Origin of the sequence: Micromonospora sp. H61 (assembly GCF_018070325.1) — a bacterium.
Classification (GTDB): domain Bacteria; phylum Actinomycetota; class Actinomycetes; order Mycobacteriales; family Micromonosporaceae; genus Micromonospora; species Micromonospora salmantinae.
Map to the genome: position 1 here is coordinate 1 of NZ_JAGPXY010000049.1, position 48,657 is coordinate 48,657.

General features: G+C 72.2%; 44 protein-coding genes. 17 read left to right on the forward strand and 27 right to left on the reverse strand.

Annotation, left to right across the window (positions count from 1 at the left end):
* A partial coding sequence (locus tag KBX08_RS22265) for a Gfo/Idh/MocA family oxidoreductase (protein ID WP_307850604.1) occupies window positions 1-846 on the reverse strand: 846 nt, incomplete at its 3' end.
* Between the two features lie 322 nt (window positions 847-1,168).
* On the opposite strand from KBX08_RS22265, the gene KBX08_RS22270 reads away from it, so the two are divergent.
* Window positions 1,169-1,561: a hypothetical protein gene (locus KBX08_RS22270; RefSeq protein WP_210785354.1), complete on the forward strand. Its 393-nt coding sequence runs from the start codon at window positions 1,169-1,171 to the stop codon at window positions 1,559-1,561.
* A complete protein-coding gene (locus tag KBX08_RS22275; protein ID WP_210785355.1) occupies window positions 1,554-1,970 on the forward strand; it encodes a hypothetical protein in 417 nt (138 codons plus the stop codon). Before KBX08_RS22270 ends, KBX08_RS22275 begins: the two co-directional genes overlap by 8 nt.
* A gap of 108 nt (window positions 1,971-2,078) precedes the next feature.
* Here KBX08_RS22275 and fabG read toward each other — a convergent pair whose 3' ends face one another.
* Window positions 2,079-2,837, reverse strand: coding sequence for a 3-oxoacyl-ACP reductase FabG (fabG, locus tag KBX08_RS22280; protein WP_210785356.1), 759 nt, complete (start codon window positions 2,835-2,837; stop codon window positions 2,079-2,081).
* 43 nt (window positions 2,838-2,880) lie between these two features.
* The gene (locus tag KBX08_RS22285; RefSeq protein ID WP_210785357.1) at window positions 2,881-4,533 is read right to left on the reverse strand and encodes an alpha-amylase family protein; all 1,653 of its coding nucleotides are present in this window, start codon (window positions 4,531-4,533) and stop codon (window positions 2,881-2,883) included.
* A gap of 85 nt (window positions 4,534-4,618) precedes the next feature.
* Here KBX08_RS22285 and KBX08_RS22290 point away from each other — a divergent pair, with 85 nt between their 5' ends.
* Both KBX08_RS22290 and KBX08_RS22295 read left to right on the forward strand, forming a co-directional pair.
* Window positions 4,619-5,233 (forward strand): DUF1349 domain-containing protein, encoded by a 615-nt coding sequence (locus KBX08_RS22290; protein ID WP_210785358.1) that lies wholly within the window; start codon window positions 4,619-4,621, stop codon window positions 5,231-5,233.
* Between the two features lie 70 nt (window positions 5,234-5,303).
* Window positions 5,304-5,975 carry a DedA family protein gene (locus KBX08_RS22295; RefSeq protein ID WP_210785359.1) on the forward strand — a complete coding sequence of 224 codons (672 nt, stop codon included), beginning with the start codon at window positions 5,304-5,306 and terminating at the stop codon, window positions 5,973-5,975.
* Between the two features lie 51 nt (window positions 5,976-6,026).
* Here KBX08_RS22295 and KBX08_RS22300 read toward each other — a convergent pair whose 3' ends face one another.
* The 3 genes from KBX08_RS22300 to KBX08_RS22310 all read right to left on the reverse strand — a co-directional run bounded on the left by KBX08_RS22300 (window position 6,027) and on the right by KBX08_RS22310 (window position 8,624).
* Complete coding sequence (locus tag KBX08_RS22300; protein ID WP_210785360.1) at window positions 6,027-7,409, reverse strand: chitinase; 1,383 nt, start codon at window positions 7,407-7,409, stop codon at window positions 6,027-6,029.
* A 63-nt stretch (window positions 7,410-7,472) separates the two neighbouring features.
* The gene (locus KBX08_RS22305; protein ID WP_210785361.1) at window positions 7,473-8,228 is read right to left on the reverse strand and encodes a YidC/Oxa1 family membrane protein insertase; all 756 of its coding nucleotides are present in this window, start codon (window positions 8,226-8,228) and stop codon (window positions 7,473-7,475) included.
* A gap of 102 nt (window positions 8,229-8,330) precedes the next feature.
* A complete protein-coding gene (locus KBX08_RS22310) occupies window positions 8,331-8,624 on the reverse strand; it encodes a DUF6412 domain-containing protein (protein ID WP_307850605.1) in 294 nt (97 codons plus the stop codon).
* 155 nt (window positions 8,625-8,779) lie between these two features.
* On the opposite strand from KBX08_RS22310, the gene KBX08_RS22315 reads away from it, so the two are divergent.
* From KBX08_RS22315 to KBX08_RS22325, 3 genes are all read left to right on the forward strand, one after another.
* Window positions 8,780-9,922, forward strand: a complete 1,143-nt coding sequence (locus KBX08_RS22315; protein ID WP_374101964.1) for a glutamate--cysteine ligase — start codon at window positions 8,780-8,782, stop codon at window positions 9,920-9,922.
* Between the two features lie 23 nt (window positions 9,923-9,945).
* Entirely contained in the window at window positions 9,946-11,325 is a 1,380-nt protein-coding gene (locus tag KBX08_RS22320; RefSeq protein WP_210785363.1) for an FAD-dependent oxidoreductase, read from the forward strand.
* A gap of 72 nt (window positions 11,326-11,397) precedes the next feature.
* A complete protein-coding gene (locus KBX08_RS22325) occupies window positions 11,398-12,366 on the forward strand; it encodes a LacI family DNA-binding transcriptional regulator (protein ID WP_210785390.1) in 969 nt (322 codons plus the stop codon).
* Between the two features lie 184 nt (window positions 12,367-12,550).
* On the opposite strand, the gene KBX08_RS22330 is transcribed toward KBX08_RS22325, so the two are convergent.
* From KBX08_RS22330 to KBX08_RS22345, 4 genes are all read right to left on the reverse strand, one after another.
* Window positions 12,551-13,504 carry a carbohydrate kinase gene (locus KBX08_RS22330; protein WP_210785364.1) on the reverse strand — a complete coding sequence of 318 codons (954 nt, stop codon included), beginning with the start codon at window positions 13,502-13,504 and terminating at the stop codon, window positions 12,551-12,553.
* Window positions 13,501-14,766, reverse strand: a complete 1,266-nt coding sequence (locus KBX08_RS22335) for an AGE family epimerase/isomerase (protein ID WP_210785365.1) — start codon at window positions 14,764-14,766, stop codon at window positions 13,501-13,503. The genes KBX08_RS22330 and KBX08_RS22335 overlap by 4 nt, the downstream gene beginning before the upstream one ends.
* Before the next feature lie 235 nt (window positions 14,767-15,001).
* Entirely contained in the window at window positions 15,002-15,427 is a 426-nt protein-coding gene (locus KBX08_RS22340; protein WP_210785366.1) for a nucleoside deaminase, read from the reverse strand.
* Complete coding sequence (locus tag KBX08_RS22345; RefSeq protein WP_210785367.1) at window positions 15,424-16,275, reverse strand: LLM class flavin-dependent oxidoreductase; 852 nt, start codon at window positions 16,273-16,275, stop codon at window positions 15,424-15,426. The genes KBX08_RS22340 and KBX08_RS22345 overlap by 4 nt, the downstream gene beginning before the upstream one ends.
* A gap of 100 nt (window positions 16,276-16,375) precedes the next feature.
* On the opposite strand from KBX08_RS22345, the gene KBX08_RS22350 reads away from it, so the two are divergent.
* Window positions 16,376-17,257: an aminoglycoside phosphotransferase family protein gene (locus KBX08_RS22350; protein WP_210785368.1), complete on the forward strand. Its 882-nt coding sequence runs from the start codon at window positions 16,376-16,378 to the stop codon at window positions 17,255-17,257.
* A 140-nt stretch (window positions 17,258-17,397) separates the two neighbouring features.
* On the opposite strand, the gene KBX08_RS22355 is transcribed toward KBX08_RS22350, so the two are convergent.
* Window positions 17,398-18,207, reverse strand: coding sequence for an Fpg/Nei family DNA glycosylase (locus tag KBX08_RS22355; RefSeq protein WP_210785369.1), 810 nt, complete (start codon window positions 18,205-18,207; stop codon window positions 17,398-17,400).
* A gap of 310 nt (window positions 18,208-18,517) precedes the next feature.
* On the opposite strand from KBX08_RS22355, the gene KBX08_RS22360 reads away from it, so the two are divergent.
* The 3 genes from KBX08_RS22360 (at window position 18,518) to rocD (ending at window position 22,065) form a co-directional block, all read left to right on the forward strand.
* Window positions 18,518-19,417 carry a thrombospondin gene (locus KBX08_RS22360; protein WP_307850606.1) on the forward strand — a complete coding sequence of 300 codons (900 nt, stop codon included), beginning with the start codon at window positions 18,518-18,520 and terminating at the stop codon, window positions 19,415-19,417.
* 618 nt (window positions 19,418-20,035) lie between these two features.
* Window positions 20,036-20,851, forward strand: coding sequence for a dimethylargininase (ddaH, locus tag KBX08_RS22365; protein ID WP_210785392.1), 816 nt, complete (start codon window positions 20,036-20,038; stop codon window positions 20,849-20,851).
* Window positions 20,851-22,065, forward strand: a complete 1,215-nt coding sequence (gene rocD / locus KBX08_RS22370) for an ornithine--oxo-acid transaminase (RefSeq protein WP_210785393.1) — start codon at window positions 20,851-20,853, stop codon at window positions 22,063-22,065. Before ddaH ends, rocD begins: the two co-directional genes overlap by 1 nt.
* 53 nt (window positions 22,066-22,118) lie before the next feature.
* On the opposite strand, the gene KBX08_RS22375 is transcribed toward rocD, so the two are convergent.
* The 7 genes from KBX08_RS22375 to KBX08_RS22405 form a co-directional block, all read right to left on the reverse strand.
* On the reverse strand, window positions 22,119-23,273 hold the full coding sequence (locus KBX08_RS22375) for an FHA domain-containing protein (RefSeq protein ID WP_210785370.1): 1,155 nt from the start codon (window positions 23,271-23,273) through the stop codon (window positions 22,119-22,121).
* A complete protein-coding gene (locus KBX08_RS22380; RefSeq protein ID WP_210785371.1) occupies window positions 23,270-23,563 on the reverse strand; it encodes a 4a-hydroxytetrahydrobiopterin dehydratase in 294 nt (97 codons plus the stop codon). Before KBX08_RS22380 ends, KBX08_RS22375 begins: the two co-directional genes overlap by 4 nt.
* A 154-nt stretch (window positions 23,564-23,717) precedes the next feature.
* The gene (locus tag KBX08_RS22385; RefSeq protein WP_210785372.1) at window positions 23,718-24,767 is read right to left on the reverse strand and encodes an acyl-CoA desaturase; all 1,050 of its coding nucleotides are present in this window, start codon (window positions 24,765-24,767) and stop codon (window positions 23,718-23,720) included.
* Between the two features lie 136 nt (window positions 24,768-24,903).
* On the reverse strand, window positions 24,904-28,326 hold the full coding sequence (locus KBX08_RS22390) for an SCO7613 C-terminal domain-containing membrane protein (protein ID WP_210785373.1): 3,423 nt from the start codon (window positions 28,324-28,326) through the stop codon (window positions 24,904-24,906).
* 48 nt (window positions 28,327-28,374) lie between these two features.
* A complete protein-coding gene (gene cutA / locus KBX08_RS22395) occupies window positions 28,375-28,695 on the reverse strand; it encodes a divalent-cation tolerance protein CutA (protein WP_091406014.1) in 321 nt (106 codons plus the stop codon).
* 21 nt (window positions 28,696-28,716) lie between these two features.
* Window positions 28,717-29,721, reverse strand: a complete 1,005-nt coding sequence (locus tag KBX08_RS22400; RefSeq protein ID WP_210785374.1) for a 1-acyl-sn-glycerol-3-phosphate acyltransferase — start codon at window positions 29,719-29,721, stop codon at window positions 28,717-28,719.
* Window positions 29,721-30,554 carry a patatin-like phospholipase family protein gene (locus KBX08_RS22405; protein ID WP_210785375.1) on the reverse strand — a complete coding sequence of 278 codons (834 nt, stop codon included), beginning with the start codon at window positions 30,552-30,554 and terminating at the stop codon, window positions 29,721-29,723. The genes KBX08_RS22400 and KBX08_RS22405 overlap by 1 nt, the downstream gene beginning before the upstream one ends.
* Window positions 30,555-30,719: 165 nt before the next feature.
* Here KBX08_RS22405 and KBX08_RS22410 point away from each other — a divergent pair, with 165 nt between their 5' ends.
* Window positions 30,720-32,219 carry a serine/threonine-protein kinase gene (locus tag KBX08_RS22410; protein WP_210785376.1) on the forward strand — a complete coding sequence of 500 codons (1,500 nt, stop codon included), beginning with the start codon at window positions 30,720-30,722 and terminating at the stop codon, window positions 32,217-32,219.
* An 18-nt stretch (window positions 32,220-32,237) separates the two neighbouring features.
* Here the strand turns inward: KBX08_RS22410 and KBX08_RS22415 are convergent, their stop codons facing one another.
* The 9 genes from KBX08_RS22415 to KBX08_RS22455 all read right to left on the reverse strand — a co-directional run bounded on the left by KBX08_RS22415 (window position 32,238) and on the right by KBX08_RS22455 (window position 41,585).
* Entirely contained in the window at window positions 32,238-33,293 is a 1,056-nt protein-coding gene (locus KBX08_RS22415; RefSeq protein ID WP_247669860.1) for a glycosyltransferase family 4 protein, read from the reverse strand.
* A 148-nt stretch (window positions 33,294-33,441) separates the two neighbouring features.
* Window positions 33,442-34,113: a BON domain-containing protein gene (locus tag KBX08_RS22420; protein WP_210785378.1), complete on the reverse strand. Its 672-nt coding sequence runs from the start codon at window positions 34,111-34,113 to the stop codon at window positions 33,442-33,444.
* Window positions 34,114-34,290: 177 nt separating this feature from the next.
* On the reverse strand, window positions 34,291-35,916 hold the full coding sequence (locus KBX08_RS22425) for a trypsin-like peptidase domain-containing protein (protein ID WP_210785379.1): 1,626 nt from the start codon (window positions 35,914-35,916) through the stop codon (window positions 34,291-34,293).
* A 62-nt stretch (window positions 35,917-35,978) separates the two neighbouring features.
* Complete coding sequence (locus tag KBX08_RS22430; RefSeq protein ID WP_210785380.1) at window positions 35,979-37,535, reverse strand: cell wall metabolism sensor histidine kinase WalK; 1,557 nt, start codon at window positions 37,533-37,535, stop codon at window positions 35,979-35,981.
* Window positions 37,532-38,233 (reverse strand): response regulator transcription factor, encoded by a 702-nt coding sequence (locus tag KBX08_RS22435; protein ID WP_030336721.1) that lies wholly within the window; start codon window positions 38,231-38,233, stop codon window positions 37,532-37,534. Before KBX08_RS22435 ends, KBX08_RS22430 begins: the two co-directional genes overlap by 4 nt.
* Window positions 38,234-38,319: 86 nt before the next feature.
* Window positions 38,320-38,931 (reverse strand): PadR family transcriptional regulator, encoded by a 612-nt coding sequence (locus tag KBX08_RS22440; protein ID WP_210785381.1) that lies wholly within the window; start codon window positions 38,929-38,931, stop codon window positions 38,320-38,322.
* Window positions 38,928-39,752, reverse strand: a complete 825-nt coding sequence (locus KBX08_RS22445) for a DUF4097 family beta strand repeat-containing protein (RefSeq protein ID WP_210785382.1) — start codon at window positions 39,750-39,752, stop codon at window positions 38,928-38,930. Before KBX08_RS22445 ends, KBX08_RS22440 begins: the two co-directional genes overlap by 4 nt.
* Before the next feature lie 124 nt (window positions 39,753-39,876).
* Window positions 39,877-40,815, reverse strand: coding sequence for a 1-acyl-sn-glycerol-3-phosphate acyltransferase (locus KBX08_RS22450; RefSeq protein ID WP_210785383.1), 939 nt, complete (start codon window positions 40,813-40,815; stop codon window positions 39,877-39,879).
* Window positions 40,812-41,585, reverse strand: a complete 774-nt coding sequence (locus KBX08_RS22455) for a GNAT family N-acetyltransferase (RefSeq protein WP_210785384.1) — start codon at window positions 41,583-41,585, stop codon at window positions 40,812-40,814. Before KBX08_RS22455 ends, KBX08_RS22450 begins: the two co-directional genes overlap by 4 nt.
* A 159-nt stretch (window positions 41,586-41,744) precedes the next feature.
* Between KBX08_RS22455 and KBX08_RS22460 the strand changes: the two genes are divergently transcribed.
* The 5 genes from KBX08_RS22460 (at window position 41,745) to KBX08_RS22480 (ending at window position 48,627) form a co-directional block, all read left to right on the forward strand.
* Window positions 41,745-42,392 carry a hypothetical protein gene (locus KBX08_RS22460; protein WP_210785385.1) on the forward strand — a complete coding sequence of 216 codons (648 nt, stop codon included), beginning with the start codon at window positions 41,745-41,747 and terminating at the stop codon, window positions 42,390-42,392.
* A 142-nt stretch (window positions 42,393-42,534) separates the two neighbouring features.
* Window positions 42,535-43,470, forward strand: coding sequence for an ABC transporter ATP-binding protein (locus KBX08_RS22465; RefSeq protein WP_210785386.1), 936 nt, complete (start codon window positions 42,535-42,537; stop codon window positions 43,468-43,470).
* Entirely contained in the window at window positions 43,467-44,279 is an 813-nt protein-coding gene (locus KBX08_RS22470; RefSeq protein ID WP_203121789.1) for an ABC transporter permease, read from the forward strand. Before KBX08_RS22465 ends, KBX08_RS22470 begins: the two co-directional genes overlap by 4 nt.
* A 288-nt stretch (window positions 44,280-44,567) precedes the next feature.
* The gene (locus KBX08_RS22475; protein WP_210785387.1) at window positions 44,568-48,323 is read left to right on the forward strand and encodes a multifunctional oxoglutarate decarboxylase/oxoglutarate dehydrogenase thiamine pyrophosphate-binding subunit/dihydrolipoyllysine-residue succinyltransferase subunit; all 3,756 of its coding nucleotides are present in this window, start codon (window positions 44,568-44,570) and stop codon (window positions 48,321-48,323) included.
* Between the two features lie 118 nt (window positions 48,324-48,441).
* Window positions 48,442-48,627, forward strand: a complete 186-nt coding sequence (locus KBX08_RS22480; protein WP_007464679.1) for a DUF6104 family protein — start codon at window positions 48,442-48,444, stop codon at window positions 48,625-48,627.
* Window positions 48,628-48,657: the final 30 nt, after the last annotated feature.

A 48,657-nucleotide genomic window follows, 5' to 3' on the forward strand; every position in this document is an offset into this window, starting at 1 on the left:
GGTGACGACCTCGCGGCCGAAGCGGACGTCGCAGCGGTGGTCCCGGGTGCCGGCCCGCACCTGCTCGACCAGCTGGTCGATGGCGACGCCGAACGCGGTGGCGGCGTCGTTCTCGCCGAACGGGACGTTCTCGATGCCGTTCTCGCCGTAGAACACGAACTCCCGGGCCATCGACTCGGTCGGGGCATCCAGGGAGAGCGAGGCGCTGCTCGTGGCACCGCCCTCGTGGGTGAGCAGCAGATGCACCATCCCGTTCGGTCCGTCCATTGCCGCCACCCGCGTCACCCGGCCCAGCACCGGCAGGAGGATCGAGAGCGCGTGCGGGGCGATGTCCCAGAGCGCACCGTGCTCCCGACGCCACAACGAGCCGCCGTACGGGCTGCCGTCCTGGAAGATCGAGGCGAACGCGGTGGTCCGGCCGTGCTGCCAGCCCCCGGCGGCGGCGGTGGCGGCGAGGAACGTGGTCACGTTCGGCTGGAACCGCTGGGTGAAGAAGACGACCGAGGCGACCCCGGACTCCTCGGCGGCGGCCACGACCCGGTCGGCGTCGGCCACGCTGAGCGCCAGCGGCTTGTCCAGCAGCAGGTGGCGGCCGGCGCGGGCGGCCCGGACCGCGATGTCGGCCTGGATGTCCGGCGGCAGGGCGACGGCGATCGCCTCGCACTGCTCGATCAGCGCGTCGACGTCGGCGTAGGCGGGCACGCCGTACCGCTCGGCCAGCGCGGAGGCCCGCTCCGGATTGCGGCCCCACACCCCGACCAACTCCGCGTCGGGATGGGCGTGCAGCGCCTTCCCGTGCGTCTCGATCGCCCAGTGACCGGTGCCGAACAAGCCGAACCGCAGCACGTGTACCTCCGCTGTTTCCCCGCACCGCGACAACGCCACGGACGTGATCCACGCTAGTCGCCCGGGCGGCCATGACGGCGGCGGGTTCGACCAATCGAAGCAGCTCACCTTCATTTCCAGATTCACAACGACGGACCGGACCCGCTCCTCGCCGTCTCCGTCTCCTGGCTGCAAGCAGGCGGCTGACCCCGTCCGAGAAGCGTGGCACCGGGGCTGCGGACCCCTGGACGGGTGCGCGTCACACGCGGAGAGGCAGGGCACCCCTTTACTACGACGGTTAGTAGGCTGTGCCGGTGACCGAGGCAACGACCGGGTGGCGCCGGTGACCAGCGTGGGCGCCGATTCGCCGGTGGACGGGATCGTCGCGACAGTGCCGATCGTGCTGTCGCTGCTCGTGGCGGTGTGGGCGCTGGTGGCGGCGGTACGCCACCGACCGCCGGACCGGGTGCAGTTCGTCGGTCTGGCCGTACTCGAAGTGGCGTTGTTGGTGTTGAGCGTGCTGGCGCTCGTCGCGGTCGGCGGCGGGGATCGGCCCGGCGAGCCCGGCGCGTTCTTCGGCTACCTGGTCACGCTGGTGTGCCTGCCGCCACTGGCCTGGGTGCTGGCCCGGATGGAACCGACCCGCTGGGGTTCGGCGATCGTGTGCGCGGTCTGCCTGGTGACCCCGGTGGTGGTGGTCCGGTTGCAGCAGACCTGGGAGATGCTCGGTGGTTGAGACAGGACCGGCTCGGCAGCGCACGAACTCCGGCCCGGGTCGGCTGCTGATCGCGGTCTACCTGCTCTTCGCGATCGCGGCGACGAGTCGGGCGGGCCTGCAGCTCGCCACCAAGTTCGACGAGGCGCCGGTGGCGTACCTGCTCTCCGGGGTGGCCGCGCTCATCTACATCGTGGCGGCGGTGGGGTTGGCCCGCGCCGGTCACACCGGCCGTCGGGTCGCGCTGGCGTGCTGCTCGGTGGAGCTGGTCGGGGTGGTCGCGGTCGGCATCCTGAGCCTGGTCGACAAGGACCTCTTTCCGGACGAGACGGTCTGGTCGCAGTTCGGCAGCGGGTACGGCTACATCCCACTGGTGCTGCCGGTGCTCGGCCTGATCTGGCTCTGGCGCACCCGCCGCGCCCCCGCCTGACCCGCCGCTCAACCGGCTGACCCGGTGCCGACCCGGCTGACCCGGCGACGAGGCCCGGCGACGAGGGCGCCGGCCCACCTGCCGGAGCGCCCTCGTCGGGAGTACGGGTCAGTCCCGTGGGCCGCCCGCGACATAGATGACCTGACCGGAGACGAAGCCCGCGCCCTCGCTCGCCAGGAACGAGATGGTGTGCGCGACGTCCTCCGGCCGCCCCGGGCGGCGGACCGGGATCTCGGCGGCGGCGTGCTTCTGGAAGTCGTCGAAGTCGACCTTCATGCGGGCGGCGGTGGCCGCGGTCATGTCGGTGACGATGAAGCCGGGCGCGACAGCGTTCACTGTCACCCCGAACGGACCCAGCTCGATGGCGAGCGTCTTGGTGAAGCCCTGTAGACCGGCCTTGGCGGCGGCGTAGTTCGCCTGGCCCCGGTTGCCCAGCGCGGAGGTGCTGGAGAGGTTGACGATCCGCCCCCACTTCCGGTCCACCATGTGCTTCTGGGCGGCCTGGCTGAACAGGAACGCGCCGCGCAGGTGCACCCCCATCACCGTGTCCCAGTCGGCGTTGGTCATCTTGAACAGCAGGTTGTCGCGGAGCACACCGGCGTTGTTGACCAGCACGGTGGGCGCGCCCAGCTCGGCGGCGACGCGGCTCACCGCCGCCTCGACCTGGTCCCGGTCGGACACGTCGGCGCCCACCCCGAGCGCCCGGCCACCGGTACCGGCGATGGCGTCCACCGTCTCCTTCGTGGCCGCCTCCTCGATGTCGACCACGGCGACTGCCATTCCGTCGGCGGCCAGCCGTCGGGCGGTGGCCGCGCCGATGCCGCGTGCGGCTCCGGTGACGATGGCGACGCGGGACTCCTCCGACATGATTACCTCCCGGTAACTTGGGGTCGATCGGAGGAGCTTAACCTCAACAGGCCGACCCCCGGCATAGGCGAATCCACCGGTATCCGTGGCCGGAGACCTTCACCGCGCCGAGCTTGCCCAACTCTCCGTAGCCACGGTCGGCGAGCACGTCGATCGGCAGGTCGGCCTCCGGTTCGAGGCTGCTGAGATCCACCTCGACGTCGTCGGTGCCCAGGTTGTGCACGAAGACCATCGTCCCGGTCGGCCCGTCCGCCCGGTGCGTCAGCACGCCGGGCGGCACCGGCACGTCGATGTGGCTGGTCGAGCCGGAGCCGATCTCCGGCGCCTCCCGCAGCGTACGGATCATGCGCTCGAACCAGGCGAGCAGTGACTTCGGGTCGCCCCGCTGGGCGGTGACGTTCACCGTCTGGTAGCCGAACTCACCCTTGTCGATGACCGGGCGGACCAGCTTCTCCGGGTCCGCCGTGGAGAAGCCGGAGTTCGGCTGGTACGACCACTGCATCGGGGTACGGATCGAGTCCCGGCCGCGCAGCGACAGGTCCTCACCCATCCCGATCTCCTCGCCGTATCGCAGCACCGGCGTGCCGCGCATCGAGAACTGCAGGGCGTACGCCAGCTCGATGCGCCGCCGGTCGTTGCCGAGCATCGGGGCGAGCCGGCGACGGATGCCCCGGTCGTAGATGCGCATGTTCTCGTCCGGGCCGAACTCCGCGTACACCTGGTTGCGCTGTTCGGTAGTCAGCCGGGACAGGTCGATCTCGTCGTGGTTGCGCAGGAAGGTGGCCCACTGCCCACCGACCGGCAGCTTCGGGGTGTCGTGCAACGCGTCGATCAACTGCTCCGGGTCCTGGCGGGCCAGGGAGAGCATGAGTCGCCCGTTGAGCATGAAGTCGAAGAGCATGTGGATCCGGTTGCCGGAACCGCTGGCGTCGCCGAAGAACGTCGGTAGCTGGTCCGGTTCGACGTTCGCCTCGGCCAGCAGGACGGCGTCGCCGCGGCGCCACTGGACGTGTTGGCGCATCTCGGTCAGGAACTCGAAGTCCTTCGGGGAGTTCGGGTTGCCCGGTTCGGTCAGCTCGATGATGAACGGCACCGCGTCCATCCGGAAGCCGGAGACGCCGAGCTGGAGCCAGAACGACATGATCTTCTTGATCTCGTCCCGGACCTGCGGATTGGCGAAGTTGAGGTCCGGCTGGAACTTGTAGAACCGGTGGTAGAACCACGCCTTGGCGGTCCGGTCGTAGCTCCAGGTCTCGTCCTGCTCGCCGGGAAAGACCATGCCCTGGTGCCTGTCGTCCGGCTCGGTGTCGGACCAGACGTACCAGTCCCGGTAGGGCGAGTCCGGCGAGGAGCGGGCGGACTGGAACCACGGGTGCTCGTCCGAGGTGTGGTTGACCACCAGGTCGATGATCACGCGGATGCCCCGGTTCTGCGCCTGGTGCAGCAGCTCGGCGAAGTCGCCCAGGGTGCCGAAGCGCGGGTCCACGTTGTAGAAGTCGGTGGCGTCGTAGCCGTCGTCGCGGTTGGGCGACGGGTGGATCGGGTGCAGCCACAGGCAGGTCACCCCGAGCCGGGCCAGGTAGTCCAACCTCCCGATCAGCCCACGGATGTCACCGACCCCGTCGCCGTCGGAGTCGGCGTACGTGTCGATGTCGAGGCAGTAGACGACGGCTTCGGAATACCAACGGTCACCCATGCCGGAGGAACATCTCCGTTCGATCACCGCGGCAAACCCGCCCGGCGGGCGGCGGGCGCGGGGTGGCGTTGGCTACCGTGCCGCCATGGAGAACGACCTCGTACCGCCGAGCGAACTGTTGGACTGGTCCCGGGGCAGCTGGCTGCACCCGCCGGTACGCGTCGAGGAGGGCCCGGCCGGCGAGTTGATCGTCGAGCCGGCGGCGGAGAGCGACTTCTGGCGGCGGACCAGCTACGGCTTCGTGCACGACAACGGCCCGGCGCTGCTGGCGCCGCTGCCGGTGGGTGCCGCCATGGAGGTGAGCTTCCGGCTCGACTTCTCGGCCCAGTTCGACCAGGCCGGTGCGTTCGTCCGCGTCGACGAACGGACCTGGACCAAGGCGGGCGTGGAGGTGAGCGACGGCGAGGCGCAGCTCGGCGCGGTGGTGACCCGGGAGTTCTCCGACTGGTCGGTGGGGCCGGTGCCGGAGTGGGCGGGCCGGGAGGTGACCGTCCGGGTGAGCCGGGCCGGTGACGCGCTGACCGTCCGCGCCCGGGTCGACGACGAGCCGTGGCGACTGGTCCGGCTCGCCCCGCTGGACCCGACGGCCGAGGCCATCGCGGGCCCGTTCTGCTGCGCGCCGTCCCGCGCCGGCCTGACAGTGGTGTTCACTGGCTGGCGACAGGGGCCGGCGGACACCGCGCTGCACCCGGAGCACTGAGCGCAGGTGTAGTTCGGGCCCCGCCGGGTATGACCCTCCGATCCCCGAAAGCCGACCGGAAGGACGACCCATGGCGTACGCCCAGGCTGGCGACCCGTCCGAGTTCACCGGGTTGACCGGCTGGGTGGCCTCGGTGATCGAGGCGATGGGTCCGGTCGGAGTGGCGCTGCTGGTGGCGCTGGAGAGCATCGTTCCGCCGATCCCCAGTGAGATCGTGCTGGCGCTCGCCGGTTTCCTGGCGCACGAGGGCGAGTTCAACGTCTTCCTCGTGGTGCTGGCCGCGACGGTCGGCTCGCTGGTGGGCGCGTTGGTGCTCTACTGGCTGGGCGCGGCGCTGGGCGAGGAACGGCTCAAGCGCTGGTTGGACCACATCCCCTTGGTGGACAGCGACGACCTGGAGAAGGCCGACAAGTGGTTCGAGCGGCACGGCCGGTGGGCGGTGCTGATCGGCCGGGTGGTGCCGGTGGTCCGCAGCCTGGTCTCCGTGCCGGCCGGGGCCAACCGGATGCCGCTGGGTGAGTTCATCCTGCTCACCACCATCGGCAGCGGGGTGTGGAACGGTCTCATCGTGGGCGCGGGTTACGCGCTCGGGCGCCGTTGGCAGGACGTCGAGCGCTACAGCGACTGGTTCAACTACGCGATCGCCGCGGTCTTCGTCGTGATGGTGGCCAGTTGGGCGATCCGTAAGGTTCGCAAGCGTCGGGGTCGCGACGACCGGCGGTCGGTGACCGCCGGTCGCTGATCCGCGTTACCGCCTACCGCCGGCGTCCTGACCGGACGCCGGCGAGCGCGCTCAGGGCAGGGTGTCCAGGTGCGGGCCCACCGTGTTGGCGAAGCCGTTGCCGTTGCTGACGTCCCAGTTCACCGACCAGGTCATCGCGCCCCGGATGCCAGGGTAGGTGCGCGGTGGGCGGAAGCTGCCGCAGTTGGTGCCCCGGGCCAGACAGTCCAGGGCGGCGTTGACCACGCTGGGCGCGACGATGCCGCCGCCGGCCGCCCCCGCTCCGGCGGGCAGGCCGAGGCCGACCTGGTCGGGGCGGAGCCCGGCCTCCAACTGGATGCAGGCCAACGCGACGATGAAGTTCACGGTGCCCTGGCCGTATGCGGCGTTCTGGTCGCAGCCGAGCATCGCGCCGGAGTTGTAGTACTGGGTGTTGACGACGGTGAGGATGTCCCTGATGTCGAGCGCCAGCTTGAAGTAGCCACCGGCCGGGTTCTGCATGTCGATGGTCTGCGGCGCCATCGCGATGATCAGCCCCGACCCGACATTGGCCCGCAGCGCTCGCAACGCCTGCGCCATGTACGTGGGGTTGAGCCCGTTCTCCAGGTCGATGTCGATCCCGTCGAAGCCGTACCGGGCGATCAACGCGGCGGCCGTGTCGGCGAACGCGGTGGCCGAGGCGGCGTTGTTCACTGTGACCCGGCCGGTCTCACCACCGACGGAGAGGATCACCCGCTTGCCCCGGCTGTGCAGGGTGCGGACGTCGGCGGTGAAGTCCGCGTCGGTGTAGCCGCCGAGCGCGGCGGCCAGCCCGGGGTCGACGCCGAAGGTGAGCGCGCCGGGAGTCGCGGTGGCCTCGGCGAAGGCGACCGCCACCAGGTCGTATTCGGCGGGGACGTCGCGTAGCCGCAGCTCGACGGCGGGGTTGTCGAAGTTGTGCCAGTACCCGGTGAGCAGGTGTTTCGGCAACCCACCGGTGGGCGGGTCGGTCGGCGGGGGCGTTGTCGGCGGGGTGGTGGGTGGCGGCGTGGTGGGTGGCGGCGTGGTGGGTGGGGTGCCGCCGCCGCAGGACGCGCCGTTGAGCTGGCAGCCGCCCGGTGAGCCGGAGCCGCTGGCCAGGAAGCCGAAGGAGACCGACGCGCCGGGGGCGATCGTGCCGTTCCAGGATCGGTTGGTGAAGGTGTGCCGCTGGCCGGACGAGCTGAGCAACGCGTCCCAGTAGCTGCCGAGGGTGGTGCCGGACGGCAGGTCGAAGGCGAGGCTCCAGCCGTTGATGGTCGAGCTGCCGCCGTTGGTGATGGTGTACTTCCCCTCCCAGCCGGAGCCCCAATCGGCGGTCTTGACGAAGCTGGCGGTGGCGCCGGCGGCGTACGCGGGCAGCGCCACCCAGGCCGCGCCGAGTGTCGCCGCGAGGGCGGCGACGAGGGACAGGACAAGCGATCTGGAGCGTTTCATGCGACCCTCCGGGCCCGGACGGGCATTTATGGACGTCAACGTTGCTGCCAATTATTAAGACAGTTAACTGTTTCTGTCCAGAGGGCGCGTCGAGACCGCCTGCGGGCGGCGGAGCACCGCCTGCTCAAGAGCCGACCACACGCTGGTGGTCACCAGGTAGATCACCGCGGCGAGCGGCAGCACCAGCGCCACCAGCACTGTCGTGAACGGCAGCAGGGGCAGCAGCCGGCCGAGCGTGGCCGCCCCCGGTCCCTCGGTCGGCGTACCGGCCACCGTGCCCACCGCCGCCGACGCCCGCCGGGCCCGCCGCGACGACCACCAGGCCACCACCAGCAACACCACCAGCAGTACGCCGAACAGCGGTCCGGCCGCACCGGCCAGCCCGTCGCTGAGATGGTGACCCAGTGGCACCCCGGCCAACCGCTCGTCCAGCAACCCGGTGCCACCCTCACTGGTGCTGAACAACCGGTACAGCACCAGCAGGAACGGTGCCTGGATGAGCAGCGGCAGGCAGCCGGCGATCGGGTTCGCGCCGGCCTCGCGGTACAACGTGAACACCTCCCGCTGAAGCGTCGCCGGGTCGTCCGCGTACCGCTTCTGAAGGTCACGCACCTGCGGGGCGAGCGCCGCGCGGCGCCGCTCGCCGCGGACCTGCGCGACGGTCAGCGGCGAGATCAGCAGGCGGACGACGATGGTGAAGAGCACGATGGCGGCGGCGGTCGCTCCACCGCCGGCCAGTGGTTCGAGCGGCTCGGTGAGCCAGGACAGCGCGCTGCCGGCAGCGGCGACAGCGTCGTGCAGCGGTGCGAAGGCAAGCATGGGAAACCCCTCGGTCCGATTCCGGTGAGGCCCTCCCCCGGGCGGTGTCCGCTCAACAAGGGGGGCCGGTGACGGCGGGATCGGCCGCGCGGCGGCGTGGCGCTACGCGGCCGAGGGGTGCCCCGGAGCACGGGGACGAGGACGACCGGCCGCATCCGGGTCGATCTGGCGAGGCATTCGGCGGCTTCGGGAGCGGGCCTGCAGCCCGGCCCACCGCCGACCGGCACCGGGCACGCCCGCCCGGTCGTGCACCCGGGCCGCCAGCACCACCGCGAGCAGCACCAGGGCGGTCAACGCGGCGCCCGCCAGCAGGTCGACCGGACGGCCCGCGAGCACTGTGAGCTGGGCGAACGCGGACATCCACGCGACCCCGACATAGCCCAGCAGCACCGGCACGGGCCCAGCATAGGACCCGCTGTCACCTCACCCAGCCGAATCCGGCGGCCCGCCCCGAGCACGACGCGCCGCCGCCACGTTTCCCGGCATCGCCACGTTGGGTAACCAACGAAGGACCAACGCGGACGGACCGCGACGGTAGGAACGGACGGGTGATGTCGATGACCGGTCAGGTGGCGGAGGCGCCCAGCGAGATGGCTGCGGCGACCGGGTTGCTCACCGTGGGTGTCGAGGAGGAGTTCCTGCTCGTCGATCCGCACACCGGGGCCGCGGTTCCGGCCGTGGACCTGGTCATGGAGCAGGTGCCGGCCGAACTTCGCGGGCAGGTGGAGCGGGAGTTCCAGACCAGTCAGATCGAGATCGGCAGCCCGCCCGGCCTGGAACTCTCGTCGATCCGGCACTCCCTCGGCGTACTGCGTCGGGCGCTCTCCGACGCCGCCGAGCGGGCCGGCGTACGCCTGCTCGCCATCGGCACCGGCCCGGTGGACGGCCCGGTGCCGCCAGTGGTGGACAAGCCCCGCTTCGACCGGATGATCGAGCGGTTCCGGCTGCTCGTCCCCGGCCCCGGCAACAACGGCATGCACGTACACGTCGGGGTGCCCGACCCGGACACCGGTGTGCAGGTGCTCAACCACGTACGGCCGTGGATGCCGATGCTGCACGCGGTGACCACCAACTCGCCGTTCTCCCGGGGCGAGGACACCGGCTACGCCAGTTGGCGCTCCGTGGAGTGGGAGCGCTGGCCGTCGGTGGCGCCGACGCCGTTCCTGGAGTCGCACGAGCACTACCAGCGGCTGATCCGCCAGTTGATCTCCAGCGGGGTGATGCTCGACGAGGGGATGCTCTACTGGTACGCCCGCCTGTCGGCGAAGTACCCGACAGTGGAACTGCGGATCGGCGACGTCTGCCCGTCGGTGGACGACGCGGTGCTGGTCGCCGCGTTGGTCCGGGCGCTGGTGGCCACCGCCATGGCGGATGTCGAGGCCGGCCGGCCGGCGTTGCAGACCGACCACCACCTACTGGTCGGCGCGCACTGGCGGGCCGCCCATGACGGCCTGGAAGGTGAAGCCGTCGACGTCACGAACGGTGAGCTGCGCCCAGCCTGGGAACTGTTGGACCGGTTCGTGGAGCGGATGCGGCCGGCGCTGGAGCAGCACGGCGACTGGGCCGAGGTGACCGACCTGCTGGGCGGGTTGCGCCGGCACGGCAGCGGCGCGGCGCGGCAGCGCGCGGTGTTCGAGCGCACCGGCCGACTCACCGACGTGGTGCAGGACGTCGCACGGCAGACCCGCGGCTGATCACCGCGTGACAGGATGAACCCGTGGCGCAACGGCTGATCGTCATCGGCGGGGACGCCGCCGGAATGTCGGCGGCGTCCCAGGCCAGACGCCGCCGTGACCGTGGCGACCTGGAAATCGTGGTCTTCGAGCGGGGCCACTTCACCTCCTACTCGGCGTGCGGCATCCCGTACTGGATCAGCGGCCTGGTTCCCGGCCCCGAGGCGTTGATCGCCCGCACCCCGGAGACGTTCCGCACCGAGTACGCGATGGACGTCCGGATGCGCCACGAGGTCACGGCCATCGACCTGGAACGCCGCGAGGTGGTGGCCCGGGACCTCAAGGGCGGCGGCGAGGTCCGCGAGCGCTTCGACGACCTGATGTACGCCACCGGCGCGGTGCCGGTGAAACCGTCGTGGGCGATCACCGACGCGGGCGGCGTGTTCGGCATGCAGACCCTCGACGACGGTGCGGCGCTACGCGACTGGCTGGACGCCGACCCGCAGCCGCGCCGGGCCGTTGTGGTCGGCGGCGGGTACATCGGCGTCGAGATCGCCGAGGCCCTCATCCAACGCGGCCTCTCGGTGACCCTGGTGGAAGCCGGCGAACAGCCCATGTCGACCGTCGACAGCGACATGGGCGAGCTGGTCGCCGAGGCGATGCGCGGCCTCGGCATCACGATCCGCGGCAGCCTGCCGGTGACCGGCCTGGAGGAGCGGGACGGCAGGGTGTCCGCCGTGGTCACCGCCGAGGGGCCGATCCCGACCGACGTCGTGGTCATGGGTCTGGGCGTACGCCCCAACGCCGCGCTCGCCGAGGCGGCCGGGCTGCCCCTCGGGCCGACCGGCGCGATCCGGGTGGACCGGCGGATGCGGGTGCCCGGGCACCCCGGGGTCTGGGCGGCCGGCGACTGCGTCGAGACCCTGCACCGGATCAGCGGGTTGCCGGTGCACGTGCCGCTCGGCACGCACGCCAACAAGCAGGGCCGGGTCGCCGGAATCAACATCGGTGGCGGGTACGCCACCTTCACGGGCGTGATCGGCACGGCGGTGACAAAGGTCTGCGACCTGGAGGTGGGTCGGACGGGTCTGCGCGAGCGCGACGCCACGGCTGCCGGCTTCGAGTTCGTCTCGGTGATCGCCGAGTCGACCAACCGGGCCGGCTACTACCCGGGTGCCCGGCCGATGACCGTCAAGCTGATCGCCGAGCGCCCCAGCGGCCGGTTGCTCGGCGCGCAGATCGTCGGCTGGTCCGAGGCGGCCAAACGGATCGACTCGCTGGCCGTGGCGCTGTGGAACGGCATGACGGTGGACGATATGACGCAGCTGGACCTCGGCTACGCTCCGCCGTACGCGCCGGTGTGGGATCCGGTGCTCATCGCTGCCCGAAAAGCGGTCGACGCGCTCGCCGCCCTCGACCGCTGACCCGCGCCCGCCGTGGAGGACCACCCCGTGACCCAGACCCCGACCCGGCCGACAGTGCGTCGGCGTCCCACGATGGTCGACGTGGCCCGGCGGGCCGACGTCAGCCTGAAGACGGTCTCCCGGGTCGTGAACGACGAGCCGGTGGGGCAGGAGTTGGTCGGCCGGGTGCTGGCCGCCATCGCCGAGCTGGGCTTCCGGCGCAACGACATCGCTCGTAACCTGCGCTCCCGGCAGCTCAACGCCACAGTGGGGCTGCTGATCGAGGAGATCGCCAACCCGTTCTACGCGACCATCGCCAGTGTCGCCGCCGAGATCGCCGCCGCCCACGGCACCATGCTGATCACCGCGTCGTCGGAGGAGGACCCGGAGCGGGAACGCGCCCTGCTCCAGGACTTCACCCAGCGCCGGGTCGACGGCCTGCTGGTGGTGCCGGCGGGCCTCGACCACTCCTTCCTGCGCCGCGAGGTCGAGCTGGGCATGCCCGTGGTGTTCCTGGACCGGCCGCCGCAGGGGCTGCAGGCCGACGCCGTGCTGCTGGACAACCGGGGTGGCAGCCGCGCCGGGGTGAGCGCGCTGCTCGACGAGGGGCACCGACGGGTGGGGCTGCTGCTCGGCGCGCCGAGCGTGCCCACCATGCGCGAGCGTCTGGCCGGGGCACGGGCAGCGCTGGACGCCGCCGGAGTCGAGCCGGACGAGTCGCTGATCCGTGAACGGCTCATCGCTCCCGAGGAAGCCGGCCGGGCGGTCGCCGCGCTGCTCGACCTTCCGGAGCCGCCCACCGCGTTCTTCTGCGCCAACAACCGGCTCACCGTCGGCGCGCTCCAGGAGCTGCACCGGCGGGGCAGTGACGCCGCGCTGGTCGGTTTCGACGACTTCGAGCTGGCTCACCTGATGCCCCGACCGCTGACCGTCGTCGCCTACGACACCCGGGAGCTGGCGAGGGTCGCCACAGAACGGCTGTTCGAGCGCATAGCCGGCGACGACTCCCCACCGACAACCACGGTGCTCCCCACGCGGCTCCGACCCCGCGGCCTCACCTGACCCCCGCCCACCCCATCCGGTGGCGGAACCGCGAGCGTTGAGCAGGACGTGCTCGCCCCGGAGGAGCAAGGCCGACAACCCCCTGCCCCCTCCTTTGCTCTGCACCCTCATGCGCACCGGTCACCACCGGTCACGGTCGGTCACGGCTCGTAGCCGTCGCATCCGCGGGTGCAGAGCAAAGGAGTCAGTTTGCGGGGGTGAGGCGGGCCGCTACCTCCGAGCGGCGGGGCGGGTCGGCACCCCGACGGCCGCAGGTCAGCGCGGCCACAGTAGCGGCCTGCCGGAGCACCGCACCCCACTGTTGCGGGGTCACCCCGGCGAGCCGGTCGGCAGGGCGGTCACCGAGCGCGTCGAGGTCGGCCAGCGCGGCCAGCAGGCCACCGGTGAACGAGTCGCCGGCACCGACGGTGTCGACCACTGTGGTGCGGACCGCCGGCTCCTCGTGCAGCGAGCCGTCCGGCGCGAGCAGCCAGGCGCCGTCCCCGCCCCGGGTCACCACGGCGCAGGACACGCCGGCCGTACGCCATTCGGTCATCACGTCGGCCACCGAACGGTCCGGGTAGAGCCAGGCCAGGTCCTCGTCGCTGGCCTTCACCAGGTGCGCGAGGCGAATCTGCCGGCGTACCCGCTCCTGCTCCGCCGCCCGATCGGTGACGATGCTCGGGCGCAGGTTGAGGTCGATGGAGACGGTGAGCCCGTCGCGCCGGCGTTCCCGGGCGAGCAGGCCCTCCAGCGCGTCCGCGCCGGGTGCCAACGCGAGCGCGAGGGATCCGGTGTGCAGCGCGATCGTCGGTGAACCGGCCAGCTCGGGCAGCTCCTGCGGCGTCCACTGCCAGTCGGCCGCACCGGCCAGCCGGAACTCGTAGCTGGCCTGCCCGGCGGCGTTCAGGGTGGCCACCGCCACCGACGTGGGCTCCTCGGCGCGTACCGCCCACTCCAGGTCCACCCGGTTGGCGCTCAGATGCTCGACGAGTTGCCGACCGTACTCGTCGCTGGCGAGTCGGGCCAGCAGCCGTACCGGCTGGTCGAGCCGGGCCAGGGTGACCGCGACGTTCGCCGGGGAGCCGCCGGGCACGGCCCGCTGCCCCTCGGCGGTGACGACGAGGTCGATCAGCGCCTCACCCGCGACGACGATCACGCGGTCACCTCCCCCGGTGCGAGCGGGCCGGGGCCGCCGAGCCCGTCGGCCGCGCGGGACAGCAGTACCGCCTGGTAGGCGTGGTAGACGTCCGGTCGGCCGTGCCAGACGGTGTCGGAGGGCAGGTTCTGCGCGTCCAACTCGTGCCGCCATCCGGTCTGATCGATGAGACTGCGACGGGCGTACGCCCAGAAGACCCGGTACCAGTCGAGGTAGACCGTGTCCCCGGTGCGGCGGTGCAGGGTGATCGCCGCACCGATGGCCTCGGCGAGAACCCAGTGCATCCGCGAGCGCACCACCGGCCGGTCGTCCCAGTCGATGGTGTAGACGAAGCCATCCGCGCCGTCGACCGCCCAGCCGCGACGCACGGCGGCGGCGAACAGGGCGCGGGCGTCGGCGAGCAGCCAGCGGGGTGGCTGCGGCAGCACCGCCTCCAGTTCCAGCAGCAGCCGGGCCCACTCCAGCCAGTGCCCGATCGTGGAGCCGTACGGCCGGAACGGGTCGGCGGGCTGGTCCCGGTTGTAGTCGGGCAGCGGCGTCCAGTCGGTGGTGAAGTGCTCGGGCAGCCGCCAGTCGTGTCGGGCCGCCTCACCGTGCACGAGGTGGGTGGCGATCCGCAGGGCCCGGTCGGCCCAGCTCGCGTCGCCGGTGGCGGCGGCAGCGGCGAGGAAAGCCTCGACCATGTGCATGCTGCTGTTGGCGCCCCGGTAGTCCTCGGTGACCGTCCAGTCCCGGTTCCACGATTCGCGGACGGCGCCGGCGTCGTCGTCCCAGAACCGGTCCCGCACGACGGTGAGCACGTCGGCGAGCAGCCGGTCCGCGCCGGACCGTCCGGCGCGCGCGGCGCTGGAGGCGGCGAGCAGGACGAACGCGTGGTCGTAGCCGGCCTTGCGGTCGTTGACGGGCGCTCCCTGCTGGTCCACCGCGCCGAACCAGCCGCCGTACTGGTCGTCGCGCAGCAGCGTGCTGAGCGCGGCGATCCCGTGGTCCACCAGGGCGGCGGCGTCCGGGTCGCCGTTACGGTGGGCGAGGGCGGCCACGTGGGTCATCCGGCAGGTGATCCAGGTCTGGACCGGTTCGCCGCGATCCGGGGTGCGGTCGTCGGTGAGCCACCAGAAACCGCCCTCAGGCCGGACCGAGCGGCGGGCGGTGTCGAGCAGCGTCCGGGTCTGGTCGACGAGGAACTCGTCCAGATCGGGCAGGTCTGATGACCCCGCCGGAGCAGGGGTCGTTACAGCGTCGGATCGGGGCACGTCGGTCATCTCAGCTGGTCACCGTCGGGTAGGAAAGGGACATACGGCCAGGATCGGCGACGGACCGGGTCCGCGCCGCAAAACCGCCAACGGTACGCCACGAATCGACTGGCCAGGGTCGGCGCGCGGCGGGAGGTTTATCCTCCCATTTGCCCGTTGACATCGTTGTCACCGCTCAACCCTGCTCCGGCAGCCGGCCGACTGTCAATTCCGGCTGCGTCACACCGCCGCGGGGCAGCTCCGGTCAGTAGTAGTCGTCGATCGGCTGGCGTGCCTCATCGAACAACGCCGGCCCCTCATAGCGGACCGGAGGCAGCGGCGGGGTGGCCGGCTTGACCTCCTCGAACTGCTCGGTGGACAGCGCGTACACCACCCGCCCGAGGCCGGACCGGTCGATCGCCGTCGCACACATCGCGCAGGGCTGACAACTGGTGAACATGGTGGTGCCGGCGGCCACCTCGGGGGCAAGTTCCCGAGCCGCCCACCGGGCCAGCTTCAACTCCGGATGAGCGCTGATGTCCGCGTCGGAGACCACTGTGTTGTGGTCCTCGATCAGGACGACGCCGGCCGCGTCGACCAGCAACGAGCCGAACGGCCGTTCGCCGGAAGCTCCCGCCCGCCTGGCGATTTCCACGGCGTGGCGGAGAAACTTCTCGTCGTCGGGGGTCATCGGTCCTCCTGGGTTGCGTGATGTGCGGCCACTGCCGCAAGGGTCCGCCAGGCGCGTTCGGGCTGGCGGATCTCGGTCAGGTCGCCGTTGAACGGGTCCAGCACCACCGTCTCCGCGCCGAGCGCACGTAGCTTGTCCAGGTCGGCGACGATCTGATCGATGGTGCCGACACCGGCGAGCCGGTCCGGGTCGGTGATCGGTTCTCGGGTCTCCTGGAGCGCGATCCGCGGCACCACCGCGGGCACCGGGCGACCCAACTCGTCGGCGATGTCCGTCAGTCGTCCGACCGCCTCGGCCAGCCGTCCCGGCGTGACCCGCAGCGGGTGCCAGGCGTCACCGAGCAGTACCGCGCGGCGCATGCCGGCCTCGCTGTTGCCGCCGACCCAGATCGGGATCGCCGCCGTGTCGTAGTCGTCGGTGTCCTGCCAGGCCTCGCGCATGGTGTGCAGGTACTCGTCGGTCAGCGCGCCGCGCTGCCGGAACGGCACGCCGAGCGCCTCGAACTCCTGCCGGGCCCAGCCGACGCCGACACCGAGGACGAGCCGGCCGCCGCTGAGCCGGTTGAGGTTCGCCGCCATCCGGGCGGTGAGCAGCGGGTGCCGGTACGGGACGATCAGCACCGTGGTGCCCAGCCGAACCCGGCTGGTCACCCCGGCCAGCCAGGACAGCGTGGTGAACGGCTCGTAGAACGGCGCCGGATACTGCTCGGCCACGTCCGGGGTCACCACGACGTGGTCGGAGACCATCAACAGGTCGAAGCCGAGACCCTCCACCGTCTGCGCCCACCGACGCAGCACGTCGGGGTCGGTACCCGGGGCGAAGTTCGGTACGTTCACACCAATCTGCACCCGTCCACGCTAGCCACTGTGGACCGATGTGTGAACGCCCGTGGCCGGGCTGAATCACCTGGCAGCCGGCACGAATCGCCGCACGACTCAGGAGCATCGGATGGATCTGCCCGAGGGACTCGACTGGGTACGCGGAACATCGTCGGGTCGCGCCTGGCTGGCCGCACTCCCGACGTGGCTGAACGAGTGCGCCGAGCGCTGGTCGCTGCGGGTCGGGCCGCCCTTCCGGCAGGCGTACGCGTCACTGGCACTCCCGGCCCACCTGCCCGACGGCACTGCGGCGGTGCTGAAGCTGCAGTACCCCGACGAGGAGAGCCGGTACGAGGCCGATGCCTTGGCCCACTGGGACGGCGACGGGGCGATCCGTCTGCTCACCCACGACCCCGGGCGGCGTGCCCTGCTGCTCGAACGCTGCCAGCCCGGCACCCCCCTGCACGATCTTTCGCCGGACCGGGCCCTGGACGTGGTGGTCGGACTGCTCCCCCGGCTCTGGCGACCGGCCGGCGCGCCGTTCACCCCGCTGGCGCAGGAGGCCGCCGGTTGGATCGACCGGATGCCCCGGTCCTGGGAACGGGCCGGTCGGCCGTACGAGCGGCGGTTGCTGGACGCGGCGCTCGACCTGCTCACCGGCCTGGCGTCGAGCCAGGGCGAGCAGGTGCTGGTCAACCAGGACCTGCACGCCGGCAACATCCTCGCCGCCGACGCGCTCGCCGCCGGCCGAGGGCCGTGGTTGGCGATCGACCCGAAGCCGCTCATCGGGGAACGGGAGTTCTCGGTCGTGCCGATGGTGCGCGGCCCGGAGTTGGGCCACTCACCGGCCGCCGTCCGGCATCGACTGCACCGGCTCAGCACCGAACTGGGCCTGGACCGGGAACGGGTCCGGGGTTGGACGGTCGGGCACACGCTGTCCTGGAGCCTCGCCGACGACACCGTCTTCCCCGAGAAGATCGAGGTGGTCCGCTGGCTGCTCGACACCGACTGAGGCCGGGCTCGGCGATCACGGGGGCGGCGCTACCCGACCCAGCCCCGCGATCTTGCACTTTCTGTCCCGACCTACGGCGCATATCCGCCCATGTCGACAACAGAAACTGCAAGATCGGCGCCGGTGTGGGGCGGGGGGGGTTAGGTGGTCTGGCAGGTGGGGCACCAGTAGAGGTTGCGGGCGGCCAGTTCGCCGCGGCTGACCTCGGTGCCGCAGACGTGGCAGGGTGCTCCCGGGCGGCGGTAGACGTACACCTCGCCGCCGTGCCGGTCCACCCGCGCCGGCCGGCCCATCGCCTCCGGCAGGTGCGCGTCGCGGACCGTGTCGATCCGGCCGTGCTCGACCGCGAGCCGCATCAAGCCGACCAGGTCGACCCAGAGCGCGTCCCAGCCGGTCCTGGTCAACTGTCGGCCCGGCATCGTCGGCGGCAGTCCCGCCCGGAACAGCGCCTCGGTCACGAAGATCAAACCGGTGCCGGCCACCACCGACTGGTCCAGCAACAGCGCGGCGAGAGGGGTGCGGCTGCGGGCGATCCGGGCGTACGCCCGCTCCGGGTCGGCGTCGGCGCGCAACGGATCCGGCCCGAGTCGGTCCCGCAGCGCGGCCACCTCGGGTGGGGTGAGCAGCTCACAGGCCGTCGGCCCACGCAGGTCGAGCCAGTGCCGGTCGCTGGCCAGCCGTAGTCGCACCTGCCCGACCGGCTCCGGCGGCTCCCCCGGTCCGTCGGTGAACTTGCCGTACAACCCGAGGTGTACGTGCAACGTCAGCTCGCCGGCGTAGTGGTGCAGCAGGTGCTTCCCGTACGCCTCGGTGCCCTCCAGCACGGTCCCGGAGAGCCGGGCGGCGCCCTCGGCGAAGCGGCCCTGCGGGCTGGCGGCGTGCAGCTTGTCCCCGGCGAACAGCTCGGCGTGCCGGGCCGCCAGGCGATGGATCGTGTGTCCCTCTGGCACAGGTGCCAAGGATAGCCAGCCCCGCCCGACCGGACCGCGCTGATCGGCTCGGGCCCGCCGCCGCCCGATCAACCCGGTCCCCCGCCGCGTTGATTGACCCGGGTTTCAGGAAACCAGGGTGTCCACGGAGACGGGACACCGCGACTTCCAGGCAACCGAGTCGACGACGGCCAACCGGGCCGGTCAAGGCCGTCTCAGCGTCCGTACCCAGGATTGGTGTCAGGAAACGCCCAGGTGGGTATTTGAGGGGCGACACCGCGTGGGTGCCACCCTTTCCGTCGGCCACCACGCATTCATCAGGAGGTGTGTAGTGGTCAGGATTCCTTCGCTGTCCCGCCGGTCCGAGCCGGCACCGACGCGGGACGAGAACCTCGACGGCCGCGTGGACGGCCGTGACGCCCCGGTCACCGAGACCGGGCAGTCCGACGACGGCGTCGGTCGCCCGGTGGTCACCGACCGGGACGCCGACCAGACGACGTACCGCAGCGCCGGCGCGACCGACAGCCAGACCAGCGAGGCCGAGCGGCGGGCCAACGAGCGGGCGGCGGTGGCCCGAGCCGCCACCGCGCGACCGGCGGAGACCGAGCCCCGCGGCACCGCCCGCCCGGTCGCACCCGAGCCCGTGAACGGCACGACCCGCCCCGTCGCACCCGAGCCGGTGACCGGCACGACCAGCCCGGTCACACCCGAGCCCCGCACGGCCCGCACGGTGGAAACCGACTCCCGGCCCACCGTCGCCCCGGCCACGGCGCGCACCGCCGAGCGGGGCGCCGACCCCGACAGCACCACCCGTCGGCCCGACTCCACCGATCGGGTCACCACGGACCGCCCGGTCGACCCGACGCCGGGCGTGAGCACGCCCGAGCCGCCGGTGACGCGTGGCCCGAAGCCGCGGGCCAGCCTGCTCGCCACCCTCGGCCTGATCGTCTCGGTCGCCGGCGCGATGTTCGTGCTGACCGGGACCCTGGCCGGGTACGGCATCGGGCTCGGCGCGTTCGGTGCGGTGCTCGCGGTGCTCGGCCTGATGGCCACCCGTCGTCGGCACGTCGCCGGCAAGACCGACGCGCTCTTCGGCGTGCTGATCGGGCTGGCCGCGGTCGTGATCGGGGTGCTCGCGATGACCGGGCAGTTCGACTGGCCGACCACCGACGGCGACTGGGTGCCGCGCTTCCGAGAGTGGCTTGACTCACAGTTTGTGGATCGTTTCTAGCGGGCACTGTTCCGCTCGCCGGTGATGCACCGGCGAACAGCCGGCGGTTCGCCGGCAGCCCGATCAGTCCGGTGGTTCACCGGCCGGGCGACACCCTTTCAGGGGCGGCGGTTCGCCGCCCCTGAAGTGTTTCCAGGGTTCGACGGTTCCTTCCGGTCCAGGTCGCCGAGCGGCGATCTCGTGCGTCCCCGCAGCCGGGAGAACCACATACAACACCCTTTGCTCTGCATACCTATATGCGCCACGGGGCGTCCGTCCGGCAGGCGACCGTCGCGCGGCGCCGAAAAGTGGCCGGCGGATCCGGTACTCGTCGGTGCGGGTGGCCCGGTCTGGTGGTGCACATAGGGCAGCAGAGCAAAGGCTGCGAACGAGCCCGCCGGCTCCCCGGCCCCGGCTCTCGGCCCACAGCTCTCGGCCACCGGCCCACCGGCCACCGGCGCCTCCACGCTCCAACGCAACGATTCGTTTCAGATGGCCCGCTACACGCAACGAATCTCCGGTCTGCGCAACTCTCGGTGGTGGATCCTGCCGCTGACGCCGCATACCGTTGAGCAACGGCGCCAGCCCGTGGGCCACGGTGGCCGGGCGCGCCCGACCCCTGGGAGCAGGACAATGACGATGGACGCCACCAGCCAGCGCCTGTTGATGTGCCGGCCGACGTACTTCGCCGTCGATTACGCGATCAACCCCTGGATGGACCCGAGCGCGCCGGTCGACGCCGCGCTGGCCGTCCGGCAGTGGGAGCAGCTGCGCCAGACGTACCTTGACCTGGGCCACACCGTCGAGGAGATCACTCCGGTGCCCGGCCTGCCCGACATGGTCTTCGCCGCCAACGGCGGCACCGTGATCGACGGCAAGGCGATGGCCGTGCAGTTCCGCGACCCGCAGCGCGCCGACGAGGCGCCCGCGTACCGGGCCTGGTTCGAGGCCGCCGGCTTCCAGATGTACGACCCGAAGCACGTCAACGAGGGCGAGGGCGACGTCCTGCTGGCCGGTGACCACCTGCTGGCCGGCACCGGCTTCCGCACGGCGCACGCCGCACACGCCCAGTTGCAGGAGGTCTTCGGCTACCCGGTGATCACCATGCAACTGGTCGACCCACGCTTCTACCACCTGGACACCGCGTTGACAGTGCTCGACGAGCGGACCGTGGCGTACCTGCCGGAGGCGTTCTCCCCGGGCAGCCAGGCCGTGCTGCGCCGGCTGTTCCCCGACGCGGTGCACGCCACCATGGCCGACGCCGAGGTGCTGGGGCTGAACGCGGTCAGCGACGGGCGGCACGTGGTGCTGCCCGCGCAGGCCACCGACCTGGCCGCCAAGCTGCGCGACCGGGGCTACGAGACCATCGGGGTCGACCTGTCCGAGCTACGTAAGGCCGGCGGCGGACCGAAGTGCTGCACGCTGCGACTCCGTCAGGGAAAGGCAAGCAAGTGATAGTGGATGACAAGCTGCGTACGCCGGGAGCGGTCCGGGACGCCGAGCGCTGGACCGCGCACAACTACCACCCGCTGCCGGTGGTGATCTCGTCCGCCGAGGGCGCCTGGCTCACCGATGTGGACGGCCGCCGCTACCTGGACTGCCTGGCCGGCTACTCCGCGCTGAACTTCGGCCACCGGCACCCGCAGCTGATCGCCGCCGCGCACGCCCAACTGGACCGGCTGACGCTGACCAGCCGGGCGTTCATCCACGACCAGTTCGCCGACTTCTGCCGGGAACTGGCCGAGCTGTGCGGCAAGGACCTCGTGCTGCCGATGAACACCGGCGCCGAGGCGGTGGAGACCGGGATCAAGGTGGCCCGCAAGTGGGGCTACCAGGTCAAGGGCGTGGCCGCCGGGCAGGCCAACATCGTGGTCGCCGAGGGCAACTTCCACGGCCGGACCACCACCATCGTGAGCTTCTCCACCGACGAGGACGCCCGCGCCGACTTCGGGCCGTACACCCCGGGGTTCACTGTCGTGCCGTACGGCGACCTGGCCGCGCTGACCGCCGCGATCGACGAGAACACAGTGGCCGTGCTGCTGGAGCCGATCCAGGGTGAGCAGGGTGTGGTGGTGCCGCCGGAGGGCTACCTGCCGGGCGTACGCCAGGTCTGCACCGAGCGCAACGTGCTGTTCATCGCCGACGAGATCCAGTCGGGTCTGGGGCGTACCGGCGCGACCTTCGCCTGCGACCACGAGGGCGTCGTGCCGGACATGTACCTGCTCGGCAAGGCGCTCGGCGGCGGCATCGTGCCGGTGTCCGCGGTGGCTGCGAACGCCGACGTGCTCGGCGTGCTCAAGCCCGGTCAGCACGGCTCCACCTTCGGCGGCAACCCGCTCGCCTGCGCGGTGGCGATCGAGGTGGTCCGGCTGCTGGCCACCGGCGAGTTCCAGCGCCGCTCGGCCGAGCTGGGTGAGCGGCTGCGGGCCGGCCTGGAAGGGCTGCTCGGCAAGGGGCTGGTCGGGGTACGCGTCCGTGGCCTGTGGGCCGGTCTGGACATCGACCCGGCGCTGATGAGCGGTCGGGAGGCGTGTGAGCGGCTTGCCGCGCGCGGAATCCTCGCCAAGGACACCCACGGCTCCACCATCCGGCTCGCCCCGCCGCTGGTGATCACCGAGGAGGAGATCGACCTGGCGGTGACCCGGCTGGCCGAGGTGCTGGCCGGCTGACCCAGGACCGTGGTGAAAGGCGGGCGTCGGGGTTCCGGCGCCCGCCTTTCGCGTCAGGGGCGGGGCAGGCGCATGGCCATCGTCGGGGCCTCGGCCATCACCGAGGTGGGGGTGAACGGGGCACCGGTGGGCAGCTCCTCGGCCCGACCGATCTGCACCCCCGGGTACAGCTCCACCATGTCGTTCTCACCCAGCACCCGGGACTGCTGCGGCGCCAGCGGGATCCGGTCGGACTCGGTCATCGAACCGGCCGGGCGGATGCCGGAGCCGTTGGTGCTGACGTCGGTCACGATGACCTCGCCGACCCGCAGCTCGAAGCGGACGTGACCACGGCTGATCCACCGCCGGGCCTCGTCGTTGAGCCACTGCCCGAGCATGATCCCGCCGTCCTGCTCGGGAGCCCGGCCGGCCACGATCGGCTGCTCCTCGCTGAGCACGAACCGCCGTCGGACCAGGCCACCGACGCGCACCGCGAGCACCTCGGTACGCGGACGCGGGCCGGCGTCACCGAGCCGTACGCCGTGCCGGGGGCAGGTGGGCACGCCGGCCCGCAGCGCGGGCGGCGGCTGCGCTGCGGGGCTGCGGTCGGCACCCCCGGCCAGGTCGGCGAACGCGCCACCCCCACCACCGCCGCCGAACAGCGCGCAGCCCGACTCCGGGCAGCGCCACTGGCGGGCCAGCAGCTTGACGCCGGTCGGCGACCGCTTGCCGGCCACCGGCGAGTGCCCGCCACCGACGTGCGCGATGAACACCGGCCCGCCGGCACCCGGCACTGGTGCGACCACCCGACCAGGCTGCTCGACCAGCCACGGGAACCGACCGCGCAACCCGTCGAAGCGGACCCGGCTGAGCACCGGCAGACCGAGCAGGTCGGCGACCTCCAACATCCGGTCACCCGGGTTGTCGAGCACCTCGACGAGCCCGTCGTCGGCCCAGCGGCGGACGACCATCCGCTCGTTCGAGGTGAGGTCGGCGTCGGAGAGCAACGCCCGGTGCACCACCGCGTAGACCTGGACGCTGTCCTCCTCCAGCTCGCGGGAGAGCGCGTCGATGACCATGCCGAGGCGTAGCAGGCTGGCCGGTCGGCCACCGTCGATGTCCTGGTAGCGGATCACTTCGGCCAGGTCGACCACGGCTCGGGCCAGTGACGGGTCCGTGCAGACCCGACCCTCGATGGCATCCAGAACCTTGCTGATCTCGAATCTCATGCCGCACTCCGGACGATGTCGTCAATTCGCCGGGCCAGCTCGATGTCCCGGTGGGTGACCCCACCGGCCGAGTGCGTGACACAGCGGAAGGTCAGGGTCCGCCATCGGATGTCGATGTCGGGATGGTGGTCGAGCTCCTCGGCCACCGTCGCCACCCGGTCCACCACAGCGATGGCCGCCGGGAAACTGCCGAGCTGGACGTCACGACCGATGCCGGTCGGGTCACCCGACCAGTCGGGCAACCGGCTCAGCTCTTCTCGCACCGCGTCCGCGGTGAGCAGGTCTGCCATGACCAGACCCTACCGGTGGGGCGGCTGGCTGACCGGACGCGCCACCGGCGGTGGCGGTGGCGGAGCGAACTGCCAGGAACGCGACGGCGGGGCGGCATCTGACGATGCCGCCCCGCCGATCAATATCGTGTCAGCCGCGCATCGGCCGTGCTGTTCAGCCGCGCAGCGGCCGGCCCACCTCGTGCAGGTGACCGAGCGCCTGCCGGTACGACTCGACCAGCCCGGTCTCCGCGTACGGGATGCCCTGCTCGACGCAGTAGGCGCGGACGATCGGCTGGGCCCGGCGCAGGTTGGCGCGGGGCATGTTCGGGAAGAGGTGGTGCTCGATCTGGTAGTTGAGACCGCCGAGCGTGGTGTCCACCAGTCGGCTGCCGCGCACGTTGCGGGAGGTCAGCACCTGCTTACGCAGGAAGTCCAGCTCGTCCTCGGCGGTCGGCATCGGCATGCCCTTGTGGTTCGGCGCGAACGCGCAGCCCATGTAGAGGCCCCACAGCGCCTGGTGCACGACGGCGAAGAGCAGCGCCTTGACCGGGGACATGACCGCCAACAGCAGCGCCACGTAGGCGGCGGTGTGCGCGACGAGCAACGCCGCCTCGACCGCCCGGCGCCGCATCGGGACGGTGTACTTGCCGTCCTCCCGGCCGACGATCGCCCGGATGCTCGCCACGTGCAGGCTCAGGCCCTCGAGCAGCAGCATGGGGAAGAAGAAGTACGCCTGCCGCTGAGCCATCCAACGGCCGAACCCACGGGTCTCCAACGCCTGCTCGGGCGTCCACACCAGGGCACCCGCGCCGACGTCCGGGTCCTCGTCCTCGTGGTTCGGGTTGGCGTGGTGGCGGTTGTGCTTGTCGACCCACCAGCCGTAGCTGATCCCCACCGCCACGTTGCCGGCGAGCAGCCCCACCAACTCGCTGGGGCCACGCCGACGGAACATCTGGCGGTGCCCGGCGTCGTGACCGAGGAAGGCGACCTGGGTGGTGGCCACTGCCATCACTGCCGCGAGCGGAAGCTGCCACCAGGAGTCGCCGAGCATGAACACGGCCACCCAGCCGGCCACGAAGGCCCCGAGGGTGAGCACGATGCGGGTGACATACCAGCCGGGGCGCCGTTCCAGCAGGCCTGCCTGGCTGATCCGTCGGGACAACTGTGCGTAGTCACTGCCTCGCCGTCGTACCGGCGGTTCCGCCACCGCTCCGAGCGCCATCGCTGCTCCCGTTCCGCTTGCGCCCGTACCGGGGTGGTTCGGGCTTAATGTCAAGTCTCCCGATCGCGGTAGCCCTGAGTAACCCCGACAACCCCCGAATGGGGGGTAGGGCAGGCCCTACCCCTACTGGTTCGACTCAGCTCAGTCGGCCCACCGCGGCACGCAGTCGAGCCAGGTCACGGCGACGCCGCTCGTAGGTGGCGGCGAGCCCGACCAGCGCCAGCCCGCCGATCCCCAGGTAGATCCACCGGGGCAGCAGATCCCATCCCCGGGCCAGCTCGTGCAGCGCCAACAGCGTCAGCACCCCGCCGCCGAGCAGCACCGGCGCCTGCCACCGGCGGGTCGCGCCGGCCAGCACCGCGCCGGTCGCCGCCGCGCCGAGGAGCAGTCGCCGCCACGGCTGCGGGTCCGCCCCGGCCAGCACCGACACGAGGCTGGGCAGCAACGCCGCGACCAACCCCGGGCCGAGGGCCGGCCAGCTGGTCAGCCCCGGCCGGGTGCGCAGCGCCAACAGACCCGCTCCGACAGCGAGCGCCGCGGCCGGCAGGGTGTACGCCTCCAGCACTGTCACTCCACCGGCGGCCAGCAGCACCCAGGCCCCGAGCAGCTCGCTGCCGGCGGCGATCCCGGCGAACGCCCACCGCCGCCCGGCCGGTTCGCCCCGGCGCAGCAGCCGCAGCGCCACGGCGACGCCCCAGAGCACGCAGACGGTGGCGAGGTGCCGCGCCGCCTCGACGGCGAGCACCGCCGCCACCAGCGCGACGGCCTGCGCGGCGGCGTCCAGCACCCGTCCCAGCCGGACCCGCGCGGGGGCGACCGCCGCGGCGGCCAGCACCAACGCGGCCACCGCCAGCAGTGGGTACGCGGCGGCCCGCAACGGCAGCCCACCGGCGAGGGGGGCGGTCACCGCCAACGCGGACGCCGCGCCCACGGCGGCGAGACAGCCGGCGACCCGTACCCCGAACCGTCGCGCCCCGGCGGCGAGCGTCCCGGCCCTGGTGGCCAGCAGACCGAGCACACCGGAGGCCACCAGCACCACGCCCACCGGCACGGCGACCGGCGTGAGCGCCGGGCGGGCGGCGGCCAGCGCGGTGAACAGCAGCGCCGCCAGGCCGGCGAGCAGGACGGCGGCCGGCAGCACCGGCCACGGCGCGCCGACCGCGATGAGCAGCACCGGCAGCGCCGCCGCGACGAACGGCAGCGCGGGCGGCACCGGCAGGCCGACCCGCCGACCGGCCAGCGCGCCGGCCACCGCCAGCACGACCAGCGCGAACCCGACCGGGAGCACCGTCGGGTCGGCGACGACAGTGGGCACCCCCGACCACACCCGGTTCCCGCCGCCGTAGGGCGACCCGAACGCGGTCAGCACCGTCGGCAGGGCCGACAGGACGGCGACCGCCGCCAGCGTTCCGCCGGCCGCCAGCAACAGCGCCGACCGGGCCGATTCGCGCCCGTCGGCCGCCGGCCGGTCCCCGAGGGCCGCCTGGCCGGAGGCGTTCGCCGACGGCAGCAGGTAGACGACGAACGCGACACCCAGCGCGGCCAGCGCCGCGTACGGCGCGAGCGGCTCGTCACCCGCCCCGACCAGTGGCGCGAGGCCGGGCACTGTCACCGCGGCGACGGCGCCGGTCACCGCGTACCCGGTCAGCTCCACCCGGTGGCGGCGGGCCGCGAGCGCCGCGACCAGCGACAGCCCGGCGGCGGCCAGCGCGAGCCGGGCCTGCCACCAGGGCGGCCCGCCCGCGGCGAACATCGCCAGGGCCGCGAACCCGGGCAGCGCGAGCTGCCCGACCAGCAGGCCCGCACCGGCCACCTCCCGGTACGCGCCGGTCCCCCGTCGGACGGCCAGTGCCAGCCCGACCACGGCGAGCACGCCGAGCGCCACCAGGGCGCCGGTCGGGGCGGCCAGGGCGACGAGCAGCCCGTGCCCGAGCAGGACGGCGCCGCCGAGCGCACGGGTGCGCAGGGCGACCGACGGGGTGCTCGGGCGGGCCAACACGGCGAGCAGCAGCGCGACCCCGCCGACCAGGTCGATGGCCATCACCTGAGGCCAGGAGGCCGCCCAGCCGGCGGGCAAGGCGAACAGCACGGCAACCGCGCCGGTCGTGGCGAGCACCGCCCGCGTGTTCCGAGGGAGCAGCAGCACCGCGGCGCCGATCGCCAGCGCCACAGCGGGTGCCAGCTGCCAACCCCAGCGCAGGTCCGGCCCCGTCCCGGCCCCGCCCCAGGGCGGCAGCGACCGGCCGACGGCGGCGACCGCCAGCCCGATGGTGATCAACACGGTCACCTGCGCCGTGCCCCCCGCGACGACCAGCGCGCCGGCCCGCGGACCGGTCCGCCAACCGCCGCCACCGTCCACCGCCGCCGGCAGGAGCCGCACGGCGGCGGCCATCCCCAGCGCCACCGTCGCCGCCGCGAGCAACAGCAGGGACGGCCTCAGCTCCGCCACCGGACGCAGCAGGGCGGCGGCGAGCACCGGCACCAGCAACCCGGCCGTCACCGCCCGCAGCGCCCGTCCCCCGACGAGCCAGGCCGCACCGAACCCGGTCAGCGCGACCAGCAACAGCGGCACCCCGGCCAGCAGTGGCGAGCCCCCCGCCCGCCCACCGACCAGCGGCACCACCGCGCACGCCGAGGCGCCCACCAGCGCGGCGACGTGACCGGCGCCGGCCAGCACCCGGCCGACGAGCTGCGCCGCCCCTCCCCGGCCACGCAGCGCGGCCAGCACGGCCAGGTTCAGCGACGCCACCCCGAGCAGTACCAACGCCCACCCCGCCGCACCCAGCCCGGCCTCGGCGGCGAGCAGCGGCAACACCGGCTGGGCGGCCACCAGGGCGGCGAACCAGGGCCCCGTCAACCCGCTCCACCGGCCGTACGCCACGGCGACCGCCGCGCTGGCCCCCCCGACCAGCGCGGCGTACCGGCTGCCCGGCCAGCCGGCCACGCCAGCCAGGTCCACCGACCAGGCCGCGTAACCGTCCAGCACCACCAGCAGCAAACCCACAGCGGCGAAGGTCTCCGCCGTACCGCGCAGCCCTCGCCGGACCGCCAACAGCGGTACGCCCAGCGCGAGCGCGGTGAACGCCACCAGGATCAACGCCCGTCCGGCGACCCCCACCGCCGCCCAGGCGACCGCTGTGAACACGACCGCCGCGGTGCCCAACAGGAGTCCACCGAGGACGAAGAGCAAGCCCTGGACCGTCCGGGTCGAGGTTTCCGCCGCGCCCGGCCGCGAACCCGTCGCGACCCCGGGGCCCGGGCCGATGAACGGCGCCGGGCCGACGGCAGGCGCCGGGCGCGCCACGACCGAGGCCGCCAACCCGGCACGGACGACAGCGGCCAGTTCGGCTCGCCGCCCGGACACGGTCGACAGCCGCCCGGCCAGCTCGGTGTACGTGCGGCGAGCCCGCTCCACCTGCGGCTCAAGCTCGGCGACCTCCCGGCTCAGCCGAACCACCTCAGCGGCGATCGGGTCGGGCGCGCGGCGGCAGCCGGAGCAACCGGCGCTCAGATCGGCCGGTGCACCGCAGGCGGGGCAGGGGTAACGGGTGTCGTCCACCCGGTCATCATCGACAACCGACCGGGGTGCGACCCAGAGTGCGCGTACTCAGGATCGGGTGTGCTCGTACACCCAGGTGGCGTAGTCGGGGTTGCCGCTCTCCACCCTGGACACCAGAATCTCCGGCACCTCGTACGGGTGGCTGACCCGGATCTGGTCCAGCAACGCGGTGAGCCGATCCGGTGCGGTCTTGAACTGCACCGACCACTCGGTGCTCGTCTCCATCCCGGACCGCCACCAGTAGGTGCTGTCCACCTGACCACCCACCTGGGCGCAGGCGGCGAGCCTGCCGGCGACGGCCGCAGCCGCCAGCACGTCGGCGACCGAACGCGCGTCCACCACCGTTGTCACCACGCAGATCTCGTCCACGCCCGCACCCTACGCGGACATTTACCGATTAGCCGCGATCCAGGCATCAATCTGCGCCCACCAATCGAAGAGCCAGTCGATGCGTTCCTGCCGTCCGGTCGGTACGTCCTCCGGCGGCACCGACCAGAACCGCATCACGATCCGCTTGTCCATCGGCAGTTCCCGCCACACGTCGGTGACGGTGAGCATCCGGTCCAGCCCGGTGTGGGCGACGAAGATGACCCCGGCGTCCGGTGCGGCGTCCAGCGCGGCGAGCATCCCACCGGGCTGCGGGGCGAGCACGTGGCGCATCCGCTCGGCGCGCAGGGCCATCCTTTCCAGGCCGAGGGAGCGCAGCCGGGCGATGGCGCGCAGCCGTCGCCCGGGGGTGAAGTTGCCGCCCTCGGGGAAGATCACGAAGGCGTCGTTGTCGTCCAGGCCGGTGGCGAGGTGCCCGACCTGGCGTACCGTCTCCTCGCCGCGCTCCGGGGTCGGCGCGATGAACCGGTTGGGCAGACGGTTGAGCAGCACGTCGATCGCCGGATCCCACTGGAGGCTGTCCTTGAGGACGATCCGTGGCTCACGGTGGAACCAGTTGACCAGCCCGTGGATCAGGATGAACGAGTCGCCCGGCCCGGCGTGCCGGCAGAGCACCAGCTCGGGCCGGCCGGGCAGCGCCGTGTCCGGGTCGGTGCCCACCACGTCGATGCTCAGGCGCAGTGTCCAGCGTGCCTGCCAGAACAGCACCCGCAGGAACCAGCCGGCCAGCACGTAGTGCGCGCGCTGGAAGGCCGGGGACCGGGCCCGCCAGCCGAAGCCGGAGACGACCCAGAGCAGGAAGAGCGCGAGCAGCGCGGCGGCGTCCCAGACCAGGTAGAAGCAGCCGATCCAGAGCAGTCGCAGCGGGCGCAACCGGCCCGGGACCAGCGGGGACGCGGCCGCGGCGAGCAGCGCCCAGATCGGCAACGTGGTGACCACGAGGAAGGCGAGCAGCACGACGGCGGGGGCGATCAGCAGCCGACGCAGCCACCGGGGAGGCAGCGGCATCAACGCTCCAGGTGGGTGGCGAGGTAGCGCCGGGAGGCGGTGTACGCGCGGCTGATCCGCCGGCCCACCGCCGCCATGTCCCGGTACGCCCACGGCGTGTCGTCGCGTGGGTTGAGCCCGCCGGTCGGCAGGACGTGCACCTCCACCCCCTCCGGCAACGCCGCCATCTCCCGGAAGAACCGGTGCCGGCGGGAGATCTCGAACGCGACCTGCGCGATCTCCCACGGCCGACGGGGCGGGGTCAGCTCCCGTTCGATCCGACCCACCTGGAGGACGTAGATCCGGCGGGCGCCGACGGCCACGGCCTCGCCGATCGGGATGGAGTTGACGATGCCGCCGTCCACGTAGTGCGCGCCGTCGATCTCCATCGGCGGAAGCAGGCCCGGCACCGAGGCCGACGCCATCACCGCCGGCACCACCGGACCGCTGTCGAACCAGTGCTCGGCGGCCCGCTCGATGTGGGCGGCGCAGCACCGGAACGGCACCCGCAGGTCGGCGAAGGTGGTGTCCACCCCCAACTCGTTCTCGAGCAGGCGGCGCAGCGGCCGGGGCGAGTGCAGGTGGGTGCGGGCGGCGAAGCGGCGTAGCTGCCGGGCGACCGAGTCGCCGTACACCTCGCTCGCCTCCGGTGAGGCCCAGAGCCGGACCAGCCGGTCGGTCACCGCCTCGGACGGGTCGGCGGCGACCAGCGCGCCGTTGACCGCGCCGATCGAGGTGCCGAGGACCATGTCGGGTTGGATGCCGGCCCGGAACAGGGCACGCAACATGCCGACCTCGACCGCGCCGAGCACTCCCCCGCCGCCGAGCACGAACGCCACCGGTCCCCCCGCCATGTCTCTCATCCTGGCACGCGCCCGCCGCCGACCAGTGGGCCGCTGTCGACCGGCGGTCGGCGCACGGCAGGCACCGTCCGTCGACAGCCGGTGGCGACGGCGTTGACAGGCAGGACGCATTCGCGCAACCTGATACCGCTCCCACCCCTGAGGCAGGTGCGATCCGTGAAGGCAGCGCTGCATCCGGGCCGATTGCTGGCTCGCAGATACCGACTTCTGGACCAGATCGGCGCCGGTGGCATGTCGGTCATCTGGCGTGCCCGGGACGAGGTACTGGACCGGGTGGTCGCGCTCAAGGTGCTCGCCCCGTCACTCGCCGCCGACGCGCGGTTCCGGGGGATGGTGCGCGAGGAGGCACGAGCCGCCGCCCAGTTGGTGCACCCACACCTGACCTCCGTGCACGACTACGGCGAGACGGTCGACCCGGACGGCTCGATCACCTCGTTCGTGGTGATGGAGCTGCTCAGCGGCGAGGAGTTGAAGCTTCGGCTCACCGAAGGGCCGCTGCCCTGGGCCGAGGCGGTGCAGGTGGGCGCGCAGGTCGCGGACGCGCTGGCCGCCGCGCACCGGCTCGGCATCGTGCACCGGGACATCACCCCGGCCAACGTGATGATGACCGGGACGGGCGTCAAGGTGCTCGATTTCGGCATCGCCACCCGGATCGGCGCGCCCGACGAGGACGAGGACGGCGAGACCTTCGGCACCCCGGCGTACGTCGCTCCGGAACGTCTCGACGGCGCGCCGGCCCAACCGTCCACCGACGTGTACTCACTCGGCGTGCTGCTGCACGAGGCGCTCACCGGCCGGGTCCCGTATCCGGCGGACACCTGGGAGCAGCTCAGCGCCGCGCTGGCCAGTGGTCCGCCGCCAACGCTGGCCGACCTACCGGAACTGCCCGCACCGGTGGCCCAGATCTGCCTGCGCAGCCTCGCCCGGAACCCGGCCGATCGGCCGACCGCCCGGCAGGTCGCCACCGCGCTCCGCGATCACTCGCTGCCCGCCGAGCCCTCGACGGCGACCATCCGGGTGCCGACCCAGCCCCTGCCACCACAGTCGCCCGCCGTCGCGACGGCCGGCGGTCCGGCGGCAAAGCGACAGCACGGAGACGCCTCGGACGGCGCGACCTCCTCCAACGCGGGCGAGCCGGCGACCGGGTCGGGCTGGTCGCGTCGGCGGTTGGTGTTGCTGCTGGTGCTGGCCGTCGGGGTGACCCTGGCCGGGGTGGCCCTGCTGCCCGAACAGCAACCGACCCGCCGGGCGCAACCCTCCGCCGGGCCGGTGACGACACCGTCGACCGAGCCGCCGGCCCCCGAGTCGTCCGCGCCGATCACGTCGTCCCCGCCGACCGCTGCACCGTCGACGAAGCCGACCACCGGAGCGCCCACCTCGAACCCGGGCACCCTGACCCAGGTCGCGAACCGCGTCGACGGGTTGATCGGCTCCGGCCTGAGCGCCGGCGAGATCCGCGACGACGTGGCCCTCGACCTGCGCAACGAGCTGCGCAACCTGACCGTGGCGGTCAGCTCCGGCCGCGAAGAGCTGGCGCCGCCGGTGGCCCGGCTGCGTGCGAAGGTCGCCGTCCGTCTCGGTGAGGGCGGCATCAGCCCGGCGTACGCCTCTCGGCTCGACGCCGCCATCGCCGAGCTGGGCGCGACCGGGGCCTGACCCGGCGACACCGGTGGGTCAGCGCACCGGCACCCGGGCCGGCTCACGGGCGTCGTGCCGGCCGAGGGCGAAGCGCCGATAGACCTCGGCGTAGCCGCTCGCCATCCGCTCGACCGAGAAGTTCCGGGCGACGTGCGCCACGCAGTCCTCCGGGTCGAGTCGCTCCGCCGCGAGCAACGCCGCGGGTAGCTCCTCCGACCGCTCGACGACGAGCCCGGTCAGCCCCGGCCGCACCAGCTCCGGCACCGCACCCCGGTTGAGCGCCACCACCGGCGTGCCGGTGGCCATCGCCTCAAGCATCACCATGCCGAACGGCTCGTCCCACTGGATCGGCATGATCAGGCAGCGCGCGTCGACAAGCATCCGCAGCGTCGTCGCGCGGTCCGCGTTGAGCACGACTGTCACGTCCTCGTCGACCATCGGCGCGACGACCTGCTCGTAGTAGCGGCGCTCGGCCGGCTCGTTGCACTTGCCGGCCAACAGCAGGGGCAGTCCGGCCGCCCGGCACGCCCGGATGGCGGTGTCCGGGCCCTTGTCCGGGCTGAACCGGGCCAGCCACAGCACCGGCCCCGCGCCGGGCGTGTGCTTGCGCGGGAAGCCGCGGATGTCGAGCGCGTTGTGCACAGTGCCGGCCCAGGGCAGGTTCGGGTTCAGCCGGCGCTGGGCGTGCGAGATGGCCACGAGTGCGACGCCCGCGTCGATGTCGCTCAGCACGTCGCCGTACTCCCCGACGGGGTTGCCGTGCACTGTGGCGACAGTCGGCACGGCCCGACGGCCGGCGACCAGCGGACCGATCGTGGTGTGGTCGTGGATCACGTCGAAGTCGGCCGGGCTGATCAGCCGATTCACCCTGGCCAGGTGGGCCAGCTCGGGCAGTGACTCGCCGAGCCGCTCGTACTGGACCTCGGCCACCGTGGAGACGAAGCCGTCGGCCGCCGTGCCGTGGTCATCGCCGGCGCCGAACAGGGTCACCGAGTGCCCCTGCCCGCAGAGCGCGTCAACCAGGGCGGCGACGACCTGTTCGAGGCCGCCGTAGCCGGGTGGCGGTACGGACAACCACGGCGGAACCACCATCGCGATGCGCAGCGACCGCTCCTCGGGGCGGCCCGCAGGCGAGTGGTTCACGGCCACGAGTCCTCCCCGTTGCTCCCCGGTGCGGCGGCACCGCCGGTCGGCGGCGGTTTCCCGGTGGCGTCCCAGGTAAACCGGACATGGCGGACGATCACCCGCCCACCAGGAGTTGGTCGTGGACCACCCGCACCCCGGGCGCGGACCACGCCACCCGCTCGACCTGATCGCGTTCCCACCAGGAACGGACCACACCGGCGAGGACCAGCGTGTCGCCGTCCACCTCGACTGTCACCCGCTCGCCGCCGAGCGTACGCAGCAGCGCCCGCTGGACGTCGCGTCGCAGCCGCTCGGCGGCCGGTGGCGCCGCGGGGCGTACCTCGATCAGGTTGGTGATCCCCCGTACGCCGTCGAGCCGGCGCACCTCGCCCTCGGCGGCCCGCCGCTGCCACCCGAACTCGACCTCACCGCGCAGCATCAGCCAGCCGTTTGCCACTGTCACGTCCAGCCGTTCCGCGGGTACGAAGCTGTCCCACTCCAAGGCGCGGGTGGCGGCGTTGGCGACCTCGGCGTCGGTGCGCCCCGGAGTGCCGGGCAGCCGCACCTCCATCTCGTCGGCCACCGCCCGTACGCCGCGAACCCGCTGTGCACACCGCGTCGCGGCCCAGCCGCGCGCGGCACCGTCCACGAATCCGGTCAGGGTGACCACGCCCTGGTCGACGGTCACCCCGATCTCGTTCGGTTGCAGCCGGGCGTCCCAGGCCAGCTCGGCCAGAACGTCGCGTTGGATCCGCTGGTCGTCGCGGACACCCACCACCTCGGTCATGGCACCTACCCCCGGTTCCGGTCGTCGCCCTCCGAAACTGCCGGGCGGACGGGTGACGGCGGTTCACCCGATCCGGGTGAACCGCCGTCCGGGCGGAAAAAAGCGGCGGGTGACGGAGCCGACCCCCTCGGCCCCGCCACCCGCCGCCGGAGGGAGGAAGCAGGTTCAGACAGCTGGTCAGGACGTCTCGGCGAGTGTCACGGTCTCCGTCTTCTCGACACCGTTGCGCTTGAACTGCACCTCGACCCGGTCGCCGACCTTGCCGGCCTGCACCGCGCCGACCAGGTCGTCCGAGTCGTTGACGGGCTTGTCGCCGAACCGGGTGACGACGTCGCCGCGCTGGAGGCCGGCCTTCTCCGCCGGGCTGCCCGGGGTGACCGACGCGACGAGGGCCCCGCCGCCCTCGGCCTGGTTGACGCCGACTCCGAGCGACGGGTGGCTGACCTTCTCGCCACGCTGGAGCTTGCCCGCGACGTCCTTGGCCTTGTTGCTGGGGATGGCGAACCCGACACCGATGTTGCCGGTGCTCTGCCCGGAGGTCGCGATGGCGGTGTTGACGCCGATCACCTCACCCCGAGTGTTGACCAGGGCGCCGCCGGAGTTGCCGGGGTTGATCGGGGCGTCCGTCTGGAGCAGCCCGGAGATCGAGCTGACCGGCTGGCCCTGCTGCTGGGTCGGGTCCTGCGGCTGACCCTCACCGGCCCGGATGGTGCGGTCCCGGGCGCTGAGGATGCCCGAGGTCACCGAACCCTGCAGACCGAGCGGGCTGCCCAGGGCGAGCACCTGGTCGCCGACCTGCATGGCGTCGCTGTCGCCGAACTTGGCCGGCTTGAGGTCGCTCACCCCGTTGGCCTTCACCACGGCCAGGTCGGTCTTCGGATCGGTGCCGATGATCTTCGCGTCGGCGGTCTTGCCGTCGGCGAAGACCACCCGCACGGCGTCGCCGGCGGCGGACGCGACAACGTGGTTGTTTGTCAGCACGTATCCGTCGGCGCTGAGCACCACCCCGGAGCCCTCACCGCTGCCGGTGGTGATCGAGACGACGCTGTCCTGCACCGACGCGGCGATCTTCGGCAGATCGGCGCCATTGATCACCGGAGCCGCGGAGTAGGTACGGGTGATGCCACCGCCGTCGGCGTCGAGGGCGAGCGCGAGTGCCCCACCAGCCACGCCGGAACCGAGCATCAGGGCGAACACCGCGACACCGGCACCGGCGAACTTGGCGATCCGACCCGGCCGGGGGCCGCTGCCGGGCGGCGCGACCTGCGGGCCCCACGGCGGGACCGGCTGGCCCGGGTGGTGCGGGTGCTGCCCGGGGTGCTGGGCGTGCTGCCCGGGGTGCTGCTGGTGCTGGGCGTACGCCATGCCCGGCTGGCCCCCGCCGGCCCAGCCGGACTGCTGGCCCGGGTACCAGGGGGCACCGGGGTAGTGGCCGGCGGCCGGCTGCGGGTAGCCGGGCTGGCCGGGCGCCGGGTGACCGGAGACCGGGTAGGGCGGCGCGGACGCGGCGGCGGCCGGGCGCTCGTAGCCGGTCGACGGCTCGTACCCGGTCGGCTGAGCGGCGGTCGGCTGGCCGACTGGCGCGGCGGAGCCGGGGTACCCGACCGGCGTGGCGGCTGTGGTCTCCGCGTCACCGGTGGTGGAGGCGACCGTCGGGTCGCCGCCGGTCGAGACGACCGGTACGGGGGTGGTCGGGGAGTCGGACTGCACGCGCTCGTCGCGCGGCAGCTCGGCGGTGGGGTGCGACGGCTCGGCGTCGGTGGGGGCCGGCCGGCGCTGCGGGTCGGACTCGAACTCGGTCATGGCACTACCTTCTCCTCCGGCACTGCAATCAACCTGGAACCGTCCTGGAAGTTGGCTGAAAGTCACTCGCCCGCTCCGTCGACCTGCGGCAGCAGTGGCAGCCGAACCCGGAACGTGGCCCCGCCGCCGGACGTCTCGGCCACCTCGACCGAACCGTGATGGGCGGCGACCAGGGCGGCCACGATGGCCAGGCCGAGGCCGGTGCCGGTGTTGCCGTCGGCCCGCCGGGTACGGGCCGCGTCGGCCCGGTAGAACCGTTCGAAGACGCGTTCCGCCTGCTCGGCCGAGAGGCCGGGACCGGTGTCGGCCACCTCCACAACGGCGAAGCCACCCGGTTCGGCGCGCAGCCGTACCCGGACTTCGGCCTCCGCCGGGGTGTGGGTGAGCGCGTTGGTGACCAGGTTGCCGATCACCTGCCGTAGCCGCGCGTCGTCGGCGGAGACGACGAGCGGGCCGGATTCGGGCGCGATCTCCAGCTCGATCCGCCGGTCCGGTGCCATCGCCCGGGCGGCCTGCACCGCGTCGGAGGCGAGCACCGGCAGCTCCACCGGGGTCAGCGAGAGCGGCCGTTCCATGTCCAACCGGGCGAGCAGCAGCAGGTCCTCCACCAGCAGCCCCATCCGGGCCGCCTCGTCCTCGATCCGGCGCAGCAGGCCGGCGGTCTGTTCCGGCGCACGGGCCGCACCCTGCCGGTACAGCTCGGCGAAGCCACGAATGGTGGTGAGCGGAGTCCGCAGCTCGTGCGAGGCGTCGGCGACGAACTGCCGCATCCGCTCCTCGGAGCGGATGGCCCGCGCTTCGGACGCCTGAGCGGCGGCGGCGGCGTCCCGGGCGGCGCTCTCCGCCCATCGGGCCGAGGTCTCCGACGCGGCTCGGGCAGTGAACGCCGCCTCGATCTGGGTGAGCATCGCGTTCAGCGCACGGGATAGCCGGCCCAGCTCCGAGGTCGGCTCGGCCTGTCCCTCCTCCGGGTCGGGCACCCGGCGGGTCAGATCACCGCCGGCGATCGCCGCGGCGGTCTGTTCGATCTCGACGAGGGGCTTGAGGCTGGTCCGGACGATCGCCGCGCCGACCGAGGCCAGCATGATCAGCACTGCGCCCCCGACCAGGAGGTCTATCCAGACGAGCTGCTTCACCGCCCGGTCCACCTCGGTCAGCGGCTGACCCACGGCCAGCACCGAGCCGTCCGGTTGAGCCGCGTAGTAGACCCGCCACCGGGTGAGGCGATCGTGTGAGACGACCGTCCGCGGCTCGCCCTCCGCCGCCTCGAAGTCCTTGCGGCTGGCAGGAAACGTGGGCAGCTGTTCAGGGTCGAAGTTGCGCTTGTCGTACAGGGGGTCGTACACCCGCCGCTCGTCGGCCACGATCACGACGTAGTCGCTGGGCAGCACCGCGCCGACCTCACCGCTGCGCAGCTTCAGAAGCACCTGGCCGAGGCCCTGGGCGGTCGACCGGACCTGCCCGTCGACCTGGCCCTCCAGGTAGTTGCGAAGGAAGTACGCGGTCAGCGAGCTGATCACCAGAAGCGCGACGGCGACCAGCGCGAGCACCGAGGTGACCAGCTTCACCCGCAGCGGAACGCTGCGCACCCGTCCCTTCGCCTGCTGGACCGCGTTCACGCCGCCGGCTTGCGCAGGACGTACCCGACGCCGCGAAGAGTGTGGATCAGCCGGGGTTGGGTGGTGTCGACCTTGCGCCGCAGGTAGGAGATGTAGGACTCGACGATGTTGTCGTCGCCCCGGAAGTCGTAGTTCCAGACGTGGTCGAGGATCTGCGCCTTGGACAGCACCCGGTTGGCGTTGAGCATCAGGTACCGCAGCAGCTTGAACTCGGTCGGCGAGAGTTGCACCCGCTGACCGGCCCGGTGCACCTCGTGGGTCTCCTCGTCCAACTCCAGGTCGGCGAAGGTGAGCCGGGACGGGGCCTGCTCGCCGGTGGTGGTGCGGCGCAGCACGGCGCGGATCCGCGCGGTCAGCTCCTCCAGGCTGAACGGCTTCGTGACGTAGTCGTCGCCGCCCAGGGTCAGCCCACGGATCTTGTCGTCGGTGGCGTCCCGGGCGGTCAGGAACACCACCGGGGTACGCGTGCCGCCCTCGCGGAGCATCCGGATGACCTCGAAGCCGTCCAGGTCGGGGAGCATCACGTCAAGCACCACCAGGTCGGGCCGGTGGTCCTTGGCGGCGTTCAGCGCCGCGCTTCCACTTGTCGCGGTTGCCACGTCGAAGCCCGCGAACCGCAGGCTCGCGGAGAGCAGTTCGAGGATGTTGGGGTCGTCCTCGACGACAAGCAGTCGCGCCTCGGTCTGGGTAGCGGGCATGTGCCCATCATCGGTGACGTCACTGCGCCAGCGCTGGACGCTTCCTGAAAAAAGGCTGTGAGTCGCTGACCATCCGGCGACGCCGGTCAGCGCAGCAGCCGACGCAACCCGTCCAGGGCGCCGTCGAGCAGCCGGATCGCGGTGCGCAGCTGGGTGTCACTGAACTGTCGGGCGTGCATCAGCCGGCCCACCTCGGCGGTGAACGCGGCCAGCCGCTTGTCGAGTTCGTCGCGCAGCTCGGCCTGCGGCCCGGTGGTCGACGCCGGCCTGGGCTGCGGTGCGGGCGCCTCCCACCGGGCCCGTCGGGTCTGCCGGGTGGCCTCGCTCAACTCCCGCTTGAGGTCGCGTGCCGATCCGCGTACCTCGCTGCGGATCTCGCCGGCCAGGCTGGAGAGGTCCGCCACGGAGGCCGCGATGTCCGTTTCCAGGGCGGTCAACTCACCGGCCCGCTGACGCAGTTCGGCCCGGCCGGCGTCGGTGATGTCGTACGTCTTGCGGCCGCCGGCCGCGGTGTGGCTGACCAGACCCTCGACCTCCAGCCGCTGCAGGCGGGGGTAGATGGTGCCGGCGCTGGGCGCGTACAGCCCGAGGAACCGGTCCTCCAGCAGGCGGATCAGCTCGTAGCCGTGCTTCGGGCCGTCGTCGAGGAGCTTGAGCAGGTAGAGCCGGAGCCGCCCGTGGCTGAACACGGCGGTCACGGCAGCTCCTCCCCATCGTCGTCGACGGCTCGGGCGAGCAGGGCGATGCTCCCCGAGGTCGCGGAAGCCCAGAGCTTACCTTCGCCGGCGCCGAGCACCCCCTCGCTGCTGGGCAGTGGGAACGTCGAGGTGCGCAGCTGCGGAAAGCCGCTGGTGATCCGGCCGGAGGCGGTGTTCAGCTGAACGGCGAGGTCGCTGTCCGCGCGGACCCGAACGGTGATGCTGCCCGAGATGGTGGTCAACCGGATCTCGCTGCGCCGGGGGTTGTCCAGGTCGCAGGTGATGGCGCCGGAGACGGTCTGTGCCCGTACCCGGTCGGCGGCGCTGTCGGCGAGGATCACCTCCCCGGAGACCGTCTCCACTGTGAGGTCGCCGCGGACGCCGAGCGCCTCCACCGGCCCCGAGGTGAGCTTCGCGGAGGTGCTGCCGCGCAGCCCCATCAGGGTGATCTGGCCGGCGACGACGTTGGCGGTGGTCTGCCGGCGCAGGCCGGAGGCGACCAGCGAGCCCGCGACCAGACCCAGATCGGCGAGGACGTCGGCGGGTACGGCGACGGATACGTCCACCCGGGGATAGCGGTGGATCATCCGGAACCAGCGCAGGACGTCCGACCAGCCCCGACCGCGCTCCTGACGGATGCTGAGCCGACCGTCGGTGTGGTCGATCAGGACCGGCCGACGGCCGACCTGGGTCACGTCGATCCGGGTCGGCCCGTCGGTGGCGACCACGTTGAGCCGCCCACTGATCAGTCGAACGTCCAGCCGGACGACCGGAGTGTCCACTGTGAGCCGTTGCGGGCTCTCGACCGTCCATCCGGCCATGGCGTCCCCCTCTCGACGACGCGCGGGAGGCACGCCGAACAGGAGGAGAATGTAACGCGATACATCGCGACACCACAAGACAGGTCGCGAGTTGGTCGCCGGCTCGGCGCTCGGCGTGCTCCCCTCAGGCCGCCAGGTCCAGCTCCCGATCGACGAGCGGAGCCGGCCCGGGAACGACCGGGGTCACCGTCGGCACCGGCCGCAGCCGGGCCCGCGCCACGGCACCCACCGTCGGCACCAGGTGTACGGCCGACTCGGCGGCCCGGGCCAGCAACCGCCGGTCGGCGTCACGGGCCGGGTGCAGCGCAGCGGCGATCGTCACCGAGACCACCAGCTCCCGCGCCGCGACCACCCGTGCCACCGAGCGCAGCAGGGTGTCCGCACCCAGGAAGGCGGCCGCCGTGGTGGTCGACCCGGTGGCCGTGCAGCGATAGGTGAGCCGCAACGGAACCACCGGGCTGCCCGTGTCGATGGCCGCCTGGAACGTCGCGGGCCGGAACCCACCGCCGGGGCGGCAGTCGGTGGCACCGTTCCCGGCACACCACGTCGTACCCTCCGGAAAGACCGCCACCGACCGCCCGGCGCGCAGCGCGTCGGCCACCCGGGCGACGGTCCTCGGCAGCGCCAGCGGCCGGGCGCGGTCCACGAAGACAGTGCCCGCCGCCGCGGCCAGCAGTCCGACCACCGGCCAGGAGCGGACCTCCCGTTTCGCCACCATCCGGGTGGGCGCGACCGCCAGCACCGCGAGGATGTCCAGCCAGGAGACATGGTTCGCGACCAGCAGCGCGCGCCGCCGGGGCAACCGACCCCGGACCACGAGGCGGACGCCGAAGGCGCGCGCGGTGGCCCGCGCCCAGCCGCTGAGCAGCGCCTTGCGTTCCCGACTGGGCAGCACCGGCAGCAGCGCCACCACCGGGATCCCGGCCAGCAGCATGCCGAGCGCGGCGACCAGCCGGAGCACCCGGCGGGCCACCGGCACCGTGGGCACCTCGCCGGCCGCCGGCAGGCAGTCGTCGTCGCAGCCCGAGGAGGGCCGCCACAGGTCGCGCGGCACGGCGGTCACCGCTGCTCACCGCCCAGGAAGTGCCGCAGGTAGCGCGGGTTCATCCGGTCCAGGGAGAAGAGGACGTAGAAGTCCGCGCACCCGAAGTCGCTGTCGTACGAAGGCTCGCCGCAGATCCACGCGCCGAGCCGGAGGTAGCCACGCAGCAGCGGCGGAACCGTCACCCGCCCGGCCGGGGCAGCGGCGACCGGGCCGGCGGCAGCCGCCTCGGTGAACCAGGGCCGCAACGGGCGGACCCGCAGCGGCGGCGGCGACAGGTGCCGGGCCCGGGCCTGGCTCCACACCTCGGCCACCGTCCGCCCGCCGTCAGCCACCGGCACCGAGGCGCAGCCGCCGAGCCAGCGGGAGCCGCGCAGGTGCAGGTACCGGATGATGCCGGCCCACATCAGGTTGATCACCGCGCCGGAGCGGTGGTCCGGGTGCACGCAGGACCGGCCCGCCTCGACCAGGTCGTCGCGGAGCGGGTCGAGCGGCCTCAGGTCGAATTCGTCCTCGGCGTAGCGCCGGCTGGTGCGCCCCGGCGGCAGCAGCCGGTACGTGCCGACCACCTCGCCGGTGCTGTCCTCGCGGACGATCAGGTGGTCGCAGTACGCGTCGAAGGGGTCCACGTCCAACCCGGCCTCGCCGGGAAGGAGGGTGGCACCGAGTTCGGTGGCGAACACCTCGTGGCGCAGGCGTTGCGCGGCCGCGACCTGGGTGGGGTCGTCGGCGATCAGCAGGGTGTATCCGCTGGTCTTCAGGGGTGCGCCAGCGGCATGCAGAACGGCCATGGGATCTGTGTAGGTGCCCGGGTTGCCATTCACGGGGACCACTGGTGTCGATCGGATGAACGCCGGCAGGCGAGACCGCTAGCGACGCCCGGCGCAGACCGTGCGAGGCTGCCGGACCAGGCCGGCGACGGCGCCGACACGCACCACCGGAGGTCGAGGATGCGCATCGAAACCCGCTACAACGGGCCCGCCGGTTCCGGCAACGGCGGCTGGAGCGCGGGGATCTTCGCCGCCGAGGCGGGCGGCAGCGAGCCGGTCGAGGTGACGCTGCGCCGGCCACCACCGCTGGAGACCGAGCTGACTCTGGCCGACGGCGAGGTCCGGGACCCGGCCGGCGAACTGGTGGCCGAGGTGCGCCCGGCCGGGGTGCTCGATGCCGTCGTACCCCCGGTCGACCTGGAGACGGCGGTGGCCGCCGCGGCCCGCTACCCCGGCCTGGTCGAGCATCCGTTCCCCAGCTGTTATGTCTGCGGGCCGCAGCGGGCCGACGGGCTGCGGATCTTCCCCGGCCGGCTGCCCGACGGCCGGACCGCCGCGCCGTTCCGCGCGCCCGAACAGGTCAGCGCGGCCACGGTCTGGGCCGCGCTGGACTGCCCCGGCGGTTGGGCGGTGCTCGCGCCGGGCCGCCCGTACCTGCTGGGGCGGATCGCCGCAGTGGTCGCGGCGCTGCCCGAGCCGGGCGACGAGTCCGTGGTGACCGGGGCGTTGCTGCGCGTCGAAGGGCGCAAGGCGCTCGTGCACACCAGCCTGTACGGCCCGGACGGGTCGTTGCTCGGCGCGGCGCGGGCAACCTGGATCGCCCGCTGAACCCCTGCCGTAGTCCGCAGGGATGAGTCGCCTCCACCCCGCGACGGAGGCAAACGTACCGACCGCGCCTGATTGACCTTGTTGCCACGGGCCGTCACGCTGTGCCACGGCGTACCTCGACGCCACACACGGGAGGAGAACGATGACTGACGGGCAGCGAAGCCCCACCAGCGACGGTCAGATCGTGGTGTCCGGTCTGACGAAGCAGTACAAGAACGTCCGGGCGGTGAACAACCTGTCCTTCACCGTGGCGCCGGGACGGGTGACTGGCTTCCTCGGCCCGAACGGCGCAGGCAAGACCACCACGCTGCGCATGCTGCTGAATCTGGTCACGCCGACCGCCGGCACGGCCACCATCAGCGGCCAGCGCTACGTCGACCTCGCCAACCCGCTGCGGCAGGTCGGCGCGGTGCTGGAGGCGTCCAGCGCGCACAAGGGCCGCACCGGTATCAACCACCTTCGGGTCATCTGCGCGGCGGCCGGGCTGCCCAAGCAGCGGGCCGACGAGGCGTTGGCCCTGGTCGGGCTCACCCCGGCGGCGAAGCGCAAGTTCAAGGGTTACTCGCTGGGCATGAAGCAGCGGCTCGGCATCGCCGCCGCGATGCTCGGTGACCCCCGCGTGCTGATCCTCGACGAGCCGGCCAACGGGCTGGACCCGGAGGGCATCCGGTGGATGCGTGGGTTCCTCAAGAACCTCGCCCACGAGGGTCGTACGGTGCTGGTCTCCAGCCACCTGCTGTCGGAGATGCAGCTCCTCGCCGACGACGTGGTGATCATCGCGGCCGGGCAGTTGGTCCGGCAGGGACCGGTCGACCAGGTGCTCGGGTCGATGGCCCAGGGCGCCCGGGTCCGGGTCCGCACCCCGCAGGCCGAGGCGTTGACCGCCGCCCTCAAGGCGCAGTCGGCGACCATCGAGACCGACGAGCAGGGTGTGCTGCTGGTCGGCGGGGTGGACGCCCCGACGATCGGCCGGTCCGCCCTCGCGGCCGGGGTCGAGCTGCACGAACTGACCACCGAACGGCCCGATCTGGAACGGGTCTTCCTGGAGCTGACGGCCGGAAAGGCGGGCATCCGATGAACCTGGTCCGATCCGAGCTACTCAAGATCCGTACCACCAGCACCTGGTGGTGGCTGGCCCTCGGCGCGTTCCTCTCGATCGCCCTGGCGTTCGCGATCAACGCGTGGTTGGCCGTCACGACGCTCGGCGGCGACGCCGAGGAAATCGGCGTCAGCGCCGAGCAGGCCACCGCGCCGGCGCAGGCGGCGAACCTCTACACCTCGGGCCAGTACCTCGGGCTGATGTTCGTGATGCTCATCGGCATCCTGATGGTCACCAACGAGTTCTTCCACCAGACCGCGACCACGACGTTCCTGACGACTCCCCGGCGAACGTCGGTCATCGTCAGCAAGCTCGTCGCCGCCAGCCTGCTCGGCTTCATGTTCTGGCTGGCGACCACGCTCATCGACCTGGCCGCCGGCGCGATCTTCCTGTCCGCCAACGACTACGGCACTCAGCTCGGTGAGTGGCCGGTGCAGCGGGCGCTGTTGTTCAACCTGCTGGCCTACGCGATCTGGACGATCCTCGGGGTGGGCATCGGCACGCTGATCACCAACCAGCTCGGTGCGGTGATCACGGCGGCGGTGCTCTATCTGATCGGCACCCAGGTGGTGGGTCTGCTGTTCCTGCTCCTGTCGAACGTGCTCGACAGCCAGGCGGTGCTCAAGTGGCAGGTGATCTGGCCCGCTGTGGCATCCCAGGTCATGATCACGGAGGGCACCTCGGAGTTCACCCCGTCCTGGTGGGTCGGGGCCCTGGTGCTGATCGGCTACGCGCTGGTCAGCGGAATCGCCGGAGTCCTGCTCACCCGGCGGCGCGACATCGCCTGATGGCGTCTGCGACTCCGGGGCGGCGACGACAGGCTGACCGCCCCGGGGTCGGGCCTCACCATCGGTGACCGGCCGCGCGAGGGCCGGGGTGTTACCAGTTCGACACGGTGCGCGCAGGCGTTGCTGAACTTCTGGCATCTTCTGTGAAACCGGCCACGGGACCGAGGCGGAAATGCCTGCGGGATCGGTACGGCGTAGCCTGGGAGCCGTCTAGTCCGTGCTCCTAATCGGGCGCGACGGACCCACCGCGTGCCACACAAACCCGCGTGAAAGAGGCGATTACCGGCCGTGTCGACCCAGCAGACTTCGCAGGAGAACCCACTGGCGGGTTTCGGCCCGAATGAGTGGATCGTCGAGGAGATGTACCAGCGCTACCTCGCCGACCCATCGAGCGTCGATTCGGCCTGGCACGACTTCTTCGCCGACTACCGACCGGCACCGGGAGCGGGCACCCCGCGCGGCGCCGAATCGTCGGACAAGCCGGCCGCCGCCCCGGAGCCGGACGGTCAGCCGGAGGCGGCCGCCACTGTCGCCCAGCCGAGCACCCCGGCCAAGCCGGCGACCGCGAGCAAGCCGGCCGCCGCCCAGCCGGCGCCGGCCAAGCCCGCCGCCGCGGCCACGCCGAAGGCCACACCCGAGAAGGCCGCTGCGGCCAAGCCGGCCGCCAAGGCCGCCGCGCCGAGTGCCGACGGCCCGCAGACCACGCCGTTGCGGGGCGTCGCGGCGAAGATCGTCCAGAACATGGACGCCTCGCTGAGCGTGCCCACCGCGACCAGCGTGCGCGCGGTCCCGGCCAAGCTGCTGGTGGACAACCGCATCGTGATCAACAACCACCTCGCCCGCGGGCGGGGCGGCAAGGTCAGCTTCACCCACCTGGTCGGCTACGCGATGGTTCGCGCGCTGGTCCAGCACCCCGAGATGAACAACTCCTTCGCCGAGGCCAACGGCAAGCCGGCGGTGCTCCGCCCGGCACACGTCAACCTCGGCATCGCGATCGACCTCGCCAAGCCGGACGGCAGCCGCAACCTGGTGGTCCCCTCCATCAAGGGCTGCGAGCAGATGGACTTCCGGCAGTTCTGGCAGGCGTACGAGGACGTGGTCCGACGGGCGCGGCGCAACGAGCTGACCATGGAGGACTACTCCGGCACCACGATCTCGCTGACCAACCCGGGCGGCATCGGCACCGTGCACTCGATGCCGCGGCTCATGCAGGGGCAGAGCGCGATCATCGGCGTCGGCGCGATGGAGTACCCGGCCCCCTACCAGGGGATGTCCGAGGCCACCCTGGCCGAGCTGGCGGTCAGCAAGATCATCACGCTGACCAGCACGTACGACCACCGGATCATCCAGGGCGCGCAGTCCGGCGAGTTCCTCAAGGTGATGCACGAGCTGATCCTGGGCGAGCACGGCTTCTACGACCAGATCTTCACCGCGCTGCGCATCCCGTACGAGCCGGTGCGCTGGATGCGCGATGTCGCTGTCAACTCCGAGGGTCAGATCAACAAGACCGCCCGGGTGCACGAGCTGATCCACGCGTACCGGGTGCGCGGTCACCTGATGGCCGACACCGACCCACTGGAATTCAAGATCCGCAAGCACCCCGACCTGGATGTCCTCCAGCACGGGCTCACCCTGTGGGACCTGGACCGCGAGTTCCCGGTCAACGGCTTCGCCGGCCGGCAGCGGATGAAGCTGCGCGAGATCCTCGGCGTGCTGCGCGACTCGTACTGCCGCCGGGTCGGCATCGAGTACATGCACATCCAGGACCCGGAGGAGCGGCGCTGGGTCCAGGAACGGATCGAGCGCAAGTACGAGAAGCCGTCCGCCGACGAGCAGAAGCACGTGCTCAACCGGCTCAACGCCGCCGAGGCGTTCGAGACCTTCCTCCAGACGAAGTACGTCGGCCAGAAGCGCTTCTCGCTGGAGGGCGGCGAGTCGTTGATTCCGCTGCTCGGTGAGGTGCTGGAGTCCTCCGCCGAGAACGGGCTGGACGAGGTCGTCATCGGCATGGCCCACCGCGGTCGGCTCAACGTGCTGGCCAACATCGTCGGCAAGCCGTACGAGAAGATCTTCTCGGAGTTCGAGGGTCACCTGGACCCGCGCTCGACGCAGGGCTCCGGCGACGTGAAGTACCACCTGGGTCAGAACGGCAAATTCACCACCCCCGACGGCGAGCACGCGGTCAAGGTGTCGGTGGTGGCCAACCCGTCGCACCTGGAGGCCGTCGACCCGGTGCTGGAGGGCATCGTCCGGGCCAAGCAGGACCGGATCGACCTCAAGCTGGAGGGCTACACAGTGCTGCCGCTGGCGGTGCACGGTGACGCCGCCTTCGCCGGGCAGGGCGTGGTCGCCGAGACGCTCAACCTGTCCCAGCTGCGCGGCTACCGCACCGGCGGCACCGTGCACGTCGTGGTGAACAACCAGGTCGGCTTCACCACCGCCCCTGAGTACAGCCGGTCCAGCCTCTACAGCACCGACGTGGCCCGGATGATCCAGGCGCCGATCTTCCACGTCAACGGCGACGACCCGGAGGCCGTGGTCCGGGTGGCCCGGCTGGCCTTCGAGTACCGGCAGACGTTCAACAAGGACGTCGTGATCGACATGGTCTGCTACCGCCGGCGCGGGCACAACGAGGGCGACGACCCCTCGATGTCCAACCCCCAGATGTACAAGATCATTGACTCGAAGCGCTCGGTCCGCAAGCTCTACACCGAGGAGCTGATCGGCCGCGGTGACATCACCGTGGAGGACGCGGAGGAGTTGCTGCGCGACTACCAGGCGCAGCTGGAGAAGGTCTTCAAGGCCACCCGCGACGCCGCCTCGGCACCGCGCCAGCTCAACCGGCCGCGCCGCGAGGAGGAGCCGGAGCCGCAGGTCGACACCGCCACCGACGCGTCGGTGGTCAAGGCCATCGGCGAGGCACACATCAACCTGCCGGAGGGCTTCACCCCGCACAAGCGGATCCAGCAGTTGCTGGACCGGCGGGCCAAGATGTCCGTCGAGGGCAACATCGACTGGGGCTTCGGCGAGATCATCGCGCTCGGGGCGCTGCTGCACGACGGGGTCACCGTCCGGCTCGCCGGGCAGGACTCTCGTCGCGGCACGTTCGTCCAGCGGCACGCCTCGGTGGTCGACTCCCGCACCGGCGACGACTACCTGCCGCTGAAGTCGCTCACCGGCGACGGCGACCGCTCCCGGTTCTTCGTGCACGACTCGCTGCTCAGCGAGTACGCGGCGATGGGCTTCGAGTACGGCTACTCGGTGGAGAACATCAACGCCCTCGTCGCCTGGGAGGCCCAGTTCGGCGACTTCGTCAACGGCGCCCAGTCGGTGATCGACGAGTTCATCTCGTCCGGTGAGGTGAAGTGGGGCCAGCGCTCCGCCATCACCCTGCTGCTGCCGCACGGCCACGAGGGTCAGGGCCCGGACCACACCTCCGGCCGGCCGGAGCGGTTCCTGCAGATGTGCGCCGAGGACAACATGCGGGTGTCCATCCCGACGACCCCGGCGAACTACTTCCACCTGCTGCGCCGCCAGGCCCTGTCACCCAAGCGCAAGCCGCTTGTGGTGTTCACGCCGAAGTCGCTGCTACGGCACAAGCTCTGCGTCTCGTCGGTGGAGGACTTCACCACCGGCACCTTCCAGCCGGTGCTGCGTGACACGGCCGCCCCGGCGCCGGAGGCGGTGAAGCGGGTGCTGCTCTGCTCCGGCAAGGTCTACTACGACCTGTTCCAGGCCCGGCAGGAGCGCGGCGTCACCGACACCGCGATCCTCCGGCTGGAGCAGCTGTACCCGCTGCCGGTGGAGGAGATCCGGGCCGCCCTCGGGCAGTTCCCGAACGCCGAGGACTTCGCCTGGGTGCAGGAGGAGCCGGCCAACCAGGGTGGCTGGTCGTTCGTCGCGCTCAACCTGCTGGAGCACCTCACTGACGTTCGGCTGCGGCGGATCTCCCGCCCGGCCGCGGCCGCCCCGGCGGTCGGCTCGGCCAAGACCCACGAGGTCGAGCAGAACGCGCTGATCGAGGCGGCTCTTCCCCGCCCGTGACCTGACCTGAGCACGGAAGCCGGGGCAGGGCCGTTCCACACGGTCCTGCCCCGCTCCGTCGGTCCACCCGCCATCTCATCCGCCCGGCCCGAGCCGGGCCGAGCACAAGGACGTACCCATGTACTTCACCGACCGTGGCATCGAGGAGCTGGTCGAGCGCCGGGGCGACGAGCAGGTGACCTTGGAGTGGCTCGGCGAGCGCCTGCGCGACTTCGTCGACCTCAACCCCGACTTCGAAACCCCCATCGAACGCCTGGCAACCTACCTGGCACGCCTGGACGACCCCGACGACGAAGACGCCTAACCCCATCCCCCACCCCACCCCCACCCCCAC

Coding starts and splice junctions, on each gene's coding strand:
- KBX08_RS22455 (WP_210785384.1), bottom strand. CDS start 41,585: ATGGCCGTTCTGCATGCCGCTGGCGCACCCCTGAAGACCAGCGGATAC.
- KBX08_RS22405 (WP_210785375.1), bottom strand. CDS start 30,554: ATGGCGGGGGGACCGGTGGCGTTCGTGCTCGGCGGCGGGGGAGTGCTC.
- KBX08_RS22315 (WP_374101964.1), top strand. CDS start 8,780: ATGTCGATGACCGGTCAGGTGGCGGAGGCGCCCAGCGAGATGGCTGCG.
- KBX08_RS22340 (WP_210785366.1), bottom strand. CDS start 15,427: ATGACCCCCGACGACGAGAAGTTTCTCCGCCACGCCGTGGAAATCGCC.
- KBX08_RS22480 (WP_007464679.1), top strand. CDS start 48,442: ATGTACTTCACCGACCGTGGCATCGAGGAGCTGGTCGAGCGCCGGGGC.
- KBX08_RS22305 (WP_210785361.1), bottom strand. CDS start 8,228: ATGCTTGCCTTCGCACCGCTGCACGACGCTGTCGCCGCTGCCGGCAGC.
- KBX08_RS22425 (WP_210785379.1), bottom strand. CDS start 35,916: ATGACCGAGTTCGAGTCCGACCCGCAGCGCCGGCCGGCCCCCACCGAC.
- KBX08_RS22375 (WP_210785370.1), bottom strand. CDS start 23,273: ATGAGATTCGAGATCAGCAAGGTTCTGGATGCCATCGAGGGTCGGGTC.
- KBX08_RS22295 (WP_210785359.1), top strand. CDS start 5,304: ATGGCGTACGCCCAGGCTGGCGACCCGTCCGAGTTCACCGGGTTGACC.
- KBX08_RS22465 (WP_210785386.1), top strand. CDS start 42,535: ATGACTGACGGGCAGCGAAGCCCCACCAGCGACGGTCAGATCGTGGTG.
- KBX08_RS22420 (WP_210785378.1), bottom strand. CDS start 34,113: ATGACCGAGGTGGTGGGTGTCCGCGACGACCAGCGGATCCAACGCGAC.
- KBX08_RS22325 (WP_210785390.1), top strand. CDS start 11,398: ATGGTCGACGTGGCCCGGCGGGCCGACGTCAGCCTGAAGACGGTCTCC.
- KBX08_RS22335 (WP_210785365.1), bottom strand. CDS start 14,766: ATGACCGACGTGCCCCGATCCGACGCTGTAACGACCCCTGCTCCGGCG.
- KBX08_RS22445 (WP_210785382.1), bottom strand. CDS start 39,752: ATGGCCGGATGGACGGTCGAGAGCCCGCAACGGCTCACAGTGGACACT.
- KBX08_RS22400 (WP_210785374.1), bottom strand. CDS start 29,721: ATGCCGCTGCCTCCCCGGTGGCTGCGTCGGCTGCTGATCGCCCCCGCC.
- KBX08_RS22300 (WP_210785360.1), bottom strand. CDS start 7,409: ATGAAACGCTCCAGATCGCTTGTCCTGTCCCTCGTCGCCGCCCTCGCG.
- KBX08_RS22285 (WP_210785357.1), bottom strand. CDS start 4,533: ATGGGTGACCGTTGGTATTCCGAAGCCGTCGTCTACTGCCTCGACATC.
- ddaH (WP_210785392.1), top strand. CDS start 20,036: ATGGACGCCACCAGCCAGCGCCTGTTGATGTGCCGGCCGACGTACTTC.
- KBX08_RS22415 (WP_247669860.1), bottom strand. CDS start 33,293: ATGGTGGTTCCGCCGTGGTTGTCCGTACCGCCACCCGGCTACGGCGGC.
- KBX08_RS22380 (WP_210785371.1), bottom strand. CDS start 23,563: ATGGCAGACCTGCTCACCGCGGACGCGGTGCGAGAAGAGCTGAGCCGG.
- KBX08_RS22460 (WP_210785385.1), top strand. CDS start 41,745: ATGCGCATCGAAACCCGCTACAACGGGCCCGCCGGTTCCGGCAACGGC.
- KBX08_RS22350 (WP_210785368.1), top strand. CDS start 16,376: ATGGATCTGCCCGAGGGACTCGACTGGGTACGCGGAACATCGTCGGGT.
- KBX08_RS22435 (WP_030336721.1), bottom strand. CDS start 38,233: ATGCCCGCTACCCAGACCGAGGCGCGACTGCTTGTCGTCGAGGACGAC.
- fabG (WP_210785356.1), bottom strand. CDS start 2,837: ATGTCGGAGGAGTCCCGCGTCGCCATCGTCACCGGAGCCGCACGCGGC.
- KBX08_RS22470 (WP_203121789.1), top strand. CDS start 43,467: ATGAACCTGGTCCGATCCGAGCTACTCAAGATCCGTACCACCAGCACC.
- KBX08_RS22385 (WP_210785372.1), bottom strand. CDS start 24,767: ATGGCGCTCGGAGCGGTGGCGGAACCGCCGGTACGACGGCGAGGCAGT.
- KBX08_RS22290 (WP_210785358.1), top strand. CDS start 4,619: ATGGAGAACGACCTCGTACCGCCGAGCGAACTGTTGGACTGGTCCCGG.